Origin of the sequence: Weissella viridescens (assembly GCF_003862435.1) — a bacterium.
Lineage (GTDB): Bacteria > Bacillota > Bacilli > Lactobacillales > Lactobacillaceae > Weissella > Weissella viridescens_A.
Window position 1 is genome coordinate 1 of sequence record NZ_RHGY01000004.1, and the last position, 57,671, is coordinate 57,671.

At 42.0% G+C, this 57,671-nt stretch carries 57 protein-coding genes, 7 tRNA genes and 1 riboswitch (1 of these 65 running past the window's edge); of the genes, 9 read left to right on the plus strand and 55 right to left on the minus strand.

What is annotated here, in order from left to right:
• Positions 1-326: 326 nt before the first annotated feature.
• The 5 genes from D3P96_RS04415 to guaB all read right to left on the minus strand — a co-directional run bounded on the left by D3P96_RS04415 (position 327) and on the right by guaB (position 4,430).
• Positions 327-398 (minus strand) — tRNA-Gly (locus tag D3P96_RS04415).
• Between the two features lie 77 nt (positions 399-475).
• The gene (gene queA / locus D3P96_RS04420; RefSeq protein ID WP_124943180.1) at positions 476-1,528 is read right to left on the minus strand and encodes a tRNA preQ1(34) S-adenosylmethionine ribosyltransferase-isomerase QueA; all 1,053 of its coding nucleotides are present in this window, start codon (positions 1,526-1,528) and stop codon (positions 476-478) included.
• A 6-nt stretch (positions 1,529-1,534) separates the two neighbouring features.
• Positions 1,535-2,542, minus strand: a complete 1,008-nt coding sequence (gene ruvB, locus D3P96_RS04425) for a Holliday junction branch migration DNA helicase RuvB (RefSeq protein ID WP_124943181.1) — start codon at positions 2,540-2,542, stop codon at positions 1,535-1,537.
• Between the two features lie 14 nt (positions 2,543-2,556).
• Positions 2,557-3,153, minus strand: coding sequence for a Holliday junction branch migration protein RuvA (gene ruvA / locus D3P96_RS04430; protein ID WP_124943182.1), 597 nt, complete (start codon positions 3,151-3,153; stop codon positions 2,557-2,559).
• A 122-nt stretch (positions 3,154-3,275) separates the two neighbouring features.
• Positions 3,276-4,430 (minus strand): IMP dehydrogenase, encoded by a 1,155-nt coding sequence (guaB, locus tag D3P96_RS04435; protein WP_124943183.1) that lies wholly within the window; start codon positions 4,428-4,430, stop codon positions 3,276-3,278.
• A 63-nt stretch (positions 4,431-4,493) separates the two neighbouring features.
• Positions 4,494-4,592: riboswitch (purine riboswitch) on the minus strand.
• Between the two features lie 158 nt (positions 4,593-4,750).
• Here guaB and D3P96_RS04440 point away from each other — a divergent pair.
• Complete coding sequence (locus D3P96_RS04440) at positions 4,751-5,986, plus strand: MFS transporter (protein WP_124943184.1); 1,236 nt, start codon at positions 4,751-4,753, stop codon at positions 5,984-5,986.
• A gap of 13 nt (positions 5,987-5,999) precedes the next feature.
• On the opposite strand, the gene D3P96_RS04445 is transcribed toward D3P96_RS04440, so the two are convergent.
• The 4 genes from D3P96_RS04445 to uvrC all read right to left on the minus strand — a co-directional run bounded on the left by D3P96_RS04445 (position 6,000) and on the right by uvrC (position 10,649).
• On the minus strand, positions 6,000-6,647 hold the full coding sequence (locus D3P96_RS04445; protein ID WP_124943185.1) for a DUF1361 domain-containing protein: 648 nt from the start codon (positions 6,645-6,647) through the stop codon (positions 6,000-6,002).
• Between the two features lie 16 nt (positions 6,648-6,663).
• Positions 6,664-7,335, minus strand: coding sequence for a YigZ family protein (locus tag D3P96_RS04450; RefSeq protein ID WP_124943186.1), 672 nt, complete (start codon positions 7,333-7,335; stop codon positions 6,664-6,666).
• Positions 7,336-7,463: 128 nt separating this feature from the next.
• Complete coding sequence (obgE, locus tag D3P96_RS04455; protein ID WP_124943187.1) at positions 7,464-8,771, minus strand: GTPase ObgE; 1,308 nt, start codon at positions 8,769-8,771, stop codon at positions 7,464-7,466.
• A gap of 93 nt (positions 8,772-8,864) precedes the next feature.
• A complete protein-coding gene (gene uvrC / locus D3P96_RS04460; RefSeq protein ID WP_124943188.1) occupies positions 8,865-10,649 on the minus strand; it encodes an excinuclease ABC subunit UvrC in 1,785 nt (594 codons plus the stop codon).
• 162 nt (positions 10,650-10,811) lie between these two features.
• Between uvrC and D3P96_RS08470 the strand changes: the two genes are divergently transcribed.
• A complete protein-coding gene (locus tag D3P96_RS08470) occupies positions 10,812-10,943 on the plus strand; it encodes a hypothetical protein (RefSeq protein ID WP_280524490.1) in 132 nt (43 codons plus the stop codon).
• Between the two features lie 62 nt (positions 10,944-11,005).
• On the opposite strand, the gene D3P96_RS04465 is transcribed toward D3P96_RS08470, so the two are convergent.
• The 24 genes from D3P96_RS04465 to D3P96_RS04580 all read right to left on the minus strand — a co-directional run bounded on the left by D3P96_RS04465 (position 11,006) and on the right by D3P96_RS04580 (position 38,056).
• Positions 11,006-12,241 carry an ABC transporter permease gene (locus D3P96_RS04465; protein ID WP_124943189.1) on the minus strand — a complete coding sequence of 412 codons (1,236 nt, stop codon included), beginning with the start codon at positions 12,239-12,241 and terminating at the stop codon, positions 11,006-11,008.
• Complete coding sequence (locus D3P96_RS04470; RefSeq protein WP_124943190.1) at positions 12,241-13,140, minus strand: ABC transporter ATP-binding protein; 900 nt, start codon at positions 13,138-13,140, stop codon at positions 12,241-12,243. Before D3P96_RS04470 ends, D3P96_RS04465 begins: the two co-directional genes overlap by 1 nt.
• A 79-nt stretch (positions 13,141-13,219) precedes the next feature.
• Positions 13,220-15,988, minus strand: coding sequence for an FtsK/SpoIIIE family DNA translocase (locus tag D3P96_RS04475; protein WP_124943191.1), 2,769 nt, complete (start codon positions 15,986-15,988; stop codon positions 13,220-13,222).
• Positions 15,989-16,003: 15 nt separating this feature from the next.
• On the minus strand, positions 16,004-16,519 hold the full coding sequence (locus tag D3P96_RS04480) for a tRNA (cytidine(34)-2'-O)-methyltransferase (protein ID WP_124943192.1): 516 nt from the start codon (positions 16,517-16,519) through the stop codon (positions 16,004-16,006).
• Between the two features lie 115 nt (positions 16,520-16,634).
• Positions 16,635-17,831, minus strand: a complete 1,197-nt coding sequence (locus D3P96_RS04485; protein WP_124943193.1) for an AI-2E family transporter — start codon at positions 17,829-17,831, stop codon at positions 16,635-16,637.
• A 21-nt stretch (positions 17,832-17,852) separates the two neighbouring features.
• Positions 17,853-18,887 carry a lactonase family protein gene (locus tag D3P96_RS04490; protein ID WP_124943194.1) on the minus strand — a complete coding sequence of 345 codons (1,035 nt, stop codon included), beginning with the start codon at positions 18,885-18,887 and terminating at the stop codon, positions 17,853-17,855.
• A gap of 138 nt (positions 18,888-19,025) precedes the next feature.
• Positions 19,026-19,973 carry a TerC family protein gene (locus D3P96_RS04495; protein ID WP_124943195.1) on the minus strand — a complete coding sequence of 316 codons (948 nt, stop codon included), beginning with the start codon at positions 19,971-19,973 and terminating at the stop codon, positions 19,026-19,028.
• A 175-nt stretch (positions 19,974-20,148) separates the two neighbouring features.
• On the minus strand, positions 20,149-22,230 hold the full coding sequence (glyS, locus tag D3P96_RS04500) for a glycine--tRNA ligase subunit beta (RefSeq protein WP_124943196.1): 2,082 nt from the start codon (positions 22,228-22,230) through the stop codon (positions 20,149-20,151).
• A gap of 1 nt (position 22,231) precedes the next feature.
• Positions 22,232-23,158: a glycine--tRNA ligase subunit alpha gene (gene glyQ, locus D3P96_RS04505; protein WP_124943197.1), complete on the minus strand. Its 927-nt coding sequence runs from the start codon at positions 23,156-23,158 to the stop codon at positions 22,232-22,234.
• A gap of 265 nt (positions 23,159-23,423) precedes the next feature.
• A complete protein-coding gene (gene recO, locus D3P96_RS04510; RefSeq protein ID WP_124943198.1) occupies positions 23,424-24,212 on the minus strand; it encodes a DNA repair protein RecO in 789 nt (262 codons plus the stop codon).
• Positions 24,213-24,291: 79 nt separating this feature from the next.
• Positions 24,292-25,197, minus strand: a complete 906-nt coding sequence (gene era, locus D3P96_RS04515; protein ID WP_124943199.1) for a GTPase Era — start codon at positions 25,195-25,197, stop codon at positions 24,292-24,294.
• 32 nt (positions 25,198-25,229) lie between these two features.
• Positions 25,230-25,634, minus strand: a complete 405-nt coding sequence (locus tag D3P96_RS04520) for a diacylglycerol kinase family protein (RefSeq protein ID WP_348542185.1) — start codon at positions 25,632-25,634, stop codon at positions 25,230-25,232.
• Positions 25,612-26,094: an rRNA maturation RNase YbeY gene (ybeY, locus tag D3P96_RS04525; protein ID WP_124943201.1), complete on the minus strand. Its 483-nt coding sequence runs from the start codon at positions 26,092-26,094 to the stop codon at positions 25,612-25,614. The genes D3P96_RS04520 and ybeY overlap by 23 nt, the downstream gene beginning before the upstream one ends.
• A 23-nt stretch (positions 26,095-26,117) precedes the next feature.
• Positions 26,118-27,083 (minus strand): PhoH family protein, encoded by a 966-nt coding sequence (locus tag D3P96_RS04530; RefSeq protein WP_124943202.1) that lies wholly within the window; start codon positions 27,081-27,083, stop codon positions 26,118-26,120.
• A gap of 86 nt (positions 27,084-27,169) precedes the next feature.
• Entirely contained in the window at positions 27,170-27,613 is a 444-nt protein-coding gene (locus D3P96_RS04535) for a GatB/YqeY domain-containing protein (protein WP_124943203.1), read from the minus strand.
• Between the two features lie 73 nt (positions 27,614-27,686).
• Entirely contained in the window at positions 27,687-27,872 is a 186-nt protein-coding gene (gene rpsU, locus D3P96_RS04540) for a 30S ribosomal protein S21 (protein WP_042493485.1), read from the minus strand.
• 102 nt (positions 27,873-27,974) lie between these two features.
• A complete protein-coding gene (locus tag D3P96_RS04545) occupies positions 27,975-28,853 on the minus strand; it encodes a YitT family protein (protein ID WP_124943204.1) in 879 nt (292 codons plus the stop codon).
• 28 nt (positions 28,854-28,881) lie between these two features.
• Positions 28,882-30,687 carry an aspartate--tRNA ligase gene (aspS, locus tag D3P96_RS04550; protein ID WP_124943205.1) on the minus strand — a complete coding sequence of 602 codons (1,806 nt, stop codon included), beginning with the start codon at positions 30,685-30,687 and terminating at the stop codon, positions 28,882-28,884.
• 1 nt (position 30,688) lies between these two features.
• Positions 30,689-31,999 (minus strand): histidine--tRNA ligase, encoded by a 1,311-nt coding sequence (hisS, locus tag D3P96_RS04555; protein ID WP_124943206.1) that lies wholly within the window; start codon positions 31,997-31,999, stop codon positions 30,689-30,691.
• A gap of 311 nt (positions 32,000-32,310) precedes the next feature.
• Entirely contained in the window at positions 32,311-33,204 is an 894-nt protein-coding gene (locus D3P96_RS04560; protein ID WP_124943207.1) for an N-acetylmuramoyl-L-alanine amidase, read from the minus strand.
• Between the two features lie 110 nt (positions 33,205-33,314).
• Positions 33,315-33,758 carry a nucleoside 2-deoxyribosyltransferase gene (locus D3P96_RS04565; RefSeq protein ID WP_124943208.1) on the minus strand — a complete coding sequence of 148 codons (444 nt, stop codon included), beginning with the start codon at positions 33,756-33,758 and terminating at the stop codon, positions 33,315-33,317.
• A gap of 112 nt (positions 33,759-33,870) precedes the next feature.
• On the minus strand, positions 33,871-35,037 hold the full coding sequence (locus tag D3P96_RS04570; RefSeq protein ID WP_124943209.1) for a hydroxymethylglutaryl-CoA synthase: 1,167 nt from the start codon (positions 35,035-35,037) through the stop codon (positions 33,871-33,873).
• Between the two features lies 1 nt (position 35,038).
• Positions 35,039-36,244 carry a bifunctional phosphopantothenoylcysteine decarboxylase/phosphopantothenate--cysteine ligase CoaBC gene (gene coaBC / locus D3P96_RS04575; protein WP_124943210.1) on the minus strand — a complete coding sequence of 402 codons (1,206 nt, stop codon included), beginning with the start codon at positions 36,242-36,244 and terminating at the stop codon, positions 35,039-35,041.
• 309 nt (positions 36,245-36,553) lie between these two features.
• On the minus strand, positions 36,554-38,056 hold the full coding sequence (locus D3P96_RS04580; RefSeq protein WP_124943211.1) for a helix-turn-helix domain-containing protein: 1,503 nt from the start codon (positions 38,054-38,056) through the stop codon (positions 36,554-36,556).
• A gap of 160 nt (positions 38,057-38,216) precedes the next feature.
• Here D3P96_RS04580 and D3P96_RS04590 point away from each other — a divergent pair.
• The 6 genes from D3P96_RS04590 to D3P96_RS04615 all read left to right on the plus strand — a co-directional run bounded on the left by D3P96_RS04590 (position 38,217) and on the right by D3P96_RS04615 (position 38,833).
• Positions 38,217-38,288: transfer RNA gene (locus tag D3P96_RS04590), tRNA-Glu, on the plus strand.
• A 21-nt stretch (positions 38,289-38,309) separates the two neighbouring features.
• Positions 38,310-38,381: transfer RNA gene (locus D3P96_RS04595), tRNA-Glu, on the plus strand.
• A gap of 23 nt (positions 38,382-38,404) precedes the next feature.
• Positions 38,405-38,476 (plus strand) — tRNA-Glu (locus D3P96_RS04600).
• A gap of 22 nt (positions 38,477-38,498) precedes the next feature.
• Positions 38,499-38,570: transfer RNA gene (locus tag D3P96_RS04605), tRNA-Glu, on the plus strand.
• Between the two features lie 23 nt (positions 38,571-38,593).
• Positions 38,594-38,665, plus strand: a tRNA-Glu gene (locus tag D3P96_RS04610).
• Between the two features lie 79 nt (positions 38,666-38,744).
• Positions 38,745-38,833, plus strand: a tRNA-Ser gene (locus tag D3P96_RS04615).
• 35 nt (positions 38,834-38,868) lie between these two features.
• Here the strand turns inward: D3P96_RS04615 and ccpA are convergent.
• On the minus strand, positions 38,869-39,870 hold the full coding sequence (ccpA, locus tag D3P96_RS04620) for a catabolite control protein A (protein ID WP_124943212.1): 1,002 nt from the start codon (positions 39,868-39,870) through the stop codon (positions 38,869-38,871).
• 173 nt (positions 39,871-40,043) lie between these two features.
• Between ccpA and D3P96_RS04625 the strand changes: the two genes are divergently transcribed.
• The gene (locus D3P96_RS04625; RefSeq protein WP_124943213.1) at positions 40,044-41,144 is read left to right on the plus strand and encodes a M24 family metallopeptidase; all 1,101 of its coding nucleotides are present in this window, start codon (positions 40,044-40,046) and stop codon (positions 41,142-41,144) included.
• A gap of 50 nt (positions 41,145-41,194) precedes the next feature.
• On the opposite strand, the gene accA is transcribed toward D3P96_RS04625, so the two are convergent.
• The 21 genes from accA to D3P96_RS04730 all read right to left on the minus strand — a co-directional run.
• Positions 41,195-41,977, minus strand: a complete 783-nt coding sequence (gene accA / locus D3P96_RS04630; protein WP_124943214.1) for a carboxyltransferase subunit alpha — start codon at positions 41,975-41,977, stop codon at positions 41,195-41,197.
• Between the two features lies 1 nt (position 41,978).
• Positions 41,979-42,809: an acetyl-CoA carboxylase, carboxyltransferase subunit beta gene (gene accD, locus D3P96_RS04635; RefSeq protein WP_124943215.1), complete on the minus strand. Its 831-nt coding sequence runs from the start codon at positions 42,807-42,809 to the stop codon at positions 41,979-41,981.
• Positions 42,787-44,184 carry an acetyl-CoA carboxylase biotin carboxylase subunit gene (locus D3P96_RS04640; protein ID WP_124943216.1) on the minus strand — a complete coding sequence of 466 codons (1,398 nt, stop codon included), beginning with the start codon at positions 44,182-44,184 and terminating at the stop codon, positions 42,787-42,789. The genes accD and D3P96_RS04640 overlap by 23 nt, the downstream gene beginning before the upstream one ends.
• A 2-nt stretch (positions 44,185-44,186) precedes the next feature.
• Positions 44,187-44,615, minus strand: coding sequence for a 3-hydroxyacyl-ACP dehydratase FabZ (fabZ, locus tag D3P96_RS04645; RefSeq protein WP_124943217.1), 429 nt, complete (start codon positions 44,613-44,615; stop codon positions 44,187-44,189).
• Between the two features lie 22 nt (positions 44,616-44,637).
• Positions 44,638-45,096, minus strand: a complete 459-nt coding sequence (gene accB / locus D3P96_RS04650) for an acetyl-CoA carboxylase biotin carboxyl carrier protein (RefSeq protein WP_432422547.1) — start codon at positions 45,094-45,096, stop codon at positions 44,638-44,640.
• On the minus strand, positions 45,089-46,321 hold the full coding sequence (gene fabF, locus D3P96_RS04655; RefSeq protein ID WP_124943219.1) for a beta-ketoacyl-ACP synthase II: 1,233 nt from the start codon (positions 46,319-46,321) through the stop codon (positions 45,089-45,091). The genes accB and fabF overlap by 8 nt, the downstream gene beginning before the upstream one ends.
• 24 nt (positions 46,322-46,345) lie before the next feature.
• Complete coding sequence (gene fabG / locus D3P96_RS04660; RefSeq protein WP_124943220.1) at positions 46,346-47,068, minus strand: 3-oxoacyl-[acyl-carrier-protein] reductase; 723 nt, start codon at positions 47,066-47,068, stop codon at positions 46,346-46,348.
• Positions 47,068-48,003, minus strand: a complete 936-nt coding sequence (locus D3P96_RS04665) for an ACP S-malonyltransferase (RefSeq protein WP_124943221.1) — start codon at positions 48,001-48,003, stop codon at positions 47,068-47,070. The genes fabG and D3P96_RS04665 overlap by 1 nt, the downstream gene beginning before the upstream one ends.
• Positions 48,003-48,968 carry a DUF561 domain-containing protein gene (locus tag D3P96_RS04670; RefSeq protein WP_124943222.1) on the minus strand — a complete coding sequence of 322 codons (966 nt, stop codon included), beginning with the start codon at positions 48,966-48,968 and terminating at the stop codon, positions 48,003-48,005. Before D3P96_RS04670 ends, D3P96_RS04665 begins: the two co-directional genes overlap by 1 nt.
• Before the next feature lie 21 nt (positions 48,969-48,989).
• On the minus strand, positions 48,990-49,232 hold the full coding sequence (locus tag D3P96_RS04675) for an acyl carrier protein (protein ID WP_124943223.1): 243 nt from the start codon (positions 49,230-49,232) through the stop codon (positions 48,990-48,992).
• An 81-nt stretch (positions 49,233-49,313) separates the two neighbouring features.
• Positions 49,314-50,285: a beta-ketoacyl-ACP synthase III gene (locus tag D3P96_RS04680; protein ID WP_124943224.1), complete on the minus strand. Its 972-nt coding sequence runs from the start codon at positions 50,283-50,285 to the stop codon at positions 49,314-49,316.
• Positions 50,286-50,295: 10 nt separating this feature from the next.
• Positions 50,296-50,757 carry a MarR family winged helix-turn-helix transcriptional regulator gene (locus D3P96_RS04685; RefSeq protein WP_124943225.1) on the minus strand — a complete coding sequence of 154 codons (462 nt, stop codon included), beginning with the start codon at positions 50,755-50,757 and terminating at the stop codon, positions 50,296-50,298.
• Positions 50,758-50,774: 17 nt separating this feature from the next.
• Positions 50,775-51,221: a 3-hydroxyacyl-ACP dehydratase FabZ gene (fabZ, locus tag D3P96_RS04690; RefSeq protein ID WP_124943226.1), complete on the minus strand. Its 447-nt coding sequence runs from the start codon at positions 51,219-51,221 to the stop codon at positions 50,775-50,777.
• Between the two features lie 154 nt (positions 51,222-51,375).
• Positions 51,376-51,975 carry a hypothetical protein gene (locus tag D3P96_RS04695; protein ID WP_124943227.1) on the minus strand — a complete coding sequence of 200 codons (600 nt, stop codon included), beginning with the start codon at positions 51,973-51,975 and terminating at the stop codon, positions 51,376-51,378.
• Positions 51,976-51,989: 14 nt separating this feature from the next.
• Positions 51,990-52,370 carry a DUF948 domain-containing protein gene (locus tag D3P96_RS04700; RefSeq protein WP_124943228.1) on the minus strand — a complete coding sequence of 127 codons (381 nt, stop codon included), beginning with the start codon at positions 52,368-52,370 and terminating at the stop codon, positions 51,990-51,992.
• A gap of 110 nt (positions 52,371-52,480) precedes the next feature.
• Positions 52,481-54,295, minus strand: a complete 1,815-nt coding sequence (gene pepF, locus D3P96_RS04705) for an oligoendopeptidase F (protein ID WP_124943229.1) — start codon at positions 54,293-54,295, stop codon at positions 52,481-52,483.
• Positions 54,296-54,367: 72 nt separating this feature from the next.
• Positions 54,368-55,282: a competence protein CoiA family protein gene (locus D3P96_RS04710; RefSeq protein WP_185696092.1), complete on the minus strand. Its 915-nt coding sequence runs from the start codon at positions 55,280-55,282 to the stop codon at positions 54,368-54,370.
• A gap of 89 nt (positions 55,283-55,371) precedes the next feature.
• On the minus strand, positions 55,372-56,109 hold the full coding sequence (locus D3P96_RS04715; protein ID WP_124943231.1) for an adaptor protein MecA: 738 nt from the start codon (positions 56,107-56,109) through the stop codon (positions 55,372-55,374).
• A gap of 83 nt (positions 56,110-56,192) precedes the next feature.
• Positions 56,193-56,711 (minus strand): antibiotic biosynthesis monooxygenase, encoded by a 519-nt coding sequence (locus D3P96_RS04720; protein ID WP_124943232.1) that lies wholly within the window; start codon positions 56,709-56,711, stop codon positions 56,193-56,195.
• Positions 56,712-56,779: 68 nt separating this feature from the next.
• Positions 56,780-57,514: a CPBP family intramembrane glutamic endopeptidase gene (locus D3P96_RS04725; protein ID WP_124943233.1), complete on the minus strand. Its 735-nt coding sequence runs from the start codon at positions 57,512-57,514 to the stop codon at positions 56,780-56,782.
• On the minus strand, positions 57,504-57,671 hold the 3' portion of the coding sequence (locus D3P96_RS04730; protein WP_124943234.1) for a hypothetical protein. Its footprint extends 48 nt past the window's final position; the window shows 168 of its 216 coding nt (coding positions 49-216); its start codon lies off the right edge, out of view; its stop codon occupies positions 57,504-57,506. Before D3P96_RS04730 ends, D3P96_RS04725 begins: the two co-directional genes overlap by 11 nt.

Below are 57,671 nucleotides of genomic sequence, written 5' to 3' on the forward strand. Positions count from 1 at the left end.
TCATATCTGAGCAAGCTCTTCAAATCAGTTGGACCACAAAGCGTTCGACTTGCATGTATTAGGCACGCCGCCAGCGTTCATCCTGAGCCAGGATCAAACTCTCATTTTGTACTTACTCCATAAATGAAGAAAGGTTTCAAAAGCTTGATATTACTCAATTTTTCTTTTTGTTGTTTAACAGATTGTTAAACGAATTTACTAGCGAATTGACTTCGCAAATGTTTGCACCAAATAAATTTGGTGACCCTACACATTTGTTTATATCGAAACGATATTCAGTTTTCAATGATCTACTTATTAATTTTGATATTGAAAGCAAAATTAAAAGCGGACGACGGGAATCGAACCCGCATTCCCAGCTTGGAAGGCTGGAGCACTAGCCATTGTACTACATCCGCAAAACTATTATCTGTTGCCGAACAACAAATAATAATATACCTCGTTTTCAAAAAAGTGTCAACACTATTTTTGAATTTTATTTATAAATGTACATCGCATCTCCAAATGAGAAGAAACGGTAACGTTCATCAATCGCATGTTGATAAGCATTCAAGATGTGTTCACGTCCTGTGAAGGATGCAACTAACATCACTAAGGTTGATTTAGGTAGATGGAAATTAGTAATAAARGCATCTACCACTGTCCACTTGTATCCGGGACGAATAAAGATGTCAGTCCAGCCAGAATCCGCTTCGAGCTTACCGTCAAATTTTGACCCAATCGTTTCTAGCGTTCGAATTGAAGTCGTTCCTGTGGCAACAATACGACCACCATTAGCATGGACTTCGTTCAATGTATCAGCTGCATCTTGAGACAATTGGTAGAATTCAGAGTGCATTTTGTGATCGTCCAGGTTCTCTTCTTCAACAGGACGGAATGTCCCCAGACCAACGTGCAAAGTCAATTCAACAATTTTGACCCCCTTCTCTTCTACCTTTTGTAGTAGTTCAGGTGTCCAGTGTAATCCAGCCGTTGGAGCTGCTGCCGAGCCGTTCACTTTTGAATAAACTGTTTGGTAACGCTCTTGATCATCAAGCTTTTCTTTAATGTATGGTGGCAATGGCATTTCACCGAGTTCCTCAAGAATCTCTAAGAAGATACCATCATAATGGAATTCAACCATACGACCACCATGCTCAAGCTCTTCCGTCACGACCCCCTCAAGCTTACCATCACCAAAATCAATCTTTTGACCAACTCGATACTTTTTTGCGGGCTTAATCAACGTTTCCCAGACATCACCATGATCTTGACGCAAAAGTAAAACTTCAACGTGCCCCCCTGTATCTGGTCGAATGCCATATAAACGCGCTGGCAATACACGTGAATTGTTCATCACAAGTGCATCCCCAGGATTAAGATAATCAATAATATCGTAGAAATGCTTGTCTTGCATATCACCTGTTTCCGCGTTCATGACAAGTAAGCGTGATGTATCACGATCCTTTAGCGGGGTTTGGGCAATAAGCTCTTCGGGTAAATCATAATCAAAATCATCTAATGTGTAATTTGGAATTTCTTCAGTCATACTATACTACTCCTTGTTTGGGTATGGAATATGCAAATGTTCATAGGCAAGTGGGGCAACTTGACGTCCACGTGGTGTTCGTTGAATAAACCCAATTTGCAAAAGATACGGTTCATACATTGACTCAATGGTTTCGACTTCTTCACCAATGTTAGCTGCAATCGTATTAACACCAACTGGTCCACCATTATAAAAATCAATCATGGTATGGAGGATTTTATGATCAATTTGATCTAATCCCATCTTATCAACCTTTAGCAATTTCAAAGCATAATCAACGGTTTCATCGTTAATTTCACCAGCACCATCAACAATCGCAAAGTCACGTACACGCTTCAATAATCGGTTCGCAATTCGCGGTGTTCCCCGTGAACGACGCGCCAACTCGTACGCACCTTGCTCAGAAATGCTTGTACCAAATACATCCGCTGAACGTAAAATAATGGTTGCAAGTTCATCAGTATTATAATACGCCATATGCTCAACAATGCCAAAACGATCGCGTAATGGTTGCGAAAGCATCCCTGCTCGCGTTGTTGCCCCGATTAATGTGAAGGGCGGCAATGGAAAATGAACAGGATGGGCCGTTGGACCTTCACCTACGATAATATCCACATAAAAATCTTCCATCGCCGAATAGAGCATTTCCTCAACCGGTTTTGGTAAACGATGGATTTCATCGATGAAGAGCACATCCCCTGCATTTAGCTCATTCAATAAGGCCAGTAAATCACCTGATTTTTCAATAGCTGGTCCGCTGGTCGTACGAATCCCCACGCCCATTTCATTGGCAATCACCATGGCTAAAGTGGTTTTCCCAAGTCCTGGTGGTCCATAAAGCAACACATGGTCCAAGGCTTCCTCACGTGTTTTGGCCGCTTGAATATAAACATTTAAACGTTCTTTGAGCGGTGCTTGACCGATATACTGGTTTAGCGTTACCGGTCTAAGTGACTGCTCAAATGATTGCTCAGCGTCTTCGGCTGAGGCATCATGCATGATATCTTCAGTCATGTGTTACTTCTTTCTTATTGTAATAATTTAAGTCCTGCACTCACATACGCTGCGGTATCAGCCAAAGACTCATTTTGCAGTTGTTTTTCAATGCGCTTCAAGTCCTTTTTTGCATAGCCAAGCGCTTCAAGTGCCTGTAAAGCCTCATCCAAGTCAGATCCTGATTTGGGCTTTGGGACATCTAATTCAAATTGATCCATTTGCGTTTGGAAAGGTAATTCATCGACTTTATTTTGCAAGTCTAAAATAATTTGTTGCGCTGTTTTCTTCCCAATACCTGGAAACTTTGTCAAAAATGTGACGTCGTCATTGACAATGGCCTGTACCAACCCTGTATGATCACTGCTTGCTAAAATGGCTAGCGCTGATTTTGGACCAATTCCTGAAACTGCTAAAAGTTTTTGAAAGAGTGTCTTCTCATCAAGTGTTTGGAAACCATAAAGGGTCTGTTCGTTGTCGCGTACAATTTGTTCAACGTATACAGTGGCCACTTGTTGTTCAGTGAATGCAAACGGATTAGCAGTTACAATCCGATAACCGACTCCAGCAACATCGACGACGATGTAACCAGGCATAATGGCAGTAATCATGCCTTTAAGATATTCAAACATGTCCCCTGTACCTCGTTTATTTGATTTGTGTCTGTACTATTATAGCAGAAATTAAGTTAAAACGAAGATACATTTCATGTTGGCATTAAAAAAGTCCCGGTCAATTGACCAGGACTTTATCATTAATCACGACTATAATTTGGAGCAGCTTTTGAAATTTGAACGTCATGTGGATGACTTTCAATCAAGCCAGCATTTGTAATTTGGACAAAGCGACTCTTATCAATTAGTTCATTGATATCTGCGGCACCAGTATAACCCATACCAGAACGCAACCCACCAATGATTTGGAAAATAACGCCATCAAGTGAACCCTTGTAGGCAGTACGACCTTCAATTCCTTCAGGAACCATCTTGTTGGCTTCATTCACTTCACCTTGGAAATAACGATCCTTTGACCCGTTCTCCATTGCAGCGATTGATCCCATACCACGATATGACTTAAATTGGTGCCCTGTTGCTTCATCGGTAATTACTTCACCAGGTGCTTCTTCAGTTCCTGCAAGCATTGACCCAAGCATCACAGCATTCCCACCGGCAGCAAGGGCCTTCACGACATCTCCTGAGAACTTCAAACCACCATCAGCGATAATCGTCTTTCCTTCCTTAACAGCAACTTCCGCTGCATCAAGAACGGCAGTTAGTTGTGGGACACCCACACCTGCGACAACACGTGTTGTACAAATTGAACCGGGACCGATTCCAACCTTAACGACGTCAACCCCAGCATCATAAAGGGCTTGGGCTCCCTCACCAGTTGCAATATTTCCAGCAATAATATTTAGGGCTGGGAAGGCTGAACGAATCTCTTCAACTTTGCGTAAGATACCATCAGAGTGACCATGCGCTGAATCCAACACAATGGCATCAACACCAGCTTCAACAAGGGCTTCAACACGCTTGATTGAATCTGAAGTCACACCAACAGCTCCAGCAACAAGTAGATGGCCTTCAATATCAGTAGCAGCTTGTGGGAAATTACCGTAATCAACATCGGCTTTCTTAACCTTAGCAACTTCAGCGGCTTGTTGTTCGATTAACATATTCTTATGTACGACACCCAAACCACCAAGTTGAGCCATGCGAATAGCCAAACGTGACTCAGTCACTGTATCCATCGCTGCAGAAAGCACTGGAATGTTCAACTTTAATGATGGGGTTAGTTCAACTGAAAGATCCACATCGTTTGGCAAAACGTGTGATTCAGCAGGTACCAACAATACATCATCAAAAGTTAAGCCCAACTTAGTTACCTTATCTGTACTTGAAAACGTCATAATTTCCTCCATGTGATTGAAACTATAAAAAAAGCATTTCTGGATACAAGTATCCACAAATGCAAGGAAATTGCATTTGCGGATTGTCGCCATTTTTGGAAGGCGGTAGAAACTTGTTAGCCATTTTCTAACAATTAAATCTGCAAACAAAAAACTTTTTCTATATCTGTTAACAATATGTCTTTTTGAATATGATACACGGTCTTAAATTTTTTTCAAGAACTTTAAGCGGATTTGCTGTTAAAAAATTCGCAATCTAAAATAAATCGGCATATACTGAAGATATTTTCTGAACACGCTTGTGAAAGGAAGTAGACATCATGCAAATCATTAAGACCAAGTTGGCGCAATTTCCAACCTGGCAAAGAAATCTTTATGTACTATGGTTTGGCGTTTTTATGATGGGGATTGGTTTTAGCGAGGTCTTACCATTTATGTCACTTTATGTTGACACGCTCGGCCATTTCACCGCCAAACAACTCTCTTTTTATAGTTCCCTCACTTTTTCTATTTCATATCTAACAACGGCCTTATCCTCTCCTTTTTGGGGGAAATTAGCTGATACTAAAGGACGTAAGCTAATGTTATTGCGAGCCTCACTTGGTATGGCGATTGTCTATGCTTTGATGGGTTTGGCAACGAACGTATGGGTCTTAATCGTCTTGCGCGGTATTCAGGGCTTGTTGGGTGGCTTTGTTTCAAATGCCAACGCCATGGTTGCAACGCAAACCCCTAAGGAGCGCTCAGGCTATGCAATGGGGGTCCTCGTAACAGGAATGACTTCCGGACAACTGCTAGGTCCCTTCATTGGTGGTACATTAGCTAGTTTTGTGAGTTATCGCGTCGCATTCTTCATCACTGCTATCATCTTCACAATTGTCTTCGTGCTTGTTTTGACCTTAGTTAAAGAATCTTTCACGCCGGTTGCAAAAGCTGATACACTTTCATTTAAACAAGTGTTACATCTTTTACCAAACGCAAAACTAACTTTTGGGCTCTTCACCACGACGATGATTATTCAAATGGCTAACTTCTCAATTAGTCCCTTCATTGCGTTATTCGTGCGCCAAATTAATACAACCGGTTTACCAACCACATTTTTGGCTGGGCTGGTCACTGCAATGCCAGGTATCGCAACACTATTTGTGGCAAAACGCTTTGGTGTGCTGGGTGATCGCATTGGTACTGCTAAAATGATTATGATTGGCTTTTTAATTGCCTTCTTGTCTCTGGTCCCAACAGCTTTTGTCACAACGATTTGGCAACTCATCTTCCTCCGCTTCTTAATGGGGATTTCCAATTCTACGATGATGCCAGCTGTGCAAACCCTCTTAACTAAAACCACGCCAAGTGCAATTACCAGTCGCGTTTTTTCATATAATCAATCATTTCAATCAATGGGGTCTGTTTGCGGGCCCCTGCTTGGATCTTTAGTAGCAACCCATTTTGGCTATCGCGGTGTCTTCATTGCCAGTGCAATCTTGGTCGCAATGAACGCCGGTTGGTTCTCACAAATTTCAAAAAGTTTACATGTACAAAAAAAGGCTGGTCATTAATGACCAGCCTTTTTTATAGTTTCTTCAACATCGTATAAATCCCAAATAGCATCATTTCCAAACACGTGAACAAAATCAAAAAATGCAGTGTAAATCCGTGGTCTGTGACCAACGCATAATTTAAGGACTTGAGCACGCGAATCGGTTCTGTTAATACGTGCCATGAATTCAAACGTAAGTACCGACCGAGATAAATGCCGAAAGCACTTATCACGGAAAGTCCGCCATAATAAAGCACTGATAGCCACCAAGCCGAATTCTTAATCAAGGCATACCGCATTTGGTAGGCACTTTCGAGACCAAAGAAAGCCCCCAAGAAAATACCAGCTGTTAAAATGACATAATTAAGTACCTGATAAATTCCCGTTAAATCAACACCAACTGCCTGTAAATGAATATAATCAGTCAGCATATAGAGTGTGTTTGGGTAGAAGAGTAGCCAAACTAGGGCAACTCCAAGTAAAAGCCATTTTGAAACATGGTCTTGCTTTAAGTAAATATATAACCAGGCTAAATCAAATGGAATAACCGCAAGAAACAGGTTCCAAATCAAAAAACGACTAGGCGTTGGCAATTGCGTAATGACCAACATTAAAGCAATCAAAATAAGATGAATGACGATGATTCGCCACATTTTTTGATTTTTTATATCCACTTGCATGAGTTAAACCTCTTTCTTATTTTAGGGATGCCGTTTTGGCGGAGATATCTCGGGAATATGGTCGTTCCACCACTCGCTCTGCGCCAACCGTGATGTTAACCTTTCCAGCTAGCTGATCTTCAACTGCCTGTGTAAAGTCGTCAATCGATTCAGTTGGTACCCCAACTGTTAAAACAACATCCGTTTGATAGTCTGTTGCGAGAATTTGATAACCCTGTTGTTCAAGCCAATACTTAATTGTTTCAAATTGACTGTAAGCCACCGTGACCATGACTTCTTGTTGTTGGACAAGTTCAACCAATCCAACATCAGCAATGCCTTCTGCAACTGTCCCGGCATAGGCACGAATTAACCCACCCGCACCTAATTTAATACCACCAAAATAACGGGTCACAACGGCGACAACATTATGTAACTGATTGTTTTTTAGAACTTCAAGCATTGGGACCCCCGCCGTACCGGCCGGTTCGCCATCGTCCGAATAACGTTGGATTTCATCATGTTTTCCAAGCACATACGCCCATACATTGTGGTTCGCTTTACGCTCTTGCTTTTTAATTTCAGTAATAAATGTTTGTGCCTCATCCTCATCTGCGACTCGCGCAATATGTAAAATGAAACGTGATTTTTTGATATCTTGTTCAAACATTGCTGATTGCTGTGCAATCGTTAAGTCAAGTTCAACCATACGCTTCCTCCCTTAAAACGCCTTAAAATTAAATATCACCAATTTCAATCGCATTTGTTAAACCCCATTGTACACAATAAAACCGCTGATATAAAGCGGTTGCTCGCTTATACCAACGGTTTGTTGATTTATTCTTCGTACTCGAACTGGAAGTCTAAGATTTGAACTGTGTCCCCATTCTTAGCACCCGCATCATGCAAGGCCGCATCGACACCCATCTTACGCATCACACGTGCAAAACGCATTAATGATTCCGTAAAGGCCGTGTTTGTTCGACGCATAATATCTTCAATTTCATCACCATAAACAATCCACAAGTCATCTTCGGCATGGTCAATTTGGAATGCAGGTTGATCATCCTTAAATTCATACATGGTTGTTTCTGATTCTGGTTCCATCCCCTTCGCAATGAATTGTGGGGTCACATCCAATAGATCCGCCGTACGACGCATCAAAGGTTGGACACCTTCACGATTCAACGCTGAGATTGGCATGATTTCAATATCATCAGCGACTGTTGGATCAGCAGCAAGCTTTTGCTTGAACTCAGCCAAAGTTTCCTCTGCATCAGGCATATCCATCTTTGTTGGCACAATAATTTGTGGACGTTCCAACAAGGCAGGGTCATAAGTTTCAAGTTCACTGTTGATTGCCTTGTAAGCCTCATATGGATCGTTATCAGGATCAACCCCTGACATGTCAATCATATGCAAGATAACACGCGTACGTTCAACGTGCCGTAAGAATTGAATTCCGAGTCCCACACCATCAGATGCACCTTCAATCAAACCAGGTAAGTCCGCCATGACAAAATCACGACCATCGTCTAATTGCACCATACCTAAGTTTGGAACAAGGGTTGTGAAATGGTAGGCGGCAACTTTTGGCTTCGCTGCTGTCACAACTGAAAGAAGCGTTGACTTCCCCACTGAGGGAAATCCAACTAATCCAACATCTGCCAAGACGCGTAATTCTAATTGAAGTGAGAATTCTTGACCTGGTTCACCGTTTTCAGCAATTTCTGGAGCAGGATTCTTTGATGTTGCGAAATGAATATTTCCACGACCACCACGACCACCTTCGGCGACGACTAATTCTTGACCTGGTTCAGTTAAATCAGCCACAATCTGTCCAGTTTCCGTGTTGGTAACGGTTGTTCCTTCAGGAACTTTAATAACCAAATCCTCAGCTGAGCGCCCAGTCATCCCCTTTGTGGCACCGTTTTGGCCAGGCGTCGCCTTGAAATGAGTCTTATAACGAAAATCCATCAATGTTCGCAATCCTGAGTCAACTTTCAAAATGACTGAACCCCCGTGACCACCGTCACCACCAAAAGGACCACCCATATCCACATACTTTTCGTGTCGGAAAGAGACGACTCCGTCGCCACCCTTTCCGGCTTTTACATTAATTTTTACTTGGTCGACAAACGCCATCGTTCATGACCTCACTTTCTTATTTTACAAACTGCAATAAACCGTAATCTTCAGTATAAATTAAAATGTTCACGATTGCTAGTCACTTCCCCTTTAATCTTGTCGGGCTTGCAAGGAAATTTTGATATTTTGAATGACCTTATCGGATAGCCCGAGTTCTTTTAACTCTTCATCCGGGGCATTCGCAATTTTTTTAAGGGACCCAAAATGGGATAGTAGCTTTTGTCGCGTTTTCGGCCCAACACCATTTATTTCGTCTAACTTCGACGCTAACGAGTTCTTTGACCGTAATTGTCGATGGAACGTAATCGCAAACCGATGGACCTCATCCTGGATTCGTTGAAGTAAGAAGAAGCCTTGTGATTTAGGATCTAGATGGACATGGGGTGCCCCATCTTCTTTCAAGAGATCAGCAGTCCTGTGTTGGTTATTCTTCACCATGGCGGCGACTGGAATTTCCAGACCCAACTCATCTTCAATCACTTCTTTAGCAGCATTCAATTGAATCTCACCCCCATCCATTAAAATCAGATCAGGCAAAGTATCATGTTCTTTCAAAAGACGTGAATAGCGGCGACGAATCACCTCCATCGTTTCGGCACGTTCATCAGCGTGGGCGACAGTCTTGGTTTTATACTTGCGATAGAGTTTCTTATTGGGGACCCCATCCTCAAACACAACCATGGCTGACACCATTTCTTCACCACTCAAATGTGAATGGTCAAACGCTTCAATACGATGAATTTCAGGAATGTTAAGTGCATCAGCAATCTCTTGCATGGCTCCATTGGTCTTCTGCTCGTTCATTTCCATCAAACGAAATTTTTCTTCCAGCTCAATTTTGGCATTTTTCTCCGCCAAATCCATTAAGGCCTTTTTCTCGCCACGTTGCGGTGTTTTAACTGAAACACCCAGTACGTCAGCAATCGCTTTTCGGTCCACTACTTTGGGCACAAGAATTTCTTTTGGCAAAATAGCATTTTTTCGATTGTAGAATTGCAGGATAAAACTGGTTAACTCTTCACCCGCATCATCAACCACGGCGAACAAGCGCTTCTCGCGTTTCATCAATCTCGATTGGCGAATAAAGAAGACTTGAACTGATAACCAACCCTTATCCATGTAAAAGTTGATTAAGTCACGCGGTGTCCCATCATTGGAGATAATTTTTTGTTTTTCAACTGTGGTGTTAATAAACTTTAGTTGATCGCGAAGATCGGCTGCGCGTTCAAATTCCAATTGTTCAGAAGCATCGTTCATCCGTGCTTCAAGTTGTTTGGTCACATTTTTGGTGTCACCATTCAAAAATGATTGAATGTGCTTAATCTGTTCCGCATATTCTGATTCAGGTACTTCTCTAAAACAGGCCCCCAAACATTGCCCCATGTTCGCGTACAAGCACGGCCGCCCTTGGTAGCCATTACAGCGACGAAGCGGATAGACTTTTTGCAAGAAATGCACCGTCTCTTCCGCAGCATAGACATTTGGATAAGGCCCAAAGTAATGGGCACCATCTTTTTTAACTTCACTCACCAACATAATTTGTGGGTCACGTTCATTCGTAATCTTAATATAGGGGTAGCCGGTCCCCCGCTTTAATCGAATGTTATAATATGGCTGATATTTTTGAATCAAAGTCACTTCGAGTAACAATGATTCTTTTTCAGAACTGGTGACAATGTAGTCAAAATCGGCGATATTCCGAACCAATTCAGCTGTTTTACCCGTATGCTCACTTTTAAAATATGATCGTACTCGGTTTTTTAAATTTTTAGCTTTCCCGACGTAGATAATCTTACCGTTAATATCTTTCATTTGGTAAGAACCTGGTAAGTCTGGCAAAAGCGCTAGTTTTTGTTCAATATGTTCAGAAGCCATAACGACCTCCTTCCGCTCAAAATGATTATATCTATTATACACCTTTTCACGGGGTTTATCGGTTAAACATTCGGTTTAACTAAACTTTTTGTTCATTCATTTTTAAGGCTAAAAGTGCTACACTTGTCTCAACACGATTTGTCAGAAGGGAGCGTACTATTTATGGGACTACTCACACGCCGTAAGGATGAACTTGGTAAAAAAATGGATGCCACTTTCCAAATTCCAGATTTGGATGATGATAATAACGCCAAGGATTTCTTGAACAAGAAAAACAAGACCGACAAGAAATAAGGTCTCATCAAAAAACGCCCGAACTGCTATTGAGCAGTTCGGGCGTTTTTTATTGATTGCAATTAGTGGGACTTGAACAACCCTTTCAAACTAAGCAAGGCAGCTTTGGTTATATTGCCTTCACGATAAGTTAGGACATTACGCTTATAGACGCGTAACCCATACTTTGACAAGAAGTAAAGGGCAACAACCTCCAACACTAACGCAATTGCTGCTTGGGTTATGGTTGCATACTGTAACCCTAAACGAGCGGGCATCAGTGTTTGAGACACAAATGGTACATAAGACAAAACATTCAAAAAGACATTATGCGGTTGTCCATTTAAGACAAAGGTTAGAATATATCCAATTAATGAAAGGTATGTCACCGGTGCAACAGCCTGTTGCACCTGACTCAAGTCATTCACCATAGCGGCAATGATTGCGGTCAAAACCATGTACAAGAAGATTGACACAATGACGATTAACATGGTCATCAAGGCAAACGACCAATCAATTCCCTGAAGCATATCCAAGGCATTTTTAAGTTGACGAATTTTAGGTAACCATACGCTAGCGATGACGCCAAGTACAATGTAGATTGCGCCATGCAACAAAGCTAATAGCCCAATTCCACCAATTTTTCCAAAGAACTGAACGCCTGGAGATGTTGCTGCCAACAAAATTTCCATAATCCGCGATGATTTTTCATTCGCAATTTCTTGGGCGATCATCCCCACATACGAGGTTAGAAACATAAAAATCAAAATTCCTAGAGCAACAGCAACAGCATAATTTGCTCTGCTACTATTTGCTCCGTCTTTATTTACCCCTTTTTGGCTCTGCACATGCGTATTGATTTTTGGCGGCGTCATCAACTGCTGCAAAGTCTTGTCACTAACGTGTAGGGCCTGAGCCTGTTTGACCGTGTTATATTGCGTTAAGGCACTTTGCAGTGTCTTTTCATCAATGGATTGTGCATTTGCTCGTTTTGTTAAGGTAAATTGTTGTTCATGTTCTACAAGCACTGCATCTATTTTTTCATCAGCCAAAGCTTTGTTAGCAGTGCTGGATTTGGTATACCCTTTGATATCAGCATCCAACTGATGTTGATCATCTAAGTAGTGTACCAATGCCTGATTTTGTACGACACCAATTTTTGGCGCTGCATTATTCTGGGTCGCTTGCACAATAAAACTAATACCAGCAATTGCAGCTAAAATTAAGATTGGCGTTAAAACAAGTAACCAGTAGCCTACAGTTTTTAAACGATTCACAAAGGTTTGTCGAATAACAATTCCAAGTTGTTTTTTTTGCATTATTTCACCTCACCTGCTGCGACTTCACGCCTAAAGATGGCATCTAATGTAGGCGGTTCTTGCGCAAAGGCAGGAATATAACCAGCTTGTGTTGCAATCTCAAAGACAGTTTTACCAGCTTCTGGATTAGACAAATGTAACAAGCGTCCATCGCCTTGCGTTTCAATTGAGGCCACACCATCAATCGAGGCTAAAATATCTGTTGGTGTAGGTGCCTCCAAATATAATTCTGTCCGACCAAAGCTCTCCCGAATTTCTGTAGGAGCGCCTTGAAGAACTGTTTCGCCATGTCGTAACATCGTCAATTGGTCAGAAAGTTTCTCAACACCTGCCATATCATGTGAACTAAAGATAATCATCGCCCCTTGTTGCTTAAGGTTCAAAATCTCTTGCATCATCAATTCCGTATTCACGGGATCTAAACCAGAAAATGGTTCATCCAAAATCAAAAATGTTGGATTAAAAATCACCGTCGCAATTAACTGGATTTTTTGTGCATTTCCCTTTGATAGACTTTGAACTTTATCTTCAGGTTTTCCCACTACGTTGAGGCGTTTCATCCAATCACGTAAAGCGATGCGCGCATCTGCGCGTTTCATACCATGTAATTCTGCAAAATAAAGGACTTGATCTTCAATACTCATCTTTTGATACAAGCCACGTTCTTCTGGGAGAAAACCGAGTTTTTGACGCTTTTCGGCCGTTATTGGCCCCCCATCCCAGGTTACCGAACCACTTGTTGGATCAATAAAATCCAGAATCATGCGAAAGGTTGTTGTTTTACCGGCACCATTTTGCCCAATCAACCCCATCACTTCACCCGGTTCAATTTGCATACTTAAATGACTGACTGCCGTCTTGTCACCAAATTGTTTTGTTAGATCATTTATTTCTATCAATGTCCCTGTCTCGATTCATTTATATTAACCAAATTATAGCAAAACGGACGTGATGAATAAATCATCAACGCCCGTTTTTTTAATTTTGACTTTGTCGCTTGAGGTTAGGTAACATCTCTGCCGTGAAATTAATCTCACGTGGCTTTGATCCATTTTGCGGACCAATGAGACCACGGTCAGACATGTCATCAATAATCCGACCAGCACGATTATAACCAATTTTGAAATGACGTTGAATTGAAGAAGTAGAAGCTCCACCAGCGCGGAGTACGAATTCTAAGACTTCATCCCACAGTTCATCAAGTTCATCGGCACCACCGTTTTGACCTGACTCCAGTGATTGCACTTCAGCATCAGACACGGTCATATTTTCATCATACTGAGCTTCACCTTGGTCCTTAATGAAATCAGTCAGATTTTCAACATCTTCATCTGAAATAAAGGCTCCCTGTACACGTTGTGGACCACTTGCCCCAATTGGCGCAAATAACATATCACCACGTCCAAGTAACTTTTCAGCTCCATTTTGGTCCAAAATCGTTCTTGAGTCGACTCCTGAAGAAACTGCAAACGCCATCCGTGAAGGCACATTAGCTTTAATCAATCCAGTAATGATATCAACCGATGGTCGTTGCGTGGCCACAATCATGTGGATTCCTGCAGCACGTCCCAATTGTGCAATACGCACAATTGCATTTTCAACGTCGCCTGACACTGAAGAGGTCATCATCAAATCGGCCAATTCATCAATCACGACAACGAGGTATGGCATTGACTGCAAAACAGTTGAAGGATCTTTAGCGTTTTGTTTTTCAACATATCGATTGTAGCCATCCATGTTCCGGACACCAGCATCAGCTAAGAGCTTAAAGCGACGGTCCATTTCTGCCACCACTTTCTTCAAACCAAGTGACGCCTTTTTGGGATCTGAAACTACTGGTGTAATCAAATGTGGAATATCATTATAAACTGATAATTCAACCTTCTTTGGATCGACTAACATCAAACGCACTTGGCTCGGCTTTGCTTGCAATAAGATTGACGCCAAAATACCATTAATTGCAACTGACTTACCAGAACCAGTTGATCCGGCAATCAATAAATGCGGCATCTTTGTCAAATCCATTTTAACAACGCCACTCGTTACACCCCGTCCAATTGGGACAGTCAAAGGATGCTTGGTATCAATCCCAGCTTCCTCAACCATATCCTTGAAACCAACCGTTGCTTGTTGATCATTGGCCACTTCAATTCCCACGACATTCTTACCAGGAATTGGTGCTTCAATTCGCAGTGATTTAGCCGATAGTGAAAGGGCCAAATCATCTGCCAAATTCTGAATTTTTGAGACTTTCACACCAACGGCTGGTTTAATTTCATATTGGGTAACAGTCGGTCCTAAGACCACTTTTTCAACCGTTGCATTGATATGAAAACTCTTCAGCGTTTCATGTAAAATGCGCGCCTTTTCATTTAGCGCATCGCGTTCTGCGGATTGATCAGTTGATCCAATTTCCGTCAAAAGATCTGGTGAAGGCAATTGATAATGCGCATCATCAATAACGGTTCCCAACCCACTAGCATCAACATCTTCAGTTGGAACTGATTTCGTCGATGGTTCAACGTGTCCAACATCACTTTGATGGGCTTGCGTTTTCGGATTCGTTTGACTGTCATTGTGACCAACCACATCGGCATGGGTCAGTGGCATATCTAAATCAGCATCACTTACATCTTCACCATAGGTGACTGGTTCAACTGCAGCATCAGGGCTTTGAATGACCTGATTGGCATCAAAATCGCTCACCGAATCATATGCATCTTGTGGCGCATCACGCTCTTGTGGCAGTGGTGGTACCTCATCTGGTAAACCATCAGCAAATGGCGTTGGCATCGTAAAGTCATCATCCACTGTCGCCGTAGTTGCGGTTTCTTGTGGTTTCGCTTCCGGAGCAACAATTTCAGGCATCTTAAATTCTGCACTTGTTGCTTCAACACCATCTCCATCATCAACTTGATGGTCATCTAACTGACCAACCGAGGCATCCGGTAATTCGGGTGGTTGGCTTTGGCTGCCCGCACCAAATGGATCGTCATTGAAAACGTCCGTCATTGCGTGCTTTTGGCGTTCCTTGAAATCAGTCACCTTTTCAGTAACCGTCTCATGGACATTGTTGGCCTTTACCTGGACATAATCGCCCGTTCCTTCAGCTAAATTGAAGAAATTATCAAAAACTTCACGGACCGGCACATTGAATGTAACAATCACACCGATCACAATCAGTAAGATCGCCACGAGCCATGCCCCGAAATTCCCCAATAAAAGATGACTGACTTGATACAGTGCCGCTCCCAGCACCCCACCACCCACTGGTGTTGAGACTGCTGCATTTGCCATATCCTGATTGATATAGTCGCTGACATGTGTAATAAAATCAGTATGAATATTCATTTTTGAAAACAATAGAATCGATCCTGATAAACATAAGCCTAAATAAAACATGGCGAAACCGATATATTGATTTTTTTTAATTTTCTTTGGCCATTGATTGTAAGCAATCACCACCAAAAGTGGCACAAGTAAAATCACTAGGAAAAGTTGGTAACTTCCGCCGACAAACCAGCGGATAACGTTAGCAAAAAACTTTCCCAGTAATCCAACTTTAAAAATCGCCAACACTGACAATAAGCTAAAGACGAGCGCCGTCAGCTGTGGCCAATGTACGGCCAGCCAACTAGTTTGCTTTTTCTTAGTTGGTCGCTTTTTTTGCCCCGACTTAGTAGCTGGCTTACGCGGTGTTTTTGACTTGGATGCTTGCTTTGGCCGACTTTGTTTTGTTTCAGCCATAATGCCTCCCTTCGGTTATTTTAATTTGTCATAATCATAATCGAACGTTAAATCAAGACCGTTAAACTGTTGTTGGCGTAGTGCTTCATAAATCACAATCGCAGCAGTATTAGCAAGATTCAATGAACGAATATGGTCATCATTTTGCGGGATACGTAAGGCTTGATCAGCATGCTTACGCATAAAAGGTTCCGGTAAACCGGTTGTCTCCTTCCCAAACATGAAGTAGTAATCATGGTCTGGGTCCGTATAATCAGCCTGATGATAGGCGCGAGGGGCAAACTTTGAAATTAAAAAGAGTTCATCTGAGTCCTTTAGACTTTCCATAAATGCAGGTAAATTTGGATGAATCTCCAAATCAACTGTATCCCAGTAGTCTAACCCTGCTCGCTTAACATGTTTATCATCTAAATCAAAGCCAAGTGGTTCGATTAAATGTAATTTTGTATTTGTTCCCGTCGCTGTGCGGGCAATGTTACCAGTATTTGCTGGCATTAATGGTTCAAATAAAACAATATGATTCGTACTCATAAAACTCCCCTGCTTGCCTTTTTTAATGGCTTTTTATTTCTACTTTAAACAAAAATTATAGCACGAACTAATTAAAGTTCGTGCTATAATCCTAAATCTTATTAAAGACTTTACTCTAGTTACTGTGCTTACCTGGACTAGCCTCTGTTGGCTGATCGGTTTGCGCATCGTCATCATCGTCAAATAGTCCCGAAACTTGACGCCACCAACTATATAGTTTTGTTACAAGGACTTTCAAAACCGCATAACCCGGAATTCCAAGAATCACACCTGGTAAGCCAAACAAGTTCCCGGCTGATAGCAAAACCACTAAGACCGTGACCGGATAAATTTCTAAAGAATCACCTAATAACTTTGGTGAAATTACGTGTCCTTCCAAAATTTGTTCAACTGCGAAAACCAATACGGCTTGTGCAAACATCATTGGTGAAACCGACAAGGCAACCCCCAATGCTGGTAACATCGCCAAGAACGATCCAATATATGGAATTAAATTGAATAGACCAGCTAACAAAGCCAAGAACAAACCATATGGCAAGCCAATAATGGTAAATCCAATTCCAAACATAATCATAACTGCAAAGGCAACTGATAGTTGTCCACGGATATAATTTGAAATTTGACTGTTAATATCCTTTAGCGTTTGTTGGAATGAACTTTGGGCCCGCTTTGGGAAAAAATGGGTTAGATATTTTGGCAAACGGTGTCCATCTTTAAGCATATAGAACAAGATCACAGGGAAAGTCACCAGACTAACCCCAATTTTCGTAATTGACCCGACTAAGCTTGAAACGCTACTAAAGCCCTTTTTGGCATAGTCACTAGATGAACTTTTAAACCAATGCGTTAAATCATCGTTCAACTCATTCACAATTGAATTCAATTGTGGATACTTATTCCCCTTTAAGATTTCATCCGAAACCTTGGTGAAACTATGCCAATAGTTAGGCACGTTTTCAACGAAACTTCGGACTTGACCACCTAGCCATGGAATAAATACTGCTAATCCCCAGATTAATAAGCCGATTAACGCAATAAAAATCATTGCAATAATCCAAGTCCGTTTCAATTTCGTTTTATCATCTAGCATATCCACTAATGGATTTAAGAAGTAATAAAAAACACCAGCAATAATAATGGGCGTTCCCACTGCTGCAAAAATTACTTTAAGGGGTTCAAAAATAAAACTTACTTTTGAAACCATAAAAATAATAATTAACAAAAGTAATACCACCAATAAAGTGGTCACTGTTTTATTATTTAAAAACCAGCGATAAAACCATGAATTTTTTTGATTTGGGTTTGCGTCCATTAAATCTTGCTCCTCAACATGTTATTTCACAAAGACAACACGTACGGGTTCGGGTACTTGAATATCTTTTTCTTGTAGTGTCAATCGACCTGTTTCCGTATCACGTTGGTAAACGGTCGCATTGTCAGTATTTTGATTTGTTGCAATCACATAGCGTTCGTTTGGTGACAAGGCAAAGTCACGTGGGAAGTCCCCTTCTGTTGAGATCAATTGAATGCGGCTATCAATTGATCCATCGGCCTTAACTTGGAAGACAGCAATTGAGTTGTTTCCACGATTGCTTGTGTAAATGAAGCGATTATCTGCAGAGACATAAATTGCGGCTGCACCATTATGTTCCGTCCAGTCAGCTGGCTTAGTTGACAAGGTTTGTACTAAGTCAAATGTCCCAGTTGCAGCATCATAGTTCAATTCAGAAAGTTGTGATGACAACTCACCCAAGAGGTATGCTTTCTTGCCATCTTGACTAAAGCGAATATGACGAGGTCCAAAACCAGCTTCAGTTTCAAATACTGCAACTTGTGATAACTTTCCAGCTTCAGAAACGTCAAACGTGTAAACCTTATCTGATCCCAAGTCAACCGCGACAAGACGATTATCTGGCGTTAGGTTAGCAAAATGCATGTGCGGACCATCTTGCTCTGGACGAGGTCCTGAACCAACAGCTTGGAAGGCGTCAGTTTGTGTCAATGTCCCGTCAGTCGCAATCCTATACACTTCAACTGTTCCCTTGTGGTAGTTGGCTGTGTAAAGCAATTGACGTGCTTCATCAACGGCAACATAAGCTGGTGATGCCCCATCTGCTAACACTTCTTGCTTCAACTTTGCTGTTGCACCAGCTGCATCATAATCATAAACGGCAACGCCACCTTGTCCATCTTGTTTATCAACGGCATAGAGCACATTCGCGTCACTGACTGCCAAGTAAGTTGGTGAACCAATTTCAGCGATTGCTTCAACGTTTGACATCTTACCAGTTTGTTCGTCAAAATCAGCCTGATAAATCCCCTTTGAAATGCGCTTCGTATAAGTTCCAAACAACATTTTTTCTGCCATTGCTCTGTCCTCGCTCTTTTAACGTATTATATTAAACTCTTTTTCCTACAGCAGATATTATAGCATATTTTCGACATTTACACGTCATTGCAGAAAGCGATTGCATAAAAAAAGCACTCATCACTGAGTGCTTCTATTTTAAGCTTGTTTTTCTTCACGCCGTGACACAATAATTGATGCCACAATCGCAATCGCTAATGAACCTACAATCACTGCCAACGACAGGATATTTGAAATTTGGAATGATGATCCCATCATCTTGCTAACTTCATTGACAATCATTTTTACCCCAATAAACGCTAGGATGCCAGCTAAGGCGTACTTGATATAGCGGAACATTGGGAGAATACTTGCGAGCGCAAAGTACAATGAACGCAAACCCATGATAGCAAAGATATTTGATGTTACAACGATAAAGGTATCTTGCGTAACCGCCAAAACAGCCGGAATCGAATCAACCGCAAATAACAAATCAGAAGCTTCAATAAACAACAAAGCCAATAGGAACTGTGTCGCGTATACTTTACCATTTTCTTTGACTAAGAAGTGTGGCACGGTGACATCTTCTTTAATCGGCAAGAACTTGCGGAATAGCTTAATCATACCGCTATCGTTCAAGTCCTGTTCACCTTCTTTTTCGAAGAACATTTTGACCCCTGTATAGACCAAGAAGGCTCCGAAAATGTACATCAACCATTCAAAGCGATGTAACAAAGCTGCTCCACCGAAAATGAAGATCACACGCATCACCAATGCGCCAAAGACTCCCCAGAACAAAATCCTGTGTTGATACTTTGGTGCAATCTTGAAATAACTAAAGACCAAGATAAAGATAAATAAATTATCAATACTCAATGATTTTTCCAAGAGGTAGGCGGTAATAAAGTCAACAGCCGGAGCTTTTCCGCCAAAATACCAGACACCCCCCGCAAAGACAAAGGCTAATCCAATCCAAAAGGCACTCCATAGTAGTGAAGACTTAACTGATGGTTCTTCGTCTGACTTATGAAAGACACCCAAATCAAGTGCCAACATCACCATGACAAAAACAAAAAATCCAATCCAATAACCAATACTTACTTCCAATTTAAAACTCATCTTTCTTTAAAGGACACAAGGAATCTCCACAATTATTCCTAACAAATTTCATTATACATAGATTTTAATGTGATTAAGTTAAACTTACTTGTCAAGAGATTACATTTAGGTAACAAAAAAAGTAGTATCACCCTAATGGCATACTACTTTTAAATTGAAAGTTTTACTTGCTTTTAACGTCTAATTCCATGAAGTTTGCAACACGTTTTGCTTGTTGTGAAACAACTTGTAGCGTTGCCAGACGATTTTGCTTAACGGCATCATCATCAACCATAACCATTGTTTGATCAAAGTAAGCATCGATTTGAGGTGCCAAGGCCAAAAGGTCTCCCAATACAGCATCTGTTCCAGTCGTTGTTGCGACCGGTTGCACAGCATTGTATAGATTGGCCTCAGCTTCGTTTTCAAACAAAGCTGCATCAACAGTTGCATCTGTTGGGTTCTTGGTCGTCAGACGCATAATTCGCGTCAAACCTTCAACCCCATCACGGAAGTTAGCATCATCAGTGTGTGCCAACAAGGCATCTGCTGAATCAAACATTTGCGTTGTGCTTGTAAAGTCATTCTTAGTAACTGCATTGATGACATCACGACGGACACCGCGATCTTGGAGTTCCTTGACTACACGATCAGTCAAAAAGTCGATAACTGAGCTGACGCTGGCAGTTAAGTTAGAAGCCACGGCTTCAGGCAAGCCTAAGGTATCATGACGCTCAACAATTTGCGCAACGAATTCGTTCAAAATCGCATCAATGTCCAAATTCCACTCATTGTCAGCCAAAATTGCCACAATTCCTGATGCTGCACGTCGCAAGGCATAAGGGTCATTTGAACCTGATGGAATCATTTCACCAGCAAAGAATGACAAGATCGTATCCAGCTTATCAGCTAAGGCCAAAACCTTACCTAAGTCACTTTCTGGCAAAGCGCCACCCGCATTAATTGGCATGTAATGTTCACGAATTGCTTGTGCAACTTCGGGTGTTTCCCCAAAGATTAAGGCGTACTTCTCACCCATAATCCCTTGCAACTCATCGAATTCACCAACCATACCCGTCATCAAATCAAACTTGTAGATTGCTCCGGCGCGTTCAAGCAAAGCTTGTTGTCCATCATCAAAGTTTAAGTCGTTAGCAATCAAACGTGCAATGACCGTGGCACGACGAGTGTGATCATAAACTGATCCCAACTTAGCGTGGAATGAGACATGAGTCAACTTCTCGTTGTAGTAGTCGATATCGTGCTTTTGATCTTCTTGGTAGAAGAATAAGGCATCCTCAAGACGTGCGACCAACACCTTTTCATTTCCCGCAATCACATTATCCATGTGCTCGGCATTTCCGTTTCGTACAGAAATGAAGTGTGGCAACAAGTCCCCGTTTGCATCCGTTACGTGGAAGAAACGTTGGTGTTCCTTCATTGACGTAATCAATACTTCATCAGGCAATGACAAATACTTTTCATCAAAATCACCTGAGAAAGCAGTTGGATATTCAACCAAGTTATTCACTTCTTCGAGCAAATCAGCATCGGCAACAATTTGCCAACCATTTTTTGCGCCGATTTGGGCGATTTGGTCTTGAATGGCATCCTTACGTGCTTGTGCATCTGCTTGGACATAAACACTGGCCAAGGTATCAACGTAATCGGTCGCAGTCGCAATATCAGCATCATGCCCTAAGAAACGGTGTCCACGCGTTGAACGTCCAGCCGCAACATCCAAGATATTGAATGGCACAATCGTATCATCTAGTAATGACACAACCCAACGAATTGGACGAACATATTCAAAGCTGTGACGACCCCAACGCATTGTCGTTGGGAAAGTCATCGCTTCAACAACGTCCTTAACACCCGTCAAAACTTCGGCGGCTGGCTTACCCGCATCAAACTTTGTCACATAGATATATTCGTTACCCTTGAATTCTTTAAAGGTAATATCATCAGTCGTCAAACCTTGTCCACGAACAAAGCCTTGAGCAGCCTTAGTGTAGTTACCGTCAGCATCTAAGGCTGCCTTTTTGGCAGGTCCCTTGACTTCTTCTTGGAAATCATCAGCCTTTTGCGCTACATCTTCAACCAACACTGCCAAGCGACGTGGTGTTGAAAATGGCTTAATCGCACCATGTTGAAGACGTTCTTCATTTAAGAAATTCTCCATACGCTCAACGAGTTGATTCATCGCTGGTGTGACCAAATGTGCGGGCACTTCTTCTAACCCAATTTCTAATAAGTAGTTAGCCATGTTAGTTTTCCTCCTCATCTGCTGGTAGGTACTTTGCTCTAAGATCTTCATCCTTTAACAAAGGGAAACCAAGCTTCTTACGCTCGTCAATAAATTCTTGGGCCACTTGATGGGCCATCTTACGAATGCGACTTAGATACTTCGCCCGTTCAGTCACTGAGACAACCCCACGTGCATCCAACAAATTGAAGGTATGTGATGACTTTAAAATATAGTCATAAGCTGGGTGAACCAAGTTATCGGCTAAGGCACGCTTTGCTTCCGTTTCATAGTCATTGAAGTGACGCAAAAGCATTTCTGAGTCAGACGTATCAAATGAGTACGTTGAATGTTCAAATTCTGGTTCCTTGAAAATGTCGCCATAAAGCACACCATTTCCCCATTCCAAATCGTACACCGTTGGCACGTCTTGAATGTATGAAGCCAAACGTTCCAAACCATACGTAATTTCAGAAGTTACGGCGTCTACTGGAATCCCACCGACTTGTTGGAAATATGTGAATTGGGTTACTTCCATACCATCAAGCCAGATTTCCCAACCAATTCCAGCCGCACCCATTGATGGGTTTTCCCAGTTATCTTCAACGAAACGAATATCGTGTTCGAGGGGATTGATTCCTAAGGCCTCCAATGAAGCCAGATAAAGTTCTTGAATGTTATCTGGTGAAGGCTTCATAACCACTTGAAATTGGTGGTGTTGGTAAAGACGATTCGGGTTGTCACCATAACGACCATCGGCTGGACGACGTGAAGGTTCTACGTAAGCCGCATGCCATGGTTCAGGTCCATTCGCACGCAAAAAAGTATAAGGACTCATCGTTCCTGCCCCTTTTTCCGTGTCGTAAGCCTCCATCAACATAGCGCCTTGATCGGCCCAAAATTTTTGTAACGTTAAAATAATATCTTGCACACTTAACTTTTCGGTCATGATATTTCCCTTTCTGTTTTAAATGCATAAAAAAAGCCTACACCAATCGTATAACACAATTGATGTAGGGACGATTTAGTATCGCGGTTCCACCCTACTTCCAAGGAATTCCTTGGCAGCTTCATTTAAATTGTTCTTGGCTCCGACAGCGCCCCTTAAAAACATCACGGCTACCCTTCCATCAACGGTAACTTGCTAAGCATGTGTTTAAAAATATTCTGTCCTCATCGCTATACCATCTATTTTACTCGTCCATAATTTAAAGTCAATCAGTCGATTCGTTTTTTTGCTGGCGTTCTGCCAAACGCTTGTCCCATTGATGTAAATCTTGAATGAATGTCTTAGCCCGTAATTGGACCCCGACTTGTTCTTGATAAATGCGATCCAATACGCGCGCCATTTCTTTTTTGGTTTCAGCATTCAACGATAATGAGTTCAGCTGGTTCAAATCCACCCGAGCCAACTGCTGTAAGACATAAATGGCTTTTGGGTTCACATGCATGCGATACTCATCGCGATCCCAATGCTGCTGACAAAGTACCCCTTGCAAGTGTTCCGAAAAATCCATTGGTCCTTGCGTATTTCCACAAATGACACAACTTTGCCATTGCATTTGAATCCCAAAATCAGGCAGCAAGTGCAATTCAAAGTAATTTGCTAAAGCTTGGGCATCAAATCCATCCACCATCTTCGTTTCAGCCAATTGGGCCTCGTCAAACCAATGTGGAATTGGTTGATTATCAACATAGGCTGCATCAATGAGCCCAAGGATATAGAGCATGTAGGCATTTTTTTCAACATCTTCAATAAAGAGACGTGGCAGTTTACTTTGTTTCACATCATTAATAAAACTGAGGCCGGTCCGGTTAATGGTCCCTTCATATGTCGCCATGGTTAATGGTTGCATATCGGCAGCATACTGGTAACGTTTTGATTTTCCATGCCGAATATAAAACATACGTTTTCCATATTCACGGGTCAAAATCTTAACCATTAGATCCTTTTCCTTATGTGCCCGCTGGTACATAACGATGCCTTGAAAAATATCAGCCATTCCCCCACCTCCTGTTTAAATAAAAAAAGAAATCGCCGTCAATGACGAAACGATTTCAAATAGGTTGATGCAACGTTGTTTAAACGTCCGCATCCTCCTTATATCCATATGATTGAAGTGCTTGCGGCTTATCACGCCAACGGTCTTCAACCTTCACCCAAAGTTCAAGATAAACTTTGCTACCAAGCAAACGCTCGATATCTTTACGAGCGCGGGTTCCAATTTCCTTAATCATGCTACCACCCTTACCAATAATAATATTCTTTTGGCTTGGACGCTCAACCACAATCGTTGCTTGAACATGCAACTTTTCATTTGCTTCACGGGCAATGCTATCAATCACCACGGCAACTGAATGTGGCACTTCTTGGCGAGTCAATTGCAAGACCTTCTCACGAATCAATTCGGCCATGATAAAGCGTTCTGGGTGATCTGTAATTTGATCTTCTGGGTAATATTGTGGTCCGGCTTCTAATTGATCCATCGTTGTATCAATCAAAGCTTGGACATTGTCCCCTGTTCGCGCTGAAATTGGGAAGATTTCAGCAAAGTCCATTTGTGCTTGATAATCAGCAATCATTGGAAGAACTTCTTGTGGTTGCACAAGGTCAACCTTATTAATAACCAAGTATACTGGTGTATCGACATCCTTTAAACGATTGATAATATAATCATCACCACCACCACGTGGTTCATCGGCATTGACAACAAACCAAATCATATCCGCTTCATGTAACGCTGAATTGGCCGTCTTCATCATGAAATCCCCTAACCCATTTTGGGGCTTGTGAATTCCAGGGGTGTCAATAAACACGATTTGACCTTCATCCGTGGTATAGATTCCTTGAATCTTATTTCGGGTTGTTTGGGCCTTGGGTGACATGATGGCAATTTTTTCACCAATCATTTGGTTGAGCAATGTTGACTTACCCACATTTGGGCGTCCAACAATTGCGACAAAACCGGACTTAAAAGCTTCTGACATTCGACTATTTCCTCATGTATTCTTGTGTTCTATTAAAAGATATAGGGATAAAAAATTAAGCAGCCAATCACCGCTGCTGTTCCTGCTGCGACTAAGACCCCGCCGGCTGCAACGTCCTTTGCGACTTTGGCGAGTGGCTCATATCGTTCCCCGACAATTAGATCAACAATTGCCTCAACCATCGTGTTCACAAATTCAGACATAATCACCATACTTACGGCAATCGTAATCCAAATCCAGTCGGATCTGCCAATCCCTAGATAGATGCCCAGAATCAGCACCAAAATGGCAGCGACGATATGAAAACGCATATTACGTTCACGTCTTAAAACATCAATAATCCCATCTAACGCATGGCCTAAGGCCTGCAAAAAATGGCGGTTTTTTGTGACTTGGTGGTCGTTGGGGTTTTGCTTATCGTGTAAGGCCATAATCATCTAAGATTTGGCGTTGCAAATCAAACATTTCTTTTTCATCTGCTTCGCTCTTCATATGATCGTACCCGTTCAAATGCAAGAAACCGTGGACCACAAGAAAACCGAGTTCACGTTCCCAGGAATGTTCCAGATATTCGGCTTGTTCACCGATTTTATCCACTGAAACAATCAAGTCACCAATATTTTTAGGGATGTCTTCAGCCATCTCCTCATCCATTAGCAATGGGAAATCATCAGCATCATCTTCAATCGCAAATGAAATGACGTCTGTTGGCTTATCAAGGCCACGATACTCACGGTTATACCGTTGAATTTCATCGTTATTCACAAAGGTCACAGACATTTCAGTATTATCAGGAAGCCCTAACGCTTTCCCAGCGTAATCCAAAACGTTTTTGACTAATGTTAAATGCTCTTCTGATAAACCTGGTTTTGATTCATCGATTAATGCTAAATCCATATTTACTCCTTTACTGTTCCAATTTATTCTGCATCATTATAACGATCATACGCGCCCACAATGGCTGCCACAATCGGATGGCGGACCACATCACTTGCGTCAAAATGAATCATTTGGATTTGTGGGACATCTTTTAAGATGGTTTGCGCTTGAACCAAACCGGATTTTACACGAGGCGGTAAATCAATCTGGGATACATCCCCGTTCACCACCATCTTTGAGCCAAATCCAAGCCGAGTTAGAAACATTTTCATCTGGGCAGTCGTTGTATTTTGCGCCTCATCTAAGATGATAAAGGCATTGTCTAACGTCCGTCCACGCATATAAGCTAAGGGTGCAATTTCGATAACTTCACGATCAATTAACCGTTCTGTGTGCTCCTTACCTAGAATAGCAAACAACGCATCATAGATTGGTCGTAAGTACGGATCAACTTTTTCCTTTAAATCACCTGGTAAAAAGCCTAAACTTTCACCAGCTTCAACAGCCGGCCGGGTAATAATTAACCGTTCCACATCACCACGTTTCAACGCTGCAACAGCCATGGCAACGGCTAAATAAGTTTTACCTGTTCCTGCAGGTCCGATCCCGAAAGTCACATCAGCATGCCGAATGGCATTGACATACTCACGCTGATTATAATTTTTGACCCGAATCGCACGCCCTTTGGCATCACGAATAATCGTTTCCGTGTACATATCCGCAAAGTACATCAGCGTGCCACGTTGGGCCATGTTCATCGCTGAAACAATGTCAGCAGGTCCAATCCGGATTCCCTTTTTAATTAGCAAACAAAGTTCATCGATCACGGCGACAGTTTGTGCCACAGCTTCTGGTGAACCAACAATGGTCAGTTGAGCCCCCATTCCGGTGATTTGGACACCAAGACCCTCTTCTAATAATTTGAGATGAGCATCTTGTGGACCGACTAAACCAATTTCTTGTTCTGGATTTTCAAATTGAAAGTTTTGCTCAATGGTATTTGTCAATTATATAACCCTCTTTTGCTCAGATTACTTATATTATACCTTAATTACCTATGTATCGGGGATGGAATTCCCCGCAATAAAACACTTTATGCTAATTCGCTTTGGACAAGTTGATTAATCAATTTTCCGTCAGCCTTACCCTTAACCTTAGGCATAAGCGCACCCATGACTTTACCAAGATCGGCCTTGCTTGAAGCGCCCACTGCAGCAATGGTTTCTTGCACAATGGCACGAACTTCATCTTCTGAAAGTTGTTCAGGCATATACTTTGCAAGGACAGCAATTTGCGCATTTAAATCTTCTGCTAAGTCGTCACGCCCGGCATCAACATAAGCGTCACGTTCTTCAACGTGTTGCTTCATTTCACGCGAAACAACTGACAATTCTTCATCAGGTGTTAAGTCATGACCCAGCTTAATTTGTTCATTTGATAAATCAGACTTTAACATGCGAATCACACTTAAAGCTTCCTTATCCTTAGCTTTCATCGCCGTCTTCATATCGGTACTTAATTGTTCTGATAATGTCATGTTCTTATTCCTCTTTAGTTGATAATTTCTAAACAAAAGCCGGACCACCCAGAGGTAGCCCGGCCAGAACGTTTTAGCGTCCCTTCTTGTTCTTGCGCTTACGAGCAGCCTCAGCCTTCAACTTACGTTGTACTGATGGCTTGATGTAATATTCGCGCTTACGGTACTCTTGTAAAGTACCATCCTTTGATACACCACGCTTAAAGCGACGGAGAGCATCATCTAGAGACTCATTCTTACGAACAACAGTCTTTGCCATAATGTTTACCCTCCCTTCCCGTGTGAAGAATTCAACTTATAATGTCGCACACTTTTGTTCAAATTAAATTTTACCAGAATTCTGAAACAAGTCAAACACATTTTAGAGTTTTGGCTCGTAAAAGCGTCCCGTTGTATGTTCAATTCGCCAGGTTGATGACCATGCCTTAGGGTCAGCTTGTTCCAATGCATCCCGGAAGTCATAACGTTCATAAGCGGAAATCACGGTAAAGAGAATTTCCTTCTCGTGATGATTGTAGCCACCTTCAGCATCATGCACAATTGTAATCCCACGTCGAATGTTTTGTTGTAACATTTCAATCACACGGTCAGGCTGTTCAGTCACAATCATCACTTGCAACTTTTGCTGACGGGTATAGAAATTATCAATCATATAAGCATTCACAATTAATGAAATCCCTGTATATAACGCATACTGCGGTCCAAAAAGATAACCCGCGGTCAACAGAATAAAGAAATTAAACGTGAGATTGACTGCTCCCATGCGCATGCCAAACTTTTTACGTGCCACAATCCCGATGATATCTAACCCACCAGTTGAAAGACCAGTTCTAAGAGCAAACCCAGTCCCAAACCCATTGATACCACCACCAAAAATGGCTAAGACGAGCGGATCACGGACCCATTCACCTGGTGAAGGCACAATTCGGATGGCTAGCGCGGCCAAGACTAAGGCTAATCCAGTAAACATTGTAAAACGATACCCCAACTTACGGTAACCCAAAATTAATACAGGAACATTCAATAGAATTAACAACAATCCAATTGAAATATTCATATGCAAATATCGAATCCCTAATGTATTAAGGATTTGAGCTAACCCAGTGAACCCCGACGAGTAAATATGGCCAGGTGTCCAAAAAATATTAATCGCAATCGCTGAGGTTAAGGCATAAATAATGGCTGCAACAATTCGCGCCGCATATTCATGTCGATCAAAATATAGCATTATCTGCGTCATATTCCTTCACCTTCCCTCTTGAGGTGCCTTATTCCTCTGCCAAATTAGGTGTATCAGTATCCGCGTATTCGGGGGCCGTTAAGCCCAGGTCACCTTCAACTTGTTGCTTTGAAACGGGTGTTGGTGCTTCAGTCATTGGTTCAGTCGCCTTTGAGTTCTTTGGGAACGCAATGACATCACGAATATTGTCACGACCAGCCAAGATCATGGCCAAACGATCAAGTCCTAAGGCAATTCCACCCATTGGTGGGAATCCGAATTCCATACCTTCTAGCAAGAAACCAAATGCTTCTTGCGCAGATTCTGGTGTAAAGCCAAGCGCTGAAAGCATTTGTTGTTGAATATCCATGCGGTGAATACGAATTGAACCAGATCCCAATTCATAACCATTCAAGACCAGGTCATAAGATTGGGCATGCGCTTTGTGTGCCCCTTCGGTTGTCGTCATCAATGGCAAATCTTCCTCGTTTGGCATCGTGAATGGGTGGTGTGCCGCAATCCAACGATCTTCTTCTGGTTGATATTCAAAGAGTGGCCAATCGACAATCCAGGCAAAGGCCCACTTATGATCATCAATGAGGTTCATTTCCTTGGCAGTCATACGACGCAAGGCATCCAGCGTTGGGTTCACAACGTTTGGCTTGTCAGCGGCGAACAAAATCAAGTCCCCCGCCTTAGCTCCCGTTGCAGCTAAAATAGCATCTGATTGTTCGGTAAAGAATTTGGCGATTGGTCCAGCAATCCCGTCTTCAATAACTTTCAACCAAGCCAAGCCCTTGGCTCCAAAACGTTCAACATACTTACCAAGCTTATCGATTTCTTTTCGTGAATAGTGTTCAGCCCCACCAGGAACCACAATAGCCTTAACCATACCACCGTTGGCAACGGCACCTGAGAAGACACCAAAGTCTGAGTCTTGCATCATCTCTGAAAGATCTTGCAATTCCATGCCGAAACGCATATCGGGTTTGTCAGTTCCAAACCGGCGCATTGATTCTTCCCAAGTTAAAACAGGGATATCCGTTGGATCAAGATCATAATCAACCGTCTTTTGCATGATTGAAGCGACCCATTGACCAACCAATTCACGAATTTCATCTTGGTTCATGAATGATGTTTCTAAATCAAGTTGCGTAAATTCAGGTTGACGATCACCACGAAGATCTTCATCACGGAAAGCACGAGCAACTTGATAATAACGATCAAAACCAGCTCCCATCAACAGTTGCTTAAAGAGTTGTGGTGATTGAGGTAAGGCATAGAAAGCGCCTTGGTAAATTCGAGAAGGCACCAAATAATCACGGGCCCCTTCAGGAGTTGATTTAGCCAAGTATGGGGTTTCAATATCAATAAATCCGGCTTGATCCAAGAATTCATGTGTTGCCGCCGTAATCTTTGAACGAATGCGCAAATTCTCTTGCATTTCAGGACGACGCAAATCCAAGTATCGGTACTTCAACCGAGTTTCATCTGAAGCATCCACGCCATCTTCAATCAAAAATGGTGTTGTCTTTGATTCAGCCAAAACGGTAATCTCAGTGACTTGCACCTCAATTTTCCCAGAACGAATATGGTCGTTTACAGCACCTTCAGCACGCTTTTTGACGACCCCAGTGACTTCTAAGACATATTCTGAACGGACAGATTCAGCCACTTCAAGCGCTTCTTTTGAAATTTCATCAGAAAAAGCTAATTGAACGATGCCTTCACGGTCGCGTAAGTCAATAAAAATCAAACCACCTAGATCACGGCGCTTTTGGACCCAACCGTCTAAGACAACTGTTTGTCCCTCATATTGTTCATCAATTAATCCTGCATAATTTGTTCGCTTCATGTTATTCCTCTCCTGTCTCCACATCGATTTCCACATAATCTGGTAAGGCCGTGTATAAGTCTGTTAACTTAACTTGTTGCTCATCCCCAGTACGTAAATCCTTCAATTTTGCGGCATGTTCGGCTAGTTCACGATCGCCAATTAAAATCATATAATGTGCATTTTCACGATCGGCCGCTTTAAATTGGCCCTTTAACTTGCGATCTTCATAATCACGATCGGCACTATAGCCAAATGAGCGAACCGCTTGAAGCATTTGCATGGCCACAACGTCGGTTCCCTCACCTTGGTTTGCAACATACACGTCCAAGGCTGGTGCATCTGGCAAAACAGCGTCAGCATCATCAAGTAACAACATCAAGCGTTCCAATCCAATTCCAAAACCAACACCTGGTAATTGTGGCCCACCAAATTCTTCCACTAGGCCATTGTAGCGACCACCACCAGCGATTGTTGTCCAACCATCCCCTAAAGCAGGGCTTTGGGTCATAATTTCAAAAATAGTGTGATTGTAGTAATCAAGTCCACGGACTGTACTTGCATCAACTTCATACTCAATACCCAAAGCATCTAGATAGTTTTTAACCTTGTCCCAGTGGGCTTGTGCCGTTTCACTGAGATAATCCAAAATTGAAGGTGCATTTTCAACAATCGTTTGGTCTTTGGCATCCTTTGAATCCAAAACACGTAATGGATTCTTTTCCAAGCGTGCTTGTGAATCGTACGATAATTCATCCTTAAAAGGCGTTAGATAATCAATCAAAGCTTGGCGATAGGCATCACGTGATGCTTGATCACCAAGTGAATTGATGGTTACCTTTAAATCAGCAACACCTAATGTTTGGAAGAAATCAACTGCCATAGCAATCGTTTCTGCATCAAGTGCAGGCGATTCAGACCCAATTGCCTCAACGCCAATTTGATGGAATTGACGCATGCGCCCAGCTTGTGGACGTTCATATCGGAACATTGGTCCAATGTAAAAAGCTTTATAAGGCTTAGCAAACTCAGGACCATATAACTTATTTTCAACAAATGAACGTACAACGCCGGCAGTCCCTTCAGGACGTAACGCAATATGACGATCTCCCTTATCGTAGAAGTCGTACATTTCCTTGGTCACGACGTCAGATGTATCCCCCGCAGAACGGGCGAAAACATCGAAGTTTTCAAAGATTGGTGTCCGAATTTCCTGATATTGATAATCTGAGAAAAGCAGACGCGCTGTCTCTTCGACATAGTGCCACTTATGTGACTCACCTGGTAGTAAATCTGCGGTTCCTTTTGGTTTTTGAAATGATTGTTTTGCCATATTAAAGCCCTCTCAATTTTTAATTTTACCGACAAAAAAAGCCCCTGATAACAGTCATTCACTGTTATCAAGGGCGCATCTTTTTTGCGCGGTACCACCTTGTTTAGTTCTTATCTATACCGTAACGGAGTATCTGCGCGCGTAATGCGACCTAAAAAGTGTCCCTCTATGGCTAAAACATGGAACTCACACCAACTTCCACTCGCTGTTGAATTAGATCATAGATTTACTTTCTCATCGGTTTAATATATCTATCGTTTATTATCCCCTAGCAATCAAGTCACGTCAAGCTTTTGCTCTTGAGACACGCGTTATTTTTTATGATCTTCCAAGTAGCGTTCTAGCCCATATGGTAATGCGTTTGCAATTTTTTGTTGGAATTGTGCCGTTTTAAAATGGTTAAAATCGCGATCCGAGTTAATATAGCCATTTTCCATCAAAATGGCCGGTACTTGATTGTCACGTAAGACTAAGTAATCACCAAAGTCGACCCCCTTATTAGGCATGTTCTTCGGCATTTCAGGGGCGATTGCCGTATTGACCGATTGCGCCAAATCTTTTGAACCATTTTCCTTATGATAATAGTAAGTGGTAAAGCCACTCGCTGAATTCGCTTCAGGTGCTGAATCAAAATGAAATGAGATAAACATATCGGCGTGGCTATTTTCAGCCACCTTTGGGATATCGGCTAATGGTACTAGCTTATCTGTGTCGCGTGTCATGATGACCCGAGTGCCATGTGACTTCAACTCAGATGCCACCTTCTTAGCGAGTTCCAATGTGTATTTCTTTTCATACTGGTCATGATTCGACAGCGCCCCTGAATCCGAACCACCATGTCCGGGATCCAAGACCACGGTCGCTTCAGATAGTGGTGACAGCTTGGCAAGTGGTTGCGTTCGCTCTACAAGCCAACCTGCGACCCAGGCTTTTGACTCATCTTCACGCCGTACTTCATACCAGCCGCTTTCGCGTTTCAAAATTTGTAAGTGCTCCCCTTTTTTTAAAACACCAGCCCCCGGCGCCAACACGCCTCGGCTCGTATGGATTGGCACATTACTAATTTTAACGGTCACTTGTTGGCGATGGAGCAAGAACGTCGTCGTCATGACTGCTGTTGTTAATATGGCTAAGACGACCACTAGCGGTACCCAAAAGCGTATCATCCACCGTCGAATCAGTTGCCAAATTGTTTGCAAGGTCATCGTTATTTTCCTTCTTCATTTATAATATTTCTATCTTACATGAATTTAAACGAAATGATAATAAAAACCCCGAAAGTTTTTCACTTCCAGGGTCACATCAGACGCGATGTTTAAAACATATCACCAGTCCATTCAGACGTTGGCATTTCATTAAAGTCATATTGAGCAACATCTGAAACATGTAGCAAAACAGCATGGGCGGGAATTGCCATCATCAAATTCACGCTACCATTTGGCTTTTCTTTGAGCAAAATAACAGGCTTTTGGTTCGCATTGGCATAGCCAATTTCCCATGCCGTTCCTGGATCCACGAAATCATCGACATAGTCAATAACTGCTACGACAACATCTGCTTGGTCGATGTGATCGCGATCCACCTTGAATGTGGCAGCTGCCCATTCACGTGTTCCCATCTCAAATTCAGCACAATTTTCTGAACGTGGACTAAAAAAACTTGCAACGGTTGGATTATTCGTTAAAGCTTGCTCCATCCGTTCAATCCGTTCAATTTGTTCTGCATCAAAAAATGGTCCTGCTAAATATACATTTTTCATCAATTCACTTGCTCCTATTTTTAGTTCAATATTATTTTATCAAAATAAACCGAACATCACAAGCGACCGGAGTAAACAAACCGCTAAATCACGAACTAAAAGTCAATCGTTGCTAAAATTGTTCTACATATTGTCGCTTTTGGTCTTGAACGCCACTCAAAACAAACTTGGCATGATCATGTGTGATATCAAGCGCACGGTTCGTTGACCCTTGGACCACAGATGCAAACATTTGTTCATATTCTGAAATGGAAAGTTGCGTTCTTTGCTCTAATAACTCAGGTAATTGGTTTGTAATCAGACCTTGGTTATAGTTGGCTTGTAGCGTTAATGAGAACAATTCCCCCTCAGCTCCAGAACCATATGAAAATAGGGCTAAATCATCGCCAGCTTGCAAAGTATCATCATTCAACAATAATGACATCAAACTCAAGTAAGCTGAACCCGTATATAAATTACCAATTTGTTTATTATAATGACGGCTCGCCTCAAATGAAGTAAGTAAGGCATTTTGCTTTTCTTCTGAAACTTCAGGTAAGACGTCACGTAGTGCTTTGAGCCCCATCTTTGTGAATGGTAAGTGGAAAACTAAAGCTTTAAAACTATTTAAATCACGACTAGTTTGGGCACGATAACGATCCCACAATTCTTTAAAGAAATCACGATAAATATTAGCTGAGAATTTACCATCAACCACAGCCGTTGAAGAATCATTTGGTCGCCAGAAATCCATAATTTCATCTGACATAAAAACACTGTCTTGATTGAGCGTCGCAATCGTTGGGTTCGCCGTTACTAACATTGCGACAGCCCCAGCTCCTTGTGTCACTTCACCACCAGTATTCAATCCATAACGGGCAATATCACTGGCAATCACCAAAACTTTGGCCTCTGGGTGCAAAGTCACATAATCACGTGCTTGCATCAAACCATAGGTACCTGAATAACATGCCTGCTTAAGCTCAATTGTTCGCGCATAACGGTTAATGCCTAGCAACTTTTGTACATATACCGCTGCTGATTTAGATTGATCAACGCCTGACTCAGTAGCAAAGATAACCTCTTCAATCTCTTCTCGGTCAGTTTGCGTTAACATCTGGTCGGCAGCATTTGCCCCCATCGTCACGACATCTTGGGTGGCCGGCGCAACTGCTTGTTGTGTTTGTCCAATCCCAATTAAATACTTATCAGGTTCTTCACCGCGTGCATGGGCCAAATCCACCATATCAATATAGTGTTGTGGTGAAAAGAAACTCATCTTATCAATTCCAACTTGCATCTCATGCTTCCTCCATTCTTGGTTTGATTAACTTTAATACCTGACGTGCTACCTCGAGTTTACTCATCTTTGGAAGTGTCTCCGGTGTTTCATTTTTAAACAATAAAGTTACGGCATTATCATCCGAACCAAAGCCAATATCTGCCTGCGAGACATCATTGGCAATCAACAAATCCGCGTGCTTCTTTTTTAGCTTGGCTTGGGCATGGTCCAATAACTGTTGGGTTTCTGCAGCAAAACCAACTAAATATTGATGTGACTTCTGAGCACCCAACTCCGCCAGAATATCAGGATTTTCCACTAACTTCAAAGTTAGTCCCGACGCATCCGCTTGTTTTTTCATTTTTTGCGTGGCTGGTTCGGCAATTCGATAATCCGCCACTGCCGCGGCCATAATCACCACATCCGCTGCATCATATTGCTGCATCAATGCCGCTTGCATTTCTTGCGCAGTTTTAACATGAACAACTTTTGTAAATGGTGGTGGCGTTAAATCGACTGTTGTAATTAAAGTCACTTGTGCCCCTTGTTCCACAGCAGCTTGGGAAAACGCATAGCCCATTTTACCTGAAGAATGATTTGCGATATATCGAACCGGATCAATCGGTTCCTGTGTGCCTCCTGCTGTAACCACGACACGCTTTCCAGTGAGCGTTTTCTCATCCGTTTCCGCCAAGATACCGATTTGCGCAAATAAGTTTTCTGGTTCGGCTAAACGACCAATCCCAGCATATCCTTCAGCCAATTGCCCTTGCTCAGGTGCCATGATTTTAACACCATCAGCACTTAATTGGTTAAGGTTCCGTTGCACGGCTGGATTTTGATACATGTTTGAATTCATGGCCGGTGCAATCGCAATCCCAGTATGGCGTGCAATCACAACACTCGATGCGGCGTCATCAGCAATGCCCTGGGCCATCTTGGCAATAAAATTCGCACTAGCTGGTGCCACAACCATGTAATCGGCCCAATCAGCCAATTCGATGTGGTCAATGGCTGGGTCTGTTGTATCAGCAAATAAGTCGGTCAAAACTGGATGGGTAGATAAAACACTAAATGTTTTGGGTGTGACAAACTCACAAGCTGACTTGGTCATAACAACACGTACATCCGCTTGGGCCTTCACAAGTAAGCGCGTCAAAGTCACGGCCTTATACGCCGCAATGCCGCCTGTAACGACTAACACTATTTTTTTACCAACTAACATGGCTCCACGATCCTTTATCTATTTTAGAAGTCTATTTTACCACTATCTGCTTGCATTCGGTTGTTTTAACGCAAAATAAAAGGAGTCAGCACGCTGACTCCTTTTATTTAACCCCCCAAGGTTATATTGCTGACACCTTTGAAAAAGTGTTCCTCTTGATTCATTTGCAAAACTACGTTAACCGTAGCCCCCTCATGCAATCCCTCAAGACTATGTTATTAGAATAACCAATTTTTCAACATTCCACCATGCTGATTTTTTTTAATTCGAAAAAAAATACGCAGAATCAATAGAGTGTCCATTTTTTGTCTAATGAATCTGGTTATGATAATACTTCAAAGACAATTGCATGGCATCTTGGACAAAGTGATCAATCGTATGGTTATCAGGAAAGACATTCCAAATATAACCTGGAACAGCATCTTCACTTTCAATGGCAATATCTGAAATATAAAAATCAGCCGGCTCGCCAACTGGGACAAATTCAAAATTAATGTTACGTCGATTTGATAGCTGTTGTTGCACCAATTCACCCATACCAGGATGATAAACAAAACCAATGGCTACCTTAATGGTTGGCAATATCATTGCCGGAGTCAGTTGTACAATCATAGCATTAAAGTAATCTTCAAACATCACTCGTCTAAATTTTGCAACATCTTCAATTTGCCAAACTTCAGCCAGTGCGAACAATAAGTCACTCGTAAACTTCGCATGAATTGGGAAATGACGCTCTAACACACCAATATCCACTGAACTTTGGACTAAATCCTTTAAGAAATACAACGTTCTCAGATTGCTGCTCAACGTTGCTTCAAGTAATCGCGATTCGACATCGGCCGGTAATTTACGATTAAAGGCAGCTTCAAAATTCCCCTCTAATGTTTCACTAAGTTTCTGCAACCGGGTCTGAATTTCAGGTCTCAACATACTTTCCGGCACTTCGGTTACTAAACCACTTGTAAACATGGTTAAAATGGCAAATTGAGCCTCAGTCCGCAAAACATGATCCGATAAATCCACAAACTCCTGCATCATTTGAATTAAATGGGCATGTAAATGTTGGTAAGCTTCCGGCCAGTGGTCAGAATATACTAATATATTCGGCAAATCTTGATCATGCAAATAATGCCCATTTTGCACTCGAATTAACCAAATAAGGACTTGTAATGAGATAACACTTTCATTTGTAATATCTTGCGTCAAACCATAAATATCCAACAATTTATTCACAAGTTGGTCCGTTACCAAATGATCTTGTGGGGTCGATTGAATAATCGTGGTTTCAATTTGCGCATGATAATAACGCATCAACTGCATAAAGAAAGACCGGACAACAACCTCATTTCCCACAATGCGGTTGTTTTTGCTAACTTCAATATCTTGGTTCAAAAAAGCTTCTTGAATTTTTTGTTTAGCTGAACGGACTGCTGCAACGGAAATATTGTGCCGATCCGCAAAGTTCTCATATGAGTCAACTTGCTCAGTTAACATTTCTAATAATAGCACCCAAGCAATTGAACGCTTACGATACTGATATTCTAAGGCAAGCGTATTGATTTGTACGCTATGGTTTATTTTAATCACTTTCCCCTGCATATCATACTTATCATCATCGTGTCCCCCGGTTTGTTGTGTTTCCAAATCACGTACCAACGTTTCTAATGTTGATAAAACACGATACCGTGACCAATCTAAATCATGCATCACGGTTGTCACTGGAACCACATCATCCAATCTTGATAATAAATAATCGTTCAAACGTACAATATCTTGCTCATGTCGATCTAAAACCCATCTTAACTTATCCACAATTCACTCCCCATATTTTGTAAAGAATGTGATTATTTTATAGTATATAGAGATAGATTGACAAGCCATAAAAAAAAATTCATAATTCGCAATTTTTTTGTTGCATGTCTTCTTAGATTCTGGTATATTATCTCTTGTTGTTAATAAGTAATTTATTTCTGGCCCATTGGTCAAGCGGTTAAGACTCCGGTTTTTCACACCGGCATCCAGGGTTCAACTCCCTGATGGGCTATTGCTCCATTTTTATTTTTTTGGCTCATTGGTCAAGCGGTTAAGACTCCGGTTTTTCACACCGGCATCCAGGGTTCAACTCCCTGATGAGCTATTGTTTAAATTTTCATTTTTTCTGGCCCATTGGTCAAGCGGTTAAGACTCCGGTTTTTCACACCGGCATCCAGGGTTCAACTCCCTGATGGGCTATTGCTTTATTTATTATTTTCTTGGCTCATTGGTCAAGCGGTTAAGACTCCGGTTTTTCACACCGGCATCCAGGGTTCAACTCCCTGATGAGCTATTGCTTCATTTTTTATTTTTTCTGGCCCATTGGTCAAGCGGTTAAGACTCCGGTTTTTCACACCGGCATCCAGGGTTCAACTCCCTGATGGGCTATTATAGAAACCACCAATATCACTATTGGTGGTTTTCTTGAATTTAAAGACAATTATCGCTATAATGATTGTTTGTACATGGAGATATGGCAGAGTGGTAATGCAGCGGACTCGAAATCCGCCGAACCGGTGTCGAGCCGGCGCACGGGTTCAAATCCCGTTGTCTCCTTAAAAAAAAACACCATTTCGTTTGAAATGGTGTTTTTATTTTGCAGTTGAATCCCGCGTCGTAAAGCCGTGAATTAATTCAATTTGTGTATCATCTAATTCTTCATGAGCCATCAACTTCGTCAACATACGCATTGAGATTGCCCCCATATCATAAATCGGTTGTGTGATTGATGACATAGCAGGACGAGTCATACGCGTTAATTGCGAATTATTACTGGCAATGAGTTCAAAGTCTTGTGGTAAATGTAAGCCTAAATCAGTTAGACCATTTAAGACCCCGGCGGCCATTTCATCCGTTGTCACAACGGCAGCTGTAGCACCTGATGTTTTGACCGATTGCGCTAACGCATACCCGGCATCGTATGTATAGCTAGCTTGGAAAATCAACTTATCGTCGTGATTAATGCCGTGTTGAGCGATTGCATCTTCATACCCTTGAAATTTATAATCTTGTTTCGTGTATTTTGATAATGGTCCTGAAATAAAAGCAATCCGTCGGTGATCATTTTCAATTAAGTGCAACGTTGCATCACGAAAGGCATTGAAATAATCGATGTTCACACTTGGCAACTTTTTTTGCGTATCAAGGGCACCTGTTAGCACAACTGGCAAATCAACTGATAAAAGTCGTTCTTCGATTTCCGTCGATACTTGATTTCCCATGAAAATAATACCATCCACTTGCTTACCAAGCAGGTTGTCAATCAGATCCGTCTTAATCTCACTTCCATTTGAACTTGATAAAATAATCTGATAGTTATACATATTTGCCACGTCCTCGATACCACGAGCAAGTTCAGCAAAATACTGATCGGTTAGGTCGGGAATAATCAACCCCACCGTGGTGGTTTTACGTGAGGCTAGCCCTCGAGCAACTGCATTAGGGCGATACCCTAAATCAGCAATCACTTTTTCAACTTTTTCTTTAGTTGCTGGTTTAACATTGGCGTTTCCATTCACAACACGCGAAACGGTTGCCATTGACACACCTGCTTCACGGGCGACATCATAAATGGTGATTGTTGGTTTATCCATCCGCCTCACTCCTCTTCTTATTCATTGTAAGCGTTACCACTATTATAGTACCATGTTTTCATGATTTTTTCATTTGATAAAAAGTTATTTTATCATAATTATCTTGAAAATGACACAAGGTTTCTGAAAACGTGTACAATAATAGACATCATATAAAAAAGGAGTTTTCATCTATGTATCAAAATATTAAGGAATTGCAAAACTGGCTCAATGTCCAACAACTTGACGTTGCCTACATTTCAGATTTCCACTCAATTTCGTACTTAACTGGTTTTGAATCTGATCCAATTGAACGGATTTTAGCCTTAGTGCTATTTCCACAAAACGATCCTTTCATTTTCGCTCCAGCGCTTGAAGTCGAAACGGTTAAGGCAACTGGTTGGCCCTACCCTGTCTACGGTTACCAAGACTCAGAAGATGCTTTTGCCATGATTGCTGGACATATTAAAGATGAAACAACTCATTATGAAAATTGGGCTGTTGAAAAGGGTACCCTAACCCTTGAACGCTCCCAACAAATTCAACGCGTTGTACCGAACGTTAAATTTAAGGATGATTTGACACCTTTGATTGAACGGATGCGTTTAATTAAGACTCCGGCTGAAATTGAAAAAATGCATCAAGCCGGTGCTGATGCTGACCGTGCTTTCCAATTTGGTTTTGATGCCTTGGCGACCGGTAAAACAGAACTAGAGGTCATGGCAGAGTTAGAATATCACATTAAGGCTCGTGGTGTTCCTGCAATGTCATTTGAAACACTTGTTCAATTTGGCGCACATGCTGCAAACCCACATGGTTCTACCGGCTCAACAAAGTTACAACCAGGCGAACTTGCCCTATTTGATCTCGGGACTGTCTATGATGGTTACGTCTCAGATAGTACCCGTACAGTCGCTTATCAATCAGTCTCAGAGCATCAACGCGATGTTTACAATGTTGTCCTTGAAGCCCAATTAACGGCTCAAGACGCTGTGAAACCAGGGATGACAACAGGTGAACTCGATCAAATTGCCCGCGATGTGATTACCGATGCTGGTTACGGTGAATACTTTGTTCATCGCCTTGGACACGGTCTTGGAAGTTCCGTGCATGAGTCAATTCAAGTCGCTCCGAATAACGATTTGGTCCTAGAACCCGGCATGGCCTTCTCAATTGAACCTGGAATTTACATTCCTGGTGATTTGGGGATTCGAATTGAAGATTCTGTCGTCCTAACTGAAACCGGCGCAGATTCATTTACTCACACAACGAAAGACTTACAAATTATCGACTAAAACAAAAAAGAGTTAGAACGCCTCCGCAAGGATTTGTTCTAACTCTTTTTTTAAAATTTACGAAAACGTTGTTGCCGTCTTGAAACTAGTTCATTTGGATCTAATTTCATTAAGCGTTCAATTGAACGCTCCAGACGAACTTGAACGAGGCGCATTAAGCGCCGTTTTGTCCAGCCTTCTGGAATGACATAATCAATCACGCCTTCATCAGCTAATTCAGCAGCTGTTAAGCCCATAAGCCGTGCGGCCTCATCAGAACGCTTACCATCCTTCCAAAGGATAGAAGCAAACCCTTCTGGTGACAGCACAGAATATGTGGCATTTTCAAACATCCAAACCTCATCAGCCGTAGCTAAAGCCAAAGCACCACCTGAACCACCTTCACCATAAATAATTGCAATAATCGGTACGGTGACCTTCATGCTCGTGAGAATAGATTGTGCAATCGCTTCGCCTTGCCCATTTTCCTCAGCTTCTTTACCAGGATAAGCTCCCGGTGTATTAATGAAGGTAATAATGGGTTGGCGGAATTTTTCTGCATGATGCATCATCCGCTGCGCTTTACGATAACCACTTGGGGTCGGTGACCCATTACGCTTAGCAATTTTTTCATCTAAGGTAATTCCCTTATCGATCGCAATAATCGTAACAGGTTGCTCGTTTAGCATCGCTACTCCACTGACGATACTGGGATCATCACCTTGTAGGCGATCTCCGTGCATCTCAAAAAAGTCCGAAAATAATGATTGAATAATATAATTTGCGGAATAACGATCCTCACGTGACTTAGCTACGACTTCAGCTGGATCTAAATCATGTTTAAACAAACTCATGTTATGCCTCATTTCTGCGATGCAATCGAACCAACTTAGCAATGGTATCAGCTAAGTTTTCACGTTTTACAATTTCATCCACAAAGCCTTGTTGCTTTAATGACTCAGCACGTTGAAAGTCTTCTGGTAATTTCTCATGCAATGTCTGCTCAATGACACGCCGACCAGCAAAACCAATTAAAGCATGCGGTTCGGCTAATGTCACATCTCCATCCATCGCAAATGATGCCGTCACACCACCAGTGGTTGGATCAGTCAAAACAACTAGGTAAAATAGACCCGCTTGTTGGAACCGCGCCAATACACCTGAAATCTTAGCCATTTGCATCAGAGATTGAATCCCTTCTTGCATTCGTGCACCACCAGATGCGGTAAACAAAACCACAGGTAACTTTTCTTGTAACGCTAATTCAAATAAACGCGTAATTTTTTCACCAACAATGGTGCCCAAAGACCCCATCACAAAATGACTGTCCATAATGCCCAGTGCGACAGGTTGATCTTTAATCGTCCCAGTTCCGGTCATCACGGCATCACGTAAATGCGTTGTCCGTTGTGCTTTATGCAACTTATCTGCATACCCCGGAAAATCAGGGTTTTGTAGGGACAATTCCGCATTTGTTTCGACGAAAGAATCCGCATCTAAGACCTGTGCCAAACGTTCCTGAGCCGTTAAACGGAACCCATAACCACAGTTGGGGCACACCTTATACTTACCAAGCTGCTTTTCATAGAAATGCGTATGGCAGTATGGGCAATCAACAAAAAGACCATCTGGTACTCTTTTAGCTGCATCTGAAGGTTCATTTTTAAATTGATGTACCGCTCCCATCGTCACCCTCCTCAAGCTGCTTTTGCCAATTTGGCAAAAAGACATCTTCAATATATGTCGTGTTAAAATCACCTGAAACAAAATGTGCGTCATGCAACAAATCGAGTTGGAAACTACGGTTTGTTTGCACGCCATCAATTTGCGTTTCTGATAATAAACGACGTAACTTTTGAATGGCTAAAGTTCGATTGTCATCTTGTGCAATCACTTTACCAATCATCGCATCGTAGTATGGCTTAATTTGATCGTGTTCATAGATTCCCGTATCAATACGACTCCCTAAACCACCATTCGGCCAGAAGAGATGGTCAATGGTTCCTGTACTTGGCAAAAAGCCAGTTTCAGGCACTTCAGCATTCAAACGCGCTTCAATCACATGCCCTTGCATGCGTAAGTCTGCTTGTTTAACCTGAAGGGATTCGCCAGCTGCAATTAAAATTTGCATCCGGACTAAATCAATATTAACCAACATTTCAGTTACTGGATGTTCCACTTGAATGCGCGTGTTCATTTCCATAAAGTAAAAATGACCCGCTTCATCTTGCAAAAACTCAATCGTTCCGGTATTTTCATAGCCGATGGCATCAACTGCACGCTTTGAAATTGCACCAAGTTCAGCTCGTTGGTGTTCCGAAACACCAACCGCTGGTGTCTCTTCAATCAACTTCTGATTTTTTCGTTGTAATGAACAGTTACGCTCTGGTAAGTACACCATATTTCCTTGTTGATCGCGAAGAATCTGCATTTCAATATGGCGGACATTTGTCATCACTTTTTCAACGTATAGGTGGTCATCCCCGAATGCAGCTTGGGCTTCATGTTGCGCATCAGCGAATTGCGTAGCAAGTTCATCTTGATGATAAACAAATCGCATCCCTTTACCACCACCACCTGCGGCAGCTTTTAGTAAAATAGGATAGCCGATTTTATTAGCAACGGCTTCGACGGCCTCGATATCACGAACAAAGCCTTCTGAACCAGGAATAACTGGCACATCTGCTTTGCGCATCGCTTCACGGGCTTGGGCCTTATTCCCCATCAATGCAATGACTTCAGAACTTGGACCAATCCACTTGATGCCAACAGCAGTTACCATTTCAGCAAACATATCGTTTTCAGAAAGGAACCCATATCCAGGATGGATAGCTTCCGCCCCCGTTAACAATGCAGCACTCAAAATATTATTCATATCTAAATAACTATCTTGGGCACGGGGACCACCAATTGCGACTGCTTCGTCTGCTAATTGCACATGCAAACTATCTTTATCTGCAGTTGAATAAACCGCAACAGATTGAATGCCCATTTCACGTAATGTGCGGATAATTCTAACCGCAATTTCACCACGATTAGCAACTAGAACCTTTTTAAACATACTTAGTCTCCAATCGCAAATGTTAGTTCAGCGGTTGTGACACGCTTACCATTAACATAAGCTGTCCCTTTCCCCATTCCAACGTTGCCACGGAATTTTTCCAACTCAACAGTTAACTTAATTTGATCCCCAGGTTCAACCTTTTGACGGAAACGTGCCTTGGGAATACTTGCCAAGTAAACCGTCTTCCCCTTAAATTCAGGTAATGTCAGAATGGCGATTGCACCAGTTTGTGCCAATGCTTCAATCATCATCACCCCAGGAAATGTTGGATTACCAGGAAAATGCCCTTGGAAAACTTCTTCATTCATCGTGACATTCTTAATGCCTGTTGCTGATTGACCAGGTGTGATTTCTTCAACACGATCAACCAATAACATTGGATAACGATGTGGTAAAATTTCTTGAATTTCTTGTGTATTTAATTCCATGTTACTGCCCCCTCCTTACTATTTAGTCGGGTATAATTTCAAATAGGTTCATTTCATAATCAACCATATCTTCATCTGCAACAAGCACTTGTTTAACTGTTCCACTAACATCACTCTTAATCGGCGTCATCAACTTCATGGCTTCAATCAAAGCAACTTGGTCGCCAACGTTGACATGATCCCCTACCTGTACAAATGGTTGGGCATCAGGGTTTGGACGCAAGTAAACTGTTCCAACTAATGGTGCTGTAATAAACGTTCCTGTTTGTTCTGAAACAGGCGCTTCATTAACAGGTGTCGCTTCATTTTCTACAGCTGCTGGCGCTGGTGTTGCAGCTGACGCCACAACAGTAGGCGCCTCATTCTTACTCAAATGTAGGTTATAATCGCCTTCATTGACTGAAAATTCACGTAATGAACTTGCGTCAACGGTTTGAATTAAGTCTTTTAGTTCATCTAATGATAGTTCCAAACTACTCACCCCACTCTTTGAAAACGAGGGCAGCATTGTGTCCACCAAAACCATAATTAGCTGACATCGTATAGTGGACAGGCTTCTTTTGTTCACCCTGCTTCACCAACTTAACGCTCGCTGTGTCTTCACCTTGATGTGTCATACCAATATTCGCTGGCATCTCATCGCGGAGTAGTGCCCCAATGGCTGCAATGGCTTCAACGGCACCGGCGGCACCTAATAGGTGTCCCGTCATTCCCTTCGTTGAAGAAACATCCACACCCTGTTCACCGAAGACGCTTGTAATAGCGTTAGCTTCAGCTGAATCATTTGTAGGCGTTGCAGTTCCATGGGCGTTCAAATAATCGATTTGGTCAGGTGTTACACCAGCATCTTCCAAGGCTAACTTCATTGAACCAGCAGGTCCAGAACCGTCTGGTGTTGGTGCAGTCAAATGGTAAGCATCTGAGTTTGCACCATAACCAACAACTTCACCAAGAATCTTTGCACCACGTGCTTGTGCGTGTTCTAGAGATTCCAAAATCAAAATCCCTGAACCTTCACCCATTACGAACCCATTACGGTCCTCATCAAAAGGCAATGATGCATGCATAGGGTCAGTGTTCGTTGATAATGCCGTTAAGGCTGCGAAACCTGAAATCCCCATCTTCTCGACAGTGGCTTCAGATCCACCAGTAATCATGACATCTGCCATACCATGCTTGATCCGCAAATATGATTCACCAATGGCATTGGTTGCTGATGCACAGGCCGTTGAAAGTACATAATTGATATTCTTTGCCCCGTAACGCATCGACACATTTCCAGACAACATGTTTGGAATAGCCATTGGCACGAACATTGGGCTAACACGACGTGGGCCCTTGTCATGCATTTTGATAACTTGTTCTTGAATAGTAATTAAACCACCAATTCCGTTACCAAGAATGACACCCATCTTATTTGGATCAGTGTTTTCATCATTAATGCCCGCTTGTTCAAGCGCTTCACCGGCTGCATGAACGCCGTATTGTGAAAACAAATCCATTTTACGGGCTTCACGCTTTCCAATGCGTTCGGCTGGATCAAAGTCTTTGACTTGTCCGGCAACTGAAATACCGGTATCGCTGGCATCGAACTTCGTAATCTCACCGATTCCGATTTGTCCGTCCATCAAATTATCCAAGTATGTTTCAGCTGTATTCCCAATTGGTGTAATCGCACCTAATCCAGTTATTACAACTCTTGTCATTTTCTATACCTCAATTGTTTCAGACTAAAGTGATAAACCACCATCAACAGTGATTGTTTCACCTGTAACATAGTCGTTTTCGATCAAAAATTGTGCCGTTTGCGCAATTTCATCAGCGTCTCCAAGACGCTTCAATGGAATCGCATCCTTAATGTTGGCTTGAACCTTTTCACTTAATTGACTCGTCATATCAGAATCAATCATCCCAGGCGCAATGGCGTTCACACGAATACCACGTGACGCACCTTCTTTAGCCAACGACTTTGTTAAACCAATAATACCAGCCTTTGAAGCCGCATAATTGGCTTGTCCCATATTGCCATGGAGCCCCACGATTGAAGACAAATTAATAATCGCCCCAGTTCGCTTTTTAAGCATGTGCTTAAAGACTGGTTGCGTCACATTAAATGTTCCAGTTAAATTCGTGTCCACCACTTGGGCAAAATCAGCTGAAGACATGCGAATCGCTAATGTATCTTTGACAATTCCAGCATTATTCACTAGCACATCAATTTGACCAACTTCTTCAATCAGTGCTTGAATGACCGGTTGAATTGTGTCGGCATCGGCAATATCACCCAAAATAACTGGGGTACCTTCAGGAAACTCATCTAACACAGCCTCACTTGGTTGTGAACGACCGTGTAAAATCACCTTTGCGCCAAGTTGGCTAAACCGTTTTGCAATGGCTAACCCAATCCCACGCGTTGAGCCTGTGATTAAGACATTCTTATTCTTTAAATCCATTATTTCCCCTCACCTACAATTTCATCTGTCACTGTTTGGAGTGATGCTAAATCATTGATTGTATAGCGGGCCACATCCTTATCCAAAATTTGCTTTGCGAACTTTGTCAAAGTCTTATCTGGTCCTAATTCCAATGTTGCATCCAACCCTTGTGCTTGCATCGCCAAAAGTGCATCAGAAAAATGTGTTGGACTGACAATTTGTGTTGTTAATGTTGCTTTGACGTCATCAAAAACCGTCCCAGTTGTATTTGAATAAACTGGTACGTTCATAGACGCCATGGTTTCATTAGCTAAACGTGGTGTCAGTTCAGCGGCAGCACTATCCATAAATGGTGTATGGAAAGCACCGCTCACTGCTAGTGGCACAACTTTAATACCGTCTTGCTTTAGACTATCAGCGAACTGATCAATGTCTGCTGCTAAGCCAGCAATGACAAGTTGCTTTGGTGTATTGAAGTTAGCTGGATATAGTGTTGCTCCTGCCAATTGCGCTTGGTGAATTAAACTTAAAATACGATCCTGGTCATTATCCAAAATAACCAACATCTTGCTATCAGTTGCATCACTCGCCACTTGCATGAAGCGACCACGATCCTGCAAAATTTTGAAGCCTTGTTCAAAAGTCAACACACCTGCAATTGCTAGGGCAGTATATTCACCTAAACTCAATCCCACTGCACCCACAACTTGATCTTTAATTTGATCTTCTAGTGCAGCATAGATTCCCATCGACATCGTATAAATCGCCATTTGAGCATACTGGGTTTGAGCAAGCTTTTCGTCATTTTCAAGGATTTCATGTTGAAAATCATATCCAATCAACTCACTAGCTTGATCAACCACAGCACGATAAGCCGCATTTTGCTCGTAGAGATCACGTCCCATACCGGCTTTTTGTGCGCCTTGCCCGCTTAGCAATAAACCAATTCGCATTACTTGGTCCTCCAAGTTTGATTCAATAGTTCGGATGCTTGTGACCATGTGTCTGACAAAATGTCAGCAACTGGCTTAATATCCTTCACCATACCAGCTGCTTCACCAGCCATAAAGGCTCCAGTGCTCTTGTCACCATCAACCACGGCACGCTTTAATGAACCGTTTTCAAGTTCCTCAATGGCATCGGCATCAGGCTTTGGCTTGGTTACTTCAACACGTTCATTTTTAATGTATTGTTTAGCCATTGGTGTCTTAAGCACACGGGCACGATTACCCATTAATTCACCAGTCACGACTGTTCCAATATCACGTGCCTTCACCACAGCGTCTTTAAAGTTTTGGTGAATTTCAGATTCATCAGACGCTAGGAAACGGGTTCCCATCTGAACACCGCTAGCACCAAGCATGATCGCTGCAGCTGCTCCACGACCATCAGCAATTCCTCCAGCAGCAATGACTGGAATATCAACAGCATCGACCACTTGTGGCACCAAAGTCATTGTTGAAAGAGAACCAATGTGGCCTCCTGATTCAGCACCTTCAGCCACGACAGCGTCAACACCCTTCTTTTCCATCATCTTTGCTAATCCAACAGAAGGGACCACGGGAATCACAATAATGCCGTGTTCGTGTAGTTCATCAAGAAAAGGTGCTGGATCACCCGCACCAGTTGCGACGACCTTCACACCTTCTTCAATAATGACATCAAAAACTTCTCGAATGTGACGTGACATTAGCATCACATTCACACCAAAAGGCTTATCTGTAATTTCACGTGCACGTTGAATTTCCGTTCGGACTTGATCTGCATGCCAATAACCAGTCCCGATAATACCAAGGCCACCAGCTTCCGAAACGGAACCAGCTAATTGACCAGTCCCTGCCCAAGCCATACCACCTTGAATAATCGGATAGGTCATCCCCAACTTTTCAAAAATTGGGTTATCTAACTGTACGTTCATGTGAGCTCCTTATTTACGTTCTTATTTTGCGTCTACTTGTGCTTGAATCTTGTTAACAAGATCTTGAACAGTCTTGATATCTTCAGCAACTTCCAATTCGATATCAAATTCTTCTTCAACGTTGTTCAATACTTCAAACAAATCCAATGAATCAGCTTCGATATCGTCCTCAAAGTTTGTTGTCAACTTAACATCGTCTTGGTCCAAATCGAATTGGTCCATCAAAATAGCTTGTACCTTGTTAAAAATTTCTTCGTTAGTCATGATAATAATCTCCTCTGATTTCGTGTTAGTCGTTATACGACTTAGAATTTTTTTGCACAAATGCAATACTATAATTATAACTTAAATTTGGATTAATGTGGTACCGGTTGTTAAACCTGCCCCAAATCCTGCCAACATTATTTTTTGGCCAGGCTGTAGTTGCCCTTCTTCTTGTAACTCTGCTAGTAGAATAGGCACACTAGCGGCACTGGTATTTCCATATGCTTCGACATTAATCGGAAACTTGTCCAACGGTTGATCCAAATGGTGTGCAATGCTTTGAATAATCCGCGCATTGGCTTGATGGAGAATAAATAAATCTACATCATCAACATTTAGATCATTTTCCGCTAGCACTCGTAATATTAATTCTGGGACTCGGCGTGTCGCAAATTGATAAACGGCACGTCCATCCATATGAAATGACAAATCGGTTTGAACATCAGTGGGATTAAAGACAGTTTGTTGCTTCAATTGCCCCGCTGTTAATGCTGCGCCTTGTTCGCCATACGACTTGAATCCTTCGCCAATCAAACCAACATTTGCATCCGTTTTACCAACTAAGACGCCGGCTGCGCCATCCCCAAAGAGAACGGCAGTCGCACGATCATCCCAGTCAACTAAACGACTTAGTGTTTCTGCGCCAATGACTAACCCGTGTTGGTAGCGCGTTTCGATGAGCTTAGCAGCTAAACTTAACGCACTCACAAACCCTGTGCAGGCAACATTAATATCAATCCCAAAGGCATTGTTTGCACGCAATAATCCTTGAACTTGAGTTGAAACCGTTGGTGCTAATGCGTCGGGTGACATCGTCGCAACAATAATGAAATCTAATTCTGATGCGGCCATGTGCGCCTTTGCCAATAACTTTTGGGCAACGGCAAAGGCTAAATCAGTCGTCGTTTGACCTTGTGAAATATGACGTTGTCGAATCCCAGTTCGACTTTTAATCCATTCATCTGAAGTTTCCATCATTTGTGACAGATCATCATTTGTAATGTGATTAGTAGGTACGGCCAAAGCCGTTGATAAAATCGAAAATTTTTCCATTACACCAGCTTTACTTAATAGATTGATTTAGATTATTCAAATATTCTTGAAGATGTAAAACGGCATCTTCAACTACCTGCATATCTGACACATTTAAAGAATCAACCAAATAATGCGTTAAATGACGATGAAACGATTGATGCGCTCGGTAGACAACGCGTCCGCGATGGGTCAATCCCAACCGAACCATCCGTCGATCTGTTTGTGAACGTCGGCGTTCCACATAACCTTTTTTAACCAACTTATCAATGGCAGTTGTCATTGAACTTGGTGTTAGGTGAACTTCCTTTGCCACTTCCGATGCACTCGGTTCATCATACATTGAAATAGCCGCGATTATATGCATTTCTTTTAAAGAGATATCTTTAAAAATTGATTCATGCAGCGATGCTTCTTCAATCCAGCCAACCTTATTGAAAACATCAACAAGGGCATCGTTAATTTCTTCAAAAGTGTCATCACTCGCAACCATCACTATTTCTCCATTTTTTAATTTGCTTGCTCATCATTTGAGACAACAAACATGAGTTCAGCTTTTGTTGCTAATTGATCATCAACATAGGTCTGAACTTTAACAGTTCCCATATTTTCACGTAAATTACCAAATTGAACATGCATCTTCATCACGTCACCTGGGGTAATCATGCGCTTAAAACGAGCCTTATCAACCCCAGTCATATATGCCGTCTTACCGACAAACTTAGGGGATGACAAGATCAAGATTGAAGCTGCTTGTGCCATTGCTTCAATAATGTAAACACCTGGCACCACGGGGTTACCTGGAAAATGACCTTGGAAATATGGTTCATTAATTGTTACATTTTTTGTTGCAACTAAGCTCTCATCAGGCACCATTTCATCAACATAATCCACATAAAGAATAGGATAACGATTTGGAATCAATGCCATCACTTCTGTCGTACTTAAGGCAACCATTTGTGTCACTCCTTTTTTCATTTTATTTCGAACGTCAAAACATTCGATAGTCAAATCATATAAATGTTTGGCAAAAAAGTCAATTGAATTTTAGATATTTAAGAAAAATATCGCACAAAAAAAGCCCCAATCACTTGGGGCTTCACATTTTTAATTACTTAGAAACACTTCCAGCTAAACCAGACTTTCCAGAGTCAGCTAGTCCCGTTTTCTTGGCTGCAGAAAGAGCTTGCTTACCAGATTCGGCTAAACCAACTTCATCGTCAGTAATAGCCTTTACTTGCGCTTCAATGGTTGCCAAATCATCAGCAACATTCTCGCCAGTCGCATGATCCAATTCATTTAGAATCGTTTCATTTTCAGTAGCATCTGCTTGAATCGCATCCAAATTATCTAAATTTAGCACAATTGTCTCTTCAGCTTCGTCTTTTTTAGCTTGGGCTGCTTCACGTGCATCTCCAACCTTGTCTTGCGTCTTTTGCCAAAGTTCGCTTGAACTTTTCTTTACTTGATCAGATGTAGCAGCTGCTTTTTGCTTCAACGCAGCGGCTTGTTCATCTAATCCAGCCTTTGCAATCAGATCATTGATGGCATATTGTGCATCAACCAAACGAACTTTAGCTTCATCAGTCAACTTACCAACTTCATTTTGAATCTCAACTTGTTGTTTTTGATCAAGTCGCTTATAAATGGCATAACCACCCGCAGCGATTGCACCACCAACAGCGATTGTTTTAATGAATTTATTTCCCATGAGTTCTCCCTCGCTTAAGCTTCTGTCTTCTTAGCTGACTTGCGTCCCTTACGTAAACCATTAACCGTTGAGAATGCCGTTGCACCCTTAGCCATGTTCTTTGAACGTGCTTTTCCTGTTAGGTTCTTCGTTGCTGAATTCAAATCAGAAACTGAAACACCTAAGTCAGCTACGGCCTGAACGGCAGGGTCCAATGTTTCAACCTTACCATTTACATCATCAATCAATGCATTAGCATTAGCAAGCAACTCATCAGCTTCACGCGCAATAATATCTACATCAACGAGTACGTTTTTTAATGGACGTGTAATCCGGTAAACCAACAAACTGATTGAACCAAGTAATAATAAAATGGCGATAGCTACGATGAGCCACGCTAAACCACCTAATGACATAAAAACCTCCACTGCTTCTGTTTTTGTATTTCCTTCATTGTACCTGTTTCTCAAGCACCTTTCAAACAAAAAAGCCAAACCACTTCAATTAGAAGCGTTTGGCACTTTGGTTATTTTTGTTCAAGCTCTTGCACAATTTGCTCAAATTCGTCCAATCGTTGTTCGAATGTCGCAAAGGCTTCATGCAGATAATCTGGTTTCGTCATATCCACGCCAGCTTGCTTCATCACATCAATTGGATATGCTGAAGAACCAGCCTTGAGATAGGTCTTGTAACGATCCACAGCTGGTTGACCTTCTTGAATAATTTGATCTGCAAGGGCTGTAGCCGCCGCAAAACCAGTACTATATTGGAAAACATAGAAATTGTAATAGAAATGTGGAATACGCTCCCACTCGTGCGCAATTTCTGGATCTGGTGTCAACGCCTCACCATAATAGTGTTGATTCAAATCAGCGTAAGCATCATCTAATACTTCCGCCGTCAATGGTACACCTGCAGCATCTTGTTGATGCATCCATTGCTCAAATTCTGCGAATTGCGTTTGACGGAAGACAGTCCCCTTAAAGCCATCCAAATATTGATTCAAAATATAAGCACGTAAGGCCTTATCATCAACCGTCTTCAACAAATAATCTGTTAACAGATTTTCATTTGTCGTTGAGGCGATTTCAGCCAAGAAAATAGGATAATCACCATATTGATAAGGTTGATTCTGACGCGTGAGGTAACTGTGTGCGCTGTGTCCCATTTCATGGACCAATGTGTATAAGTTGTTTAAATTATCCACCCAATTCAACAACATAAATGGATTCGTGTCATAGGCTCCACCAGAATAAGCACCTGAACGCTTACCTTGGTTCTCGACCACATCAATCCAACGTGAATCAAAGGCTTGATTCACAATATCAAGATAATCATCACCAAGTGGCGCCAATGCTGCTAAAGCCTCTGCCTTAGCTGATTCAAAATCAATAGCATAATCCGGCTCACCTAAAATTGGCGTATAAAGATCATATGAGTGAAGTTCTTGCAAGCCCAAAAGGCGCTTACGCAACGCCACATAACGATGCAACAACGGCAAGGCTTGGTTAACTTGCTCAACTAAAGTATCGTAAACCACTTCTGGCACCTGATTAGCCGCCAATGAGGCTTGACGAGCACTGTCATAGTGGTGCGCTTGCGCCATAAAGTTATGCCCCTTGATGTGACTTGATAAGGTTGAAGCAAAGGTGTTTTCCAAGTCCATATATGACTTATAGAACGTCTGGAAAGTTTCCTTACGAACGGAAGGATTTGTTGATTCCAATAAACGGGCATATACCCCATTTGATAACTGTTCTTCTTCGCCCGCATCATTTTTAACACTGCCAAATTTAATGTCGGCATTGTCTAGGATGCTAAACGTTTTTTCAGAGGCGCCGAAAACATCTCCTGCAGCTGCCAAAAGTGATTCTTGGTCAGCTGAGAGCACATGCCCTTTTTGCGTCAAAATAGCGTCAAAATAATGTTGGTAATCGGCCAATGCTGGCGTTGTTTCCTTGAATTCACGCCATTGTGCATCCGTTAATGAAAGGACCGCTGGATCAAAGAAAGCAATTGCACTTGATACTCGTGCAGCCAAGCCTTGTACTTGATCAAACATTCCTTGGTACTGACTGTTTGTCGTATCTTGATCATTTTTCATTGAGGCATAGACATACAATGTCTCTAAGTCACGCATCAACCCTAGCCCATATTGGAGGGCTTGGAATAATGCATCCCCAGAATCCGTCACGTGCTCAGCAAAATACGTGGCCCCATCCAAGCGGTCACTCAAATCTTCAAATGCATCTTCCCATGCTGCATTGGTTGGATAAATTGTACTGAGATCCCAAGTTTGACTGGTTGGAACCTCATCACGGGTTGGTAAAGTATTGGCCATTTTAGCACGCTCCTTTTTCGATAGCAGTAATCTAGTTTATGGACTAAATCGCTTAAAAATCAGTTGTTTAAGTCATTTTATTATACTTTTCTCATTTAAGCAAATCAGATCATGGTTCCTACAAATAACCCCTTGCGCCGTCCAAACTCTTAAAATGTCGGCCAAACAGTACTTGCGCCAAACTGTTTCAGTGATAAATGCACTCTGATGCCATGCAATTGGTGTCATAACGTTGACTAATGCTTCAACCGATTTAGGACCTGTCGACAACGCCAGCCATAAGCGTAATAAGATGTACCAATACGGTGCTTTTGGCCCAGGCGGAAAGGTTTCTGTTGGTAAGCAGCAAACAGGGATGTCACTCAAGTTGTAGCCAATTTGATAGAGCTCATTTTGAATTTGACGATATGGTGTTTTACAAAAGTAAAGCCCGCGCATAATTTGCTGACGTAAACGAGCCGGTCGGGTGATCTGTTCCCGTTGTACAAGTGGATTCGCTCCGTCATAAATTATCTTTTGCCAGTGGTGATTGTCAAAAAAATTTGCCTGCAATCCGGCTGGGGTTAGCTTTAAAAAAGCATATGGGATGTGCTGCTGATATGTTGGTCCCAAAAGCCAATGAATTTGGAAGCCGACATGCTGATACCGGTGCGTCCGACGTTGCACATTTAAAGGTGTTATTTTAGCGCATTGATACTCAATAACAATCATGCTCCCTTGCTTGGGTACCAACACAATATCCGCTCGCTGCTTGACCTGCGGTAGATATTGTTCCAGTTCCACGTGGTATTCGCGGGCCTTAAAATATTCCGCCACAGCTTGTTTACCCAGTTGATGCTGACGTGATTCGCCCACCCGTCGTTTTAAGTGTGACTTGTGATAATAAAACAACCGACCATGGCGGCCACGCCGTCGTAAAATTTCCCGATGGCACCACCGACACTCATTCGGACGGTTTGGATGAATACTAATTCGGTGTTCTAACATCATTGTTTCCTCCATAAACAATGACGCGAATAATCTCAAACGATACAAAAAAACCTCAAGTATGGTCCGCACCACGTTTGAGGTTTTATTTAATCATTAAAATATTGGTTGAGTTGGTCAACGGCATGATCATTCAAAATTGTTCGTCCATGTTCCGCAATCACGGCTTGATCTAAGGGACTCACCTTACCGTACTCCAATGCAACACTTAACAAATTTTGGCGATCAGCTAATTTCAAGTCCGGCGCAAATTCAAGTGACAAATAGTACTTACCTTGATTTTCGTACAGACGCGTCTGTTCAAGGCCACTACCAACAATCTGAGCTAGGCCTAAAACATCTTCAAAATCGTTGAAGCGCATGAAGGCAACATTTGGCACATCTTCGGCCACATATGGTGCCCCCTTAGGTGTGGTCACAACATTGGTGTCATGATCATCTGCAACTCCTTGCTCACTATCATCCTCATCTGTTCCCAATAATTTTTTCAACAAATCATTAGAAACATCGTCATTCGGATGCTCGTCATCATCTTGCTTCCCAACCACTGACTGCATGATGCCTTCCATCATAGCTTGGTCGGGTGCGCGTGTAGAAATAAAGACTTCTAATCCATCACGCTTTGGCAACACTTGAAATGAAACCGCCCCATCACTTTTATTTAAAAAATCATAGTCTTCATCGGCTTCTTCTAGTAGCCCCCGAAAAAAGTTCTCAATTTCGTCCTGGTTGCCCATGAGATCAGTGATTGAAACTCCCCGTTCAGCTAAATCATGATTCGTTAAATCAACGCGAATCGTATCTTCATTAATGCGTTCAAATTCCATAATACTTCGGTCCCCCCTTTCGCATAGTTTATAACGTTACATTATAGCAAGCCTCCCTGCAAAAAAACAACTCACCTGGCTGATTATAGCTTTTGCTTGGTGAAAGCTGCTGGTGAATAGCTACTGGTACGTAAGTTATAACGGTTATCAAAGTCTGCATACTTCTGAAGCGGTCCCCGTCCATCAGCTTGCCAAATCGTATAATAGTCGCGGGTCGTCCAAGTTGTCATGACCCCAAACTGATGATTATCATCTATACGTTGTAAGAGTTGACTACCGATTAAACCACTCACATTTGCCATTGCGTCAGTTTGATAATTTGTCCATTGCTTTTGAAACGCAACCATTTCTTCATCGGGAATTGTAAGAAATGTAAAATGAATCCAACCACGAATATCATCCGTTTCACCAACTGCACTCAGTACATCATAACTAATTGGGTTTGCAAAGACTGATGTTGCCGCATTTGTCTCCTCCAATAGTTGAAAATTCGTTTGGTCACGATCATCAATGGTTAGCAACATGTGTCGCTCTGGATGGTCAGCTTGAAGTGCTTGGAGTACTTTTTGACTACCAAAAGTTGTGTGTAGATATTGTTTCATTTATTTAGCCCCATTTCTCAAGAATCTATACTTCTAGTATAACGCTTTTCATTATTTTAAAAACAAAATTAATGAAATACCATCGTCAAAACTAAGACCAACATTGAAAAACTATTGTTGACGAAGTGCAAAGTCATTGCATATTGAATTTGACGTGTTTTTTTATAAACAATCGCTAAAATCAAACCCATCAAACTATACTGTAAAAAATCAAATAAATTAAAACCGGTGTAGACATGATACAGACCAAATAAGCCTGCTGAAATCAACACATTTGTCCACCACCATCCATTTTTAAAGAAGTAGTTGAGAACAATGCCACGAAAAATGAGCTCTTCAACAATGGGTGCGACAATTACTGCTAACACTAAAATAAAAATTAAGCCATAGCCACCTTGGTGCGCCATTTGTTCTAGCATACGTTGGTTTTCAGGTTCCGCAACTTGCCCGGTTACCAACACACGTATGGCATTAATCACCATGCTACCACCAATAATCAAGCCAAATCCGTACACAACCCATTTAAGTTTTTGGGTTTGAAATGGGTGTAGCCCCACATTAGGACTAACGCGTCGAATCGCCCATAACATCACTGTTACTGTCAGAGCCATAAAGATTAAGGCAATGGCCACCATCAACACGGTCGCTAAGCGTCCTTTCGCCGGGAAACCCAACGACAATGCTAAGCCCTGACTACCGGCTGTGGCAAACAGTTGGATGGCCGTATTCAAAATAATGCCAACCACCAACCATAAAATGCCTTTGAAGACATTATCAATCGTATGTAGTGTTTTATTGCTCATCTTTTGGCTCCTCATGTTTATTGTGCTTACTCTGTTGTAACTTTAAAACCAGTAAACTCATTAAATAGGTAAAACCAAGAACGGCCACGATGAAAACAATTGCGGCCACCCACAATGGCCAATGGTAGTAGCCACTCAGCATGGCTAGTCCCATGAA

What these genes read in the sequence shown, in the direction of transcription:
- ruvB (WP_124943181.1), bottom strand. Translation starts at nt 2,542, where the DNA reads ATGACTGAAGATATCATGCATGATGCCTCAGCCGAAGACGCTGAGCAA.
- ruvA (WP_124943182.1), bottom strand. Translation starts at nt 3,153, where the DNA reads ATGTTTGAATATCTTAAAGGCATGATTACTGCCATTATGCCTGGTTAC.
- guaB (WP_124943183.1), bottom strand. Translation starts at nt 4,430, where the DNA reads ATGACGTTTTCAAGTACAGATAAGGTAACTAAGTTGGGCTTAACTTTT.
- D3P96_RS04440 (WP_124943184.1), top strand. Translation starts at nt 4,751, where the DNA reads ATGCAAATCATTAAGACCAAGTTGGCGCAATTTCCAACCTGGCAAAGA.
- D3P96_RS04445 (WP_124943185.1), bottom strand. Translation starts at nt 6,647, where the DNA reads ATGCAAGTGGATATAAAAAATCAAAAAATGTGGCGAATCATCGTCATT.
- D3P96_RS04450 (WP_124943186.1), bottom strand. Translation starts at nt 7,335, where the DNA reads ATGGTTGAACTTGACTTAACGATTGCACAGCAATCAGCAATGTTTGAA.
- obgE (WP_124943187.1), bottom strand. Translation starts at nt 8,771, where the DNA reads ATGGCGTTTGTCGACCAAGTAAAAATTAATGTAAAAGCCGGAAAGGGT.
- uvrC (WP_124943188.1), bottom strand. Translation starts at nt 10,649, where the DNA reads ATGGCTTCTGAACATATTGAACAAAAACTAGCGCTTTTGCCAGACTTA.
- D3P96_RS08470 (WP_280524490.1), top strand. Translation starts at nt 10,812, where the DNA reads ATGGGACTACTCACACGCCGTAAGGATGAACTTGGTAAAAAAATGGAT.
- D3P96_RS04465 (WP_124943189.1), bottom strand. Translation starts at nt 12,241, where the DNA reads ATGCAAAAAAAACAACTTGGAATTGTTATTCGACAAACCTTTGTGAAT.
- D3P96_RS04475 (WP_124943191.1), bottom strand. Translation starts at nt 15,988, where the DNA reads ATGGCTGAAACAAAACAAAGTCGGCCAAAGCAAGCATCCAAGTCAAAA.
- D3P96_RS04480 (WP_124943192.1), bottom strand. Translation starts at nt 16,519, where the DNA reads ATGAGTACGAATCATATTGTTTTATTTGAACCATTAATGCCAGCAAAT.
- D3P96_RS04485 (WP_124943193.1), bottom strand. Translation starts at nt 17,831, where the DNA reads ATGGACGCAAACCCAAATCAAAAAAATTCATGGTTTTATCGCTGGTTT.
- D3P96_RS04490 (WP_124943194.1), bottom strand. Translation starts at nt 18,887, where the DNA reads ATGGCAGAAAAAATGTTGTTTGGAACTTATACGAAGCGCATTTCAAAG.
- glyS (WP_124943196.1), bottom strand. Translation starts at nt 22,230, where the DNA reads ATGGCTAACTACTTATTAGAAATTGGGTTAGAAGAAGTGCCCGCACAT.
- glyQ (WP_124943197.1), bottom strand. Translation starts at nt 23,158, where the DNA reads ATGACCGAAAAGTTAAGTGTGCAAGATATTATTTTAACGTTACAAAAA.
- recO (WP_124943198.1), bottom strand. Translation starts at nt 24,212, where the DNA reads ATGGCTGATATTTTTCAAGGCATCGTTATGTACCAGCGGGCACATAAG.
- era (WP_124943199.1), bottom strand. Translation starts at nt 25,197, where the DNA reads ATGTCAGAAGCTTTTAAGTCCGGTTTTGTCGCAATTGTTGGACGCCCA.
- D3P96_RS04520 (WP_348542185.1), bottom strand. Translation starts at nt 25,634, where the DNA reads ATGATTATGGCCTTACACGATAAGCAAAACCCCAACGACCACCAAGTC.
- ybeY (WP_124943201.1), bottom strand. Translation starts at nt 26,094, where the DNA reads ATGGATTTAGCATTAATCGATGAATCAAAACCAGGTTTATCAGAAGAG.
- D3P96_RS04535 (WP_124943203.1), bottom strand. Translation starts at nt 27,613, where the DNA reads ATGACATTATCAGAACAATTAAGTACCGATATGAAGACGGCGATGAAA.
- rpsU (WP_042493485.1), bottom strand. Translation starts at nt 27,872, where the DNA reads ATGGCAAAGACTGTTGTTCGTAAGAATGAGTCTCTAGATGATGCTCTC.
- D3P96_RS04545 (WP_124943204.1), bottom strand. Translation starts at nt 28,853, where the DNA reads ATGACGCAGATAATGCTATATTTTGATCGACATGAATATGCGGCGCGA.
- aspS (WP_124943205.1), bottom strand. Translation starts at nt 30,687, where the DNA reads ATGAAGCGAACAAATTATGCAGGATTAATTGATGAACAATATGAGGGA.
- hisS (WP_124943206.1), bottom strand. Translation starts at nt 31,999, where the DNA reads ATGGCAAAACAATCATTTCAAAAACCAAAAGGAACCGCAGATTTACTA.
- D3P96_RS04560 (WP_124943207.1), bottom strand. Translation starts at nt 33,204, where the DNA reads ATGACCTTGCAAACAATTTGGCAACTGATTCGACGGTGGATGATACGC.
- D3P96_RS04565 (WP_124943208.1), bottom strand. Translation starts at nt 33,758, where the DNA reads ATGAAAAATGTATATTTAGCAGGACCATTTTTTGATGCAGAACAAATT.
- D3P96_RS04570 (WP_124943209.1), bottom strand. Translation starts at nt 35,037, where the DNA reads ATGCAAGTTGGAATTGATAAGATGAGTTTCTTTTCACCACAACACTAT.
- coaBC (WP_124943210.1), bottom strand. Translation starts at nt 36,244, where the DNA reads ATGTTAGTTGGTAAAAAAATAGTGTTAGTCGTTACAGGCGGCATTGCG.
- ccpA (WP_124943212.1), bottom strand. Translation starts at nt 39,870, where the DNA reads ATGGATAAACCAACAATCACCATTTATGATGTCGCCCGTGAAGCAGGT.
- D3P96_RS04625 (WP_124943213.1), top strand. Translation starts at nt 40,044, where the DNA reads ATGTATCAAAATATTAAGGAATTGCAAAACTGGCTCAATGTCCAACAA.
- accA (WP_124943214.1), bottom strand. Translation starts at nt 41,977, where the DNA reads ATGAGTTTGTTTAAACATGATTTAGATCCAGCTGAAGTCGTAGCTAAG.
- accD (WP_124943215.1), bottom strand. Translation starts at nt 42,809, where the DNA reads ATGGGAGCGGTACATCAATTTAAAAATGAACCTTCAGATGCAGCTAAA.
- D3P96_RS04640 (WP_124943216.1), bottom strand. Translation starts at nt 44,184, where the DNA reads ATGTTTAAAAAGGTTCTAGTTGCTAATCGTGGTGAAATTGCGGTTAGA.
- fabZ (WP_124943217.1), bottom strand. Translation starts at nt 44,615, where the DNA reads ATGGAATTAAATACACAAGAAATTCAAGAAATTTTACCACATCGTTAT.
- fabF (WP_124943219.1), bottom strand. Translation starts at nt 46,321, where the DNA reads ATGACAAGAGTTGTAATAACTGGATTAGGTGCGATTACACCAATTGGG.
- fabG (WP_124943220.1), bottom strand. Translation starts at nt 47,068, where the DNA reads ATGGATTTAAAGAATAAGAATGTCTTAATCACAGGCTCAACGCGTGGG.
- D3P96_RS04665 (WP_124943221.1), bottom strand. Translation starts at nt 48,003, where the DNA reads ATGCGAATTGGTTTATTGCTAAGCGGGCAAGGCGCACAAAAAGCCGGT.
- D3P96_RS04670 (WP_124943222.1), bottom strand. Translation starts at nt 48,968, where the DNA reads ATGAACGTACAGTTAGATAACCCAATTTTTGAAAAGTTGGGGATGACC.
- D3P96_RS04675 (WP_124943223.1), bottom strand. Translation starts at nt 49,232, where the DNA reads ATGACTAACGAAGAAATTTTTAACAAGGTACAAGCTATTTTGATGGAC.
- D3P96_RS04680 (WP_124943224.1), bottom strand. Translation starts at nt 50,285, where the DNA reads ATGGAAAAATTTTCGATTTTATCAACGGCTTTGGCCGTACCTACTAAT.
- D3P96_RS04685 (WP_124943225.1), bottom strand. Translation starts at nt 50,757, where the DNA reads ATGGTTGCGAGTGATGACACTTTTGAAGAAATTAACGATGCCCTTGTT.
- fabZ (WP_124943226.1), bottom strand. Translation starts at nt 51,221, where the DNA reads ATGGTTGCCTTAAGTACGACAGAAGTGATGGCATTGATTCCAAATCGT.
- D3P96_RS04695 (WP_124943227.1), bottom strand. Translation starts at nt 51,975, where the DNA reads ATGGGAAATAAATTCATTAAAACAATCGCTGTTGGTGGTGCAATCGCT.
- D3P96_RS04700 (WP_124943228.1), bottom strand. Translation starts at nt 52,370, where the DNA reads ATGTCATTAGGTGGTTTAGCGTGGCTCATCGTAGCTATCGCCATTTTA.
- pepF (WP_124943229.1), bottom strand. Translation starts at nt 54,295, where the DNA reads ATGGCCAATACTTTACCAACCCGTGATGAGGTTCCAACCAGTCAAACT.
- D3P96_RS04710 (WP_185696092.1), bottom strand. Translation starts at nt 55,282, where the DNA reads ATGTTAGAACACCGAATTAGTATTCATCCAAACCGTCCGAATGAGTGT.
- D3P96_RS04715 (WP_124943231.1), bottom strand. Translation starts at nt 56,109, where the DNA reads ATGGAATTTGAACGCATTAATGAAGATACGATTCGCGTTGATTTAACG.
- D3P96_RS04720 (WP_124943232.1), bottom strand. Translation starts at nt 56,711, where the DNA reads ATGAAACAATATCTACACACAACTTTTGGTAGTCAAAAAGTACTCCAA.
- D3P96_RS04725 (WP_124943233.1), bottom strand. Translation starts at nt 57,514, where the DNA reads ATGAGCAATAAAACACTACATACGATTGATAATGTCTTCAAAGGCATT.